This is a genomic window from Agromyces selenitireducens, from assembly GCF_052748465.2.
Map to the genome: position 1 here is coordinate 842,507 of NZ_CM188259.1, position 57,331 is coordinate 899,837.

The 57,331-nt window shown below is 69.5% G+C and carries 50 protein-coding genes (2 of these 50 cut by a window edge); 26 read left to right on the plus strand and 24 right to left on the minus strand.

The features are described 5' to 3' along the window. The 4 genes from ACULK4_RS04000 to ACULK4_RS04015 all read right to left on the minus strand — a co-directional run. Positions 1–199, minus strand: partial view of a YciI family protein gene (locus ACULK4_RS04000; protein ID WP_445965171.1) — the 5' portion only. It extends 182 nt beyond the left edge of the window; the window shows 199 of its 381 coding nt (coding positions 1–199); the start codon lies at positions 197–199; its stop codon lies beyond the left edge, outside the window. Positions 200–212: 13 nt separating this feature from the next. Then, a complete protein-coding gene (locus ACULK4_RS04005; RefSeq protein ID WP_445965172.1) occupies positions 213–791 on the minus strand; it encodes a dihydrofolate reductase family protein in 579 nt (192 codons plus the stop codon). 453 nt (positions 792–1,244) lie between these two features. Then, positions 1,245–2,750 (minus strand): DUF222 domain-containing protein, encoded by a 1,506-nt coding sequence (locus ACULK4_RS04010; RefSeq protein ID WP_501043355.1) that lies wholly within the window; start codon positions 2,748–2,750, stop codon positions 1,245–1,247. Between the two features lie 54 nt (positions 2,751–2,804). Then, a complete protein-coding gene (locus ACULK4_RS04015; RefSeq protein WP_445965174.1) occupies positions 2,805–3,749 on the minus strand; it encodes an SDR family oxidoreductase in 945 nt (314 codons plus the stop codon). Positions 3,750–3,927: 178 nt separating this feature from the next. On the opposite strand from ACULK4_RS04015, the gene ACULK4_RS04020 reads away from it, so the two are divergent. Further along, a complete protein-coding gene (locus ACULK4_RS04020) occupies positions 3,928–4,767 on the plus strand; it encodes a helix-turn-helix transcriptional regulator (RefSeq protein ID WP_445965175.1) in 840 nt (279 codons plus the stop codon). Between the two features lie 293 nt (positions 4,768–5,060). Here ACULK4_RS04020 and ACULK4_RS04025 read toward each other — a convergent pair whose 3' ends face one another. The 5 genes from ACULK4_RS04025 to ACULK4_RS04045 form a co-directional block, all read right to left on the minus strand. Continuing rightward, positions 5,061–5,825, minus strand: coding sequence for an SDR family oxidoreductase (locus tag ACULK4_RS04025; protein ID WP_445965176.1), 765 nt, complete (start codon positions 5,823–5,825; stop codon positions 5,061–5,063). Positions 5,826–5,923: 98 nt separating this feature from the next. Beyond that, complete coding sequence (locus ACULK4_RS04030; RefSeq protein WP_445965177.1) at positions 5,924–6,280, minus strand: hypothetical protein; 357 nt, start codon at positions 6,278–6,280, stop codon at positions 5,924–5,926. Next, complete coding sequence (locus ACULK4_RS04035) at positions 6,270–7,148, minus strand: RNA polymerase sigma-70 factor (protein WP_445965178.1); 879 nt, start codon at positions 7,146–7,148, stop codon at positions 6,270–6,272. Before ACULK4_RS04035 ends, ACULK4_RS04030 begins: the two co-directional genes overlap by 11 nt. 179 nt (positions 7,149–7,327) lie before the next feature. After that, positions 7,328–8,065 carry an alpha/beta fold hydrolase gene (locus ACULK4_RS04040; protein WP_445965179.1) on the minus strand — a complete coding sequence of 246 codons (738 nt, stop codon included), beginning with the start codon at positions 8,063–8,065 and terminating at the stop codon, positions 7,328–7,330. A 53-nt stretch (positions 8,066–8,118) separates the two neighbouring features. Further along, a complete protein-coding gene (locus tag ACULK4_RS04045; protein WP_445965180.1) occupies positions 8,119–9,069 on the minus strand; it encodes an alpha/beta fold hydrolase in 951 nt (316 codons plus the stop codon). Between the two features lie 226 nt (positions 9,070–9,295). Here ACULK4_RS04045 and ACULK4_RS04050 point away from each other — a divergent pair, with 226 nt between their 5' ends. Next, complete coding sequence (locus tag ACULK4_RS04050) at positions 9,296–10,837, plus strand: hypothetical protein (protein ID WP_445965181.1); 1,542 nt, start codon at positions 9,296–9,298, stop codon at positions 10,835–10,837. A gap of 28 nt (positions 10,838–10,865) precedes the next feature. Here the strand turns inward: ACULK4_RS04050 and ACULK4_RS04055 are convergent, their stop codons facing one another. Beyond that, entirely contained in the window at positions 10,866–11,111 is a 246-nt protein-coding gene (locus tag ACULK4_RS04055) for a hypothetical protein (protein WP_445965182.1), read from the minus strand. 97 nt (positions 11,112–11,208) lie between these two features. On the opposite strand from ACULK4_RS04055, the gene ACULK4_RS04060 reads away from it, so the two are divergent. Further along, positions 11,209–11,379, plus strand: a complete 171-nt coding sequence (locus ACULK4_RS04060) for a hypothetical protein (protein WP_445965183.1) — start codon at positions 11,209–11,211, stop codon at positions 11,377–11,379. Here ACULK4_RS04060 and ACULK4_RS04065 read toward each other — a convergent pair. Further along, on the minus strand, positions 11,376–14,072 hold the full coding sequence (locus ACULK4_RS04065; RefSeq protein ID WP_445965184.1) for a cell wall-binding repeat-containing protein: 2,697 nt from the start codon (positions 14,070–14,072) through the stop codon (positions 11,376–11,378). The two genes, ACULK4_RS04060 and ACULK4_RS04065, sit on opposite strands and share 4 nt — an antisense overlap. Before the next feature lie 319 nt (positions 14,073–14,391). On the opposite strand from ACULK4_RS04065, the gene ACULK4_RS04070 reads away from it, so the two are divergent. The 3 genes from ACULK4_RS04070 to ACULK4_RS04080 all read left to right on the plus strand — a co-directional run bounded on the left by ACULK4_RS04070 (position 14,392) and on the right by ACULK4_RS04080 (position 18,538). Beyond that, entirely contained in the window at positions 14,392–15,735 is a 1,344-nt protein-coding gene (locus tag ACULK4_RS04070) for a PrsW family glutamic-type intramembrane protease (RefSeq protein ID WP_445965185.1), read from the plus strand. Next, complete coding sequence (locus ACULK4_RS04075) at positions 15,732–17,819, plus strand: PrsW family glutamic-type intramembrane protease (protein ID WP_501043356.1); 2,088 nt, start codon at positions 15,732–15,734, stop codon at positions 17,817–17,819. The genes ACULK4_RS04070 and ACULK4_RS04075 overlap by 4 nt, the downstream gene beginning before the upstream one ends. 272 nt (positions 17,820–18,091) lie before the next feature. Continuing rightward, entirely contained in the window at positions 18,092–18,538 is a 447-nt protein-coding gene (locus ACULK4_RS04080; RefSeq protein WP_445965930.1) for a hypothetical protein, read from the plus strand. Between the two features lie 21 nt (positions 18,539–18,559). On the opposite strand, the gene ACULK4_RS04085 is transcribed toward ACULK4_RS04080, so the two are convergent. After that, a complete protein-coding gene (locus tag ACULK4_RS04085; protein ID WP_445965929.1) occupies positions 18,560–19,177 on the minus strand; it encodes a hypothetical protein in 618 nt (205 codons plus the stop codon). Positions 19,178–19,365: 188 nt separating this feature from the next. Between ACULK4_RS04085 and ACULK4_RS04090 the strand changes: the two genes are divergently transcribed. Continuing rightward, entirely contained in the window at positions 19,366–20,370 is a 1,005-nt protein-coding gene (locus ACULK4_RS04090) for a patatin-like phospholipase family protein (protein ID WP_445965928.1), read from the plus strand. Between the two features lie 165 nt (positions 20,371–20,535). Here the strand turns inward: ACULK4_RS04090 and ACULK4_RS04095 are convergent, their stop codons facing one another. After that, entirely contained in the window at positions 20,536–22,257 is a 1,722-nt protein-coding gene (locus ACULK4_RS04095) for an ABC1 kinase family protein (protein WP_445965927.1), read from the minus strand. Positions 22,258–22,294: 37 nt separating this feature from the next. Next, the gene (locus ACULK4_RS04100; RefSeq protein ID WP_445965926.1) at positions 22,295–22,867 is read right to left on the minus strand and encodes a PadR family transcriptional regulator; all 573 of its coding nucleotides are present in this window, start codon (positions 22,865–22,867) and stop codon (positions 22,295–22,297) included. A 457-nt stretch (positions 22,868–23,324) separates the two neighbouring features. Here ACULK4_RS04100 and ACULK4_RS04105 point away from each other — a divergent pair, with 457 nt between their 5' ends. Further along, positions 23,325–25,460, plus strand: coding sequence for a hypothetical protein (locus tag ACULK4_RS04105; protein ID WP_445965925.1), 2,136 nt, complete (start codon positions 23,325–23,327; stop codon positions 25,458–25,460). Positions 25,461–25,573: 113 nt separating this feature from the next. Here ACULK4_RS04105 and ACULK4_RS04110 read toward each other — a convergent pair whose 3' ends face one another. Beyond that, positions 25,574–26,374: an HNH endonuclease signature motif containing protein gene (locus ACULK4_RS04110; RefSeq protein WP_445965924.1), complete on the minus strand. Its 801-nt coding sequence runs from the start codon at positions 26,372–26,374 to the stop codon at positions 25,574–25,576. A 179-nt stretch (positions 26,375–26,553) separates the two neighbouring features. Here ACULK4_RS04110 and ACULK4_RS04115 point away from each other — a divergent pair, with 179 nt between their 5' ends. After that, a complete protein-coding gene (locus tag ACULK4_RS04115; RefSeq protein WP_445965923.1) occupies positions 26,554–26,742 on the plus strand; it encodes a hypothetical protein in 189 nt (62 codons plus the stop codon). Between the two features lie 503 nt (positions 26,743–27,245). Here the strand turns inward: ACULK4_RS04115 and ACULK4_RS04120 are convergent. Further along, positions 27,246–28,172, minus strand: coding sequence for an EamA family transporter (locus tag ACULK4_RS04120; RefSeq protein ID WP_445965922.1), 927 nt, complete (start codon positions 28,170–28,172; stop codon positions 27,246–27,248). 72 nt (positions 28,173–28,244) lie between these two features. Between ACULK4_RS04120 and ACULK4_RS04125 the strand changes: the two genes are divergently transcribed. Continuing rightward, entirely contained in the window at positions 28,245–29,183 is a 939-nt protein-coding gene (locus tag ACULK4_RS04125; RefSeq protein WP_445965921.1) for a LysR family transcriptional regulator, read from the plus strand. Positions 29,184–29,265: 82 nt separating this feature from the next. Here ACULK4_RS04125 and ACULK4_RS04130 read toward each other — a convergent pair whose 3' ends face one another. Beyond that, complete coding sequence (locus ACULK4_RS04130) at positions 29,266–30,180, minus strand: LysR family transcriptional regulator (protein ID WP_445965920.1); 915 nt, start codon at positions 30,178–30,180, stop codon at positions 29,266–29,268. 73 nt (positions 30,181–30,253) lie between these two features. Here ACULK4_RS04130 and hisD point away from each other — a divergent pair, with 73 nt between their 5' ends. From hisD to ACULK4_RS04180, 10 genes are all read left to right on the plus strand, one after another. Next, positions 30,254–31,588: a histidinol dehydrogenase gene (hisD, locus tag ACULK4_RS04135; protein WP_445965919.1), complete on the plus strand. Its 1,335-nt coding sequence runs from the start codon at positions 30,254–30,256 to the stop codon at positions 31,586–31,588. Next, positions 31,585–32,382: a nitrilase-related carbon-nitrogen hydrolase gene (locus ACULK4_RS04140; protein ID WP_445965918.1), complete on the plus strand. Its 798-nt coding sequence runs from the start codon at positions 31,585–31,587 to the stop codon at positions 32,380–32,382. The genes hisD and ACULK4_RS04140 overlap by 4 nt, the downstream gene beginning before the upstream one ends. Positions 32,383–32,424: 42 nt before the next feature. Beyond that, complete coding sequence (locus ACULK4_RS04145; RefSeq protein WP_445965917.1) at positions 32,425–33,888, plus strand: purine-cytosine permease family protein; 1,464 nt, start codon at positions 32,425–32,427, stop codon at positions 33,886–33,888. Between the two features lie 109 nt (positions 33,889–33,997). Next, positions 33,998–34,990 (plus strand): alpha/beta hydrolase, encoded by a 993-nt coding sequence (locus tag ACULK4_RS04150; protein WP_445965916.1) that lies wholly within the window; start codon positions 33,998–34,000, stop codon positions 34,988–34,990. Between the two features lie 38 nt (positions 34,991–35,028). Next, entirely contained in the window at positions 35,029–37,779 is a 2,751-nt protein-coding gene (locus ACULK4_RS04155; protein ID WP_445965915.1) for a helix-turn-helix transcriptional regulator, read from the plus strand. Positions 37,780–37,888: 109 nt separating this feature from the next. Continuing rightward, positions 37,889–38,713, plus strand: coding sequence for an alpha/beta fold hydrolase (locus ACULK4_RS04160; RefSeq protein WP_445965914.1), 825 nt, complete (start codon positions 37,889–37,891; stop codon positions 38,711–38,713). Between the two features lie 46 nt (positions 38,714–38,759). After that, on the plus strand, positions 38,760–39,602 hold the full coding sequence (locus ACULK4_RS04165; RefSeq protein ID WP_445965913.1) for an alpha/beta hydrolase: 843 nt from the start codon (positions 38,760–38,762) through the stop codon (positions 39,600–39,602). Positions 39,603–39,707: 105 nt separating this feature from the next. Continuing rightward, on the plus strand, positions 39,708–40,799 hold the full coding sequence (locus ACULK4_RS04170) for an ABC-F family ATP-binding cassette domain-containing protein (RefSeq protein WP_445965912.1): 1,092 nt from the start codon (positions 39,708–39,710) through the stop codon (positions 40,797–40,799). A 588-nt stretch (positions 40,800–41,387) separates the two neighbouring features. Further along, the gene (locus ACULK4_RS04175; protein ID WP_501043395.1) at positions 41,388–42,662 is read left to right on the plus strand and encodes a reverse transcriptase domain-containing protein; all 1,275 of its coding nucleotides are present in this window, start codon (positions 41,388–41,390) and stop codon (positions 42,660–42,662) included. After that, positions 42,659–43,213, plus strand: coding sequence for a hypothetical protein (locus tag ACULK4_RS04180; RefSeq protein WP_445965910.1), 555 nt, complete (start codon positions 42,659–42,661; stop codon positions 43,211–43,213). Before ACULK4_RS04175 ends, ACULK4_RS04180 begins: the two co-directional genes overlap by 4 nt. A gap of 321 nt (positions 43,214–43,534) precedes the next feature. On the opposite strand, the gene ACULK4_RS04185 is transcribed toward ACULK4_RS04180, so the two are convergent. Beyond that, a complete protein-coding gene (locus tag ACULK4_RS04185) occupies positions 43,535–43,945 on the minus strand; it encodes a DUF6650 family protein (RefSeq protein WP_445965909.1) in 411 nt (136 codons plus the stop codon). Next, positions 43,946–44,413: a hypothetical protein gene (locus tag ACULK4_RS04190; protein WP_445965908.1), complete on the minus strand. Its 468-nt coding sequence runs from the start codon at positions 44,411–44,413 to the stop codon at positions 43,946–43,948. Between the two features lie 302 nt (positions 44,414–44,715). On the opposite strand from ACULK4_RS04190, the gene ACULK4_RS04195 reads away from it, so the two are divergent. From ACULK4_RS04195 to ACULK4_RS04205, 3 genes are all read left to right on the plus strand, one after another. Next, on the plus strand, positions 44,716–45,558 hold the full coding sequence (locus tag ACULK4_RS04195) for a serine/threonine-protein kinase (protein ID WP_445965907.1): 843 nt from the start codon (positions 44,716–44,718) through the stop codon (positions 45,556–45,558). Continuing rightward, a complete protein-coding gene (locus ACULK4_RS04200; RefSeq protein ID WP_445965906.1) occupies positions 45,558–46,724 on the plus strand; it encodes a hypothetical protein in 1,167 nt (388 codons plus the stop codon). Before ACULK4_RS04195 ends, ACULK4_RS04200 begins: the two co-directional genes overlap by 1 nt. 942 nt (positions 46,725–47,666) lie before the next feature. Further along, on the plus strand, positions 47,667–50,330 hold the full coding sequence (locus ACULK4_RS04205) for an ATP-dependent Clp protease ATP-binding subunit (RefSeq protein WP_445965905.1): 2,664 nt from the start codon (positions 47,667–47,669) through the stop codon (positions 50,328–50,330). A 69-nt stretch (positions 50,331–50,399) separates the two neighbouring features. On the opposite strand, the gene ACULK4_RS04210 is transcribed toward ACULK4_RS04205, so the two are convergent. Further along, a complete protein-coding gene (locus tag ACULK4_RS04210) occupies positions 50,400–51,719 on the minus strand; it encodes a glycosyltransferase (RefSeq protein WP_445965904.1) in 1,320 nt (439 codons plus the stop codon). Positions 51,720–51,978: 259 nt separating this feature from the next. Between ACULK4_RS04210 and ACULK4_RS04215 the strand changes: the two genes are divergently transcribed. Together ACULK4_RS04215 and ACULK4_RS04220 are read left to right on the plus strand one after the other, a co-directional pair. After that, the gene (locus ACULK4_RS04215) at positions 51,979–52,644 is read left to right on the plus strand and encodes a carboxymuconolactone decarboxylase family protein (protein WP_445965903.1); all 666 of its coding nucleotides are present in this window, start codon (positions 51,979–51,981) and stop codon (positions 52,642–52,644) included. A gap of 138 nt (positions 52,645–52,782) precedes the next feature. After that, positions 52,783–53,430, plus strand: coding sequence for a GntR family transcriptional regulator (locus tag ACULK4_RS04220; RefSeq protein ID WP_445965902.1), 648 nt, complete (start codon positions 52,783–52,785; stop codon positions 53,428–53,430). Between the two features lie 5 nt (positions 53,431–53,435). On the opposite strand, the gene ACULK4_RS04225 is transcribed toward ACULK4_RS04220, so the two are convergent. Continuing rightward, positions 53,436–54,089, minus strand: a complete 654-nt coding sequence (locus ACULK4_RS04225; protein ID WP_445965901.1) for an FMN-dependent NADH-azoreductase — start codon at positions 54,087–54,089, stop codon at positions 53,436–53,438. 93 nt (positions 54,090–54,182) lie between these two features. On the opposite strand from ACULK4_RS04225, the gene ACULK4_RS04230 reads away from it, so the two are divergent. Beyond that, positions 54,183–54,653 carry a MarR family winged helix-turn-helix transcriptional regulator gene (locus ACULK4_RS04230; protein ID WP_445965900.1) on the plus strand — a complete coding sequence of 157 codons (471 nt, stop codon included), beginning with the start codon at positions 54,183–54,185 and terminating at the stop codon, positions 54,651–54,653. 195 nt (positions 54,654–54,848) lie between these two features. On the opposite strand, the gene ACULK4_RS04235 is transcribed toward ACULK4_RS04230, so the two are convergent. The 3 genes from ACULK4_RS04235 to ACULK4_RS04245 all read right to left on the minus strand — a co-directional run. Further along, positions 54,849–55,499, minus strand: coding sequence for a DUF6518 family protein (locus tag ACULK4_RS04235; protein ID WP_445965899.1), 651 nt, complete (start codon positions 55,497–55,499; stop codon positions 54,849–54,851). 99 nt (positions 55,500–55,598) lie between these two features. Continuing rightward, positions 55,599–57,014: an aldehyde dehydrogenase family protein gene (locus ACULK4_RS04240; protein WP_445965898.1), complete on the minus strand. Its 1,416-nt coding sequence runs from the start codon at positions 57,012–57,014 to the stop codon at positions 55,599–55,601. Positions 57,015–57,051: 37 nt separating this feature from the next. Continuing rightward, positions 57,052–57,331 carry the end of a MoaF C-terminal domain-containing protein gene (locus ACULK4_RS04245; protein ID WP_445965897.1) on the minus strand. The gene runs 533 nt beyond the window's last position, so the window shows 280 of its 813 coding nt (coding positions 534–813); its start codon lies off the right edge, out of view — the gene reads right to left on this strand; its stop codon occupies positions 57,052–57,054.

The window sequence follows — 57,331 nt, forward strand, 5'->3', positions numbered from 1 at the left end:
GCACCTGGAGCCGATCGGTGCCCCGGCGCAGGGTCGTGGTGGCCTCGCTCGGCTGCAGGACCTCGGCGCCGAGCAGCACTCCGGCGTCGTGCAGCGTGGCCGCGTAGGCCGCCATCCGTCGCATGCCCTCGGCGATGGCCTCGTCGCCGAGCGACTCGGGCGACGCTTCTGAGTAGTGCAGCAGCAGCGTGTAACGCATCGTGAACCCCCGCTCACCGCACAGCGTACTGGCCGATGATCACACCGGTCGTGGTCGGGATGGCGCGCTGCAGGTCGAGCGCGGCGCGGTCTGCGCCGAACAGCTTCGTGCCGGTTCCGAGCACGAGCGGATGCTGCAGCAGCACCATCTCGTCTACGAGCCGGGCCGCGAGGAGGGCACGCACCAGTTCGCCGCTGCCGAGCACGGTGATGCCGCCCTCCACGTCGCGTCGGAGCGCGGCGACGGTGTCGACGGCTTCGCCGATGAGCGGCGTCGAGTTCGGGTGGGCGAGACGGATGTCGCGCTGACGCGACACCACGTACTTCTGCGCGTCGACGAGCACCTGGGTGAACGGGTTCGGCTCGGGCGCCGACGTCCAGAACCCGAGCACGTCGTCAAAGGTGCGGCGGCCGAACAGCATCGCGCCGCCCTGTCCCATGTCGTCGGCGGCGAACCGCACGGCGACCTCGTCCTGGTACGGCGCTGCCCAGCCGCCGTCGGCGAAGCCGCCTCGGGTGTCCTCGTCGGGCCGGCCCGGCGCCTGCATGACGCCGTCGAGCGTGACGCTCTCGAACACGGTGATGGTGGCCATCGTTTCGCTCCGTTCCACGGCCACCGAGTGCGGCCTGTCAGGTGATGAACGATCGAGCCCGGGCGGAATCGACAGCTGCGCGATTTCGGCGTTCGGCCGCAGCCGTCGTGGCGCGATCCGGCGCAGCGAGCATCGTGCTTCGTGGTCGACGGGCAGGCGACCTTCGTGGCGGCAGGCGGGAACGACGCTTCCGGATAGTCAGGCGGACGGCGCACTGCCGGGGAATCGGTCGTGGCTCTGCTCTGGGCTGCTCGGGGGTCCCCCCTGACCGTGCGCCGCGTCACGGCCCGCGCACGGGCGTAGGGGCATGTGCGCATACGGGCGTACGGGCGTACGGGCGTACGGGCATGTGGGCGTACGGGCGCGTACGGGCGTACGGGCGGACGGGCATGTGGGCGTACGCGTGTGCGGGTGTGCGCGTACGCGGGCATACGGGCGTACGGGCGTACGGAGTCACGCCGCCTTGTCTTCACGCAGTTCGAATCGTGCCCGGCCGCCGAGTCGGGGGACCTGTGCCGGGTCGATGTGCGGTGGCGGGATGAACCAGACTTCGTTCGGGCTCGCGAGGATCTTCCACCCGTCGCGGTGGATCATGTGGTGGCAGAAGCTGCAGAGCATGACGCCGTTCGAGAGATCGGTCGGGCCGGTGTCTCGTTCCCACCAGGCGATGTGGTGCGCTTCGACGTAGGCGATGTTCTGGCCGCAGGAGGCGCAGCCGCCGTCGCGCTCGCCGAGCGCGAGCCGTTGCGCCTTCGTGAACAGGCGTGCGGAGCGTCCGAGGTCGAGGGGGAGGCTGTCGCCGCCGAGCACGGCGGGGATGAGTTCGGCGTCGGCGGCCATGCGCCGCGCGGTGGCGGCGGAGATGGGTTGGTCGAGGCCGTCGATGCTGGCGTGCCCGAGTTCGCTGACGAGCGTGTCGAGGTCGACGCGCACGACGACCGTGGTCTTCGCGAGCGGGGTGAGCGTCTGGGTGCAGCCGAGCGTGTGGCGGGCGAGCGCGGCGAGCGCGTCGGCCTGGATCTGCGGGATCGACCGTCGGTCCTCCACGACGGGCGCGAGTTCTCCGGGCTCACGTCGACGCAGCGCATCGCTGACGACCGCCTCGATCGCCGCCTTCACCGGGGCGGCGCTCTCGGGGTCGAGGCGCGCATGCAGGTGCACCATGCCGCGGCCGTCTTCACGCATCGTCAGCGACCGCTCCATGCGCAGCTCGTCTTCGCGGGGCTCGACCCCGTCGGGATCGAGCCGCGCCTCCGCCTCGCGCACACCGCGAATGAGCGTTTCGAGCGGCACCCGCGCTGCCAGATCGACCAGCGCCCCTTCGACGACCGCGACCCTGCCCGGGTCGGCACGGAGTGCCACGCGCTCGAGCATGGCGGTGATCGCGGATGCCGCCTCGATGCTGACCGTCGCAGTCTCGAGAGCAGCAGCGACGTGCGGATGCCGCGACGGCAGCCGCACACCGCTGAACGTCTGCCGCTCGGCGATGGCGTCACCGACGGCGATCAACCGTGCCGCGTCGGCGCGCGACGCTCCGGTGGACGCCGCAATGAGACGCACCGGATTGTGGAACCCCTGCGCCTTCGCCAACCCGATCTCACCGAACTCCGGCCCGGACCGTTTCACCACCTCGGCAGCGACCCTGGCCAGGACGGCGTCGGCATCGCGCCGCACCTTCGCGACCGCATCGATGACCTGAATCAGCCCCGGATCGCTCATCCGTTCCACGTCGACCTGAACCGCCCCGCCGTCAGCGCCCCACCCCGGCATCGCACGAGCCCACGCCTCGCACAGCGCAGCCACATCGCGCTCGATCGCGACCAACGCGCCCAGCGCCGGATGCGCCGGCTGCTCGAGTCGCGGGGTCTGTTCCATGCTTCGATCCTGCACCCACCCACCGACATCCGATCGCAGCGGAAATCGCCAATGATCAGCTATTTTGCTGTGGAACGATTGCATGGATCGTGCCCTGTGGAGGAGCAGTCGTCATCGCCCCCGCGACGGCGTGGACGGTCAGGTGGTGACGAACGCCGTCTCGGTGAGCCGCTCGGAGATCCGCCAGATCCGCGTCGCGTCATCGGTGTTGCGCAGCGGCGGGTAGAGCCGCTGTTCGGCAGGGGGCCCGCCGAGATGGCCGAGCCCGCGCGGCCCGTAGAGCGCGCCGCGCTCGGCTGCGGGATCGGTGGCGGCCATCAGCGCGGGCAGTCCCGCGGTCTCGACGGTGCCGGCCAGGATTCCGCGAGCGGAGAGCGCGCGGATCAGCCCGATCGCACGGGTGTCCTCGTTGCGGTCGAGCTCGGGACGGGCGGCGAGGAGGTTGGTGGGGGCGACCCCTGGATGAGAGAGATTGCTGGTGATGCCCCACCCTTCGGCGCGGCTGCGACGGTCGAGCTCGAGGCCGAACAGCCCGAACGCGATCTTGGATTGGCTGTAGGCGCGCTGCCCGTCGTAGCTGCCTTCCCAGTTCAGGTCGTCCCAGTTGATGACACCACGGCGCGCGGCGATGCTGACCTGCGACGTCACGCGGGCGCGTCCCGCCTGCAGCAGGGGGAGCAGGCGCGCCACCAGCGCGAAGTGGCCGAGATGATTGGTGCCGAACTGCAGTTCGAAGCCGTCCGCGGTGACCTGCCGGTGCGGCGGTGTCATGACGCCGGCATTGTTGACGAGGAGGTGGATCGGGTGTCCCTCCCCGCGGAGGGTGTCTCCGAGTGCGGCGATCGAATCCAGCGACGACAGGTCGAGGCTGCGCAGTGAGACGTCGGCGGCCGGAACGCTCCGGCGGATCCGCGCGATCGCATTCTCGCCCTTCCGGGGGTTGCGGACCGGCAGGATCACCTCGGCGCCCGCGGCGGCGAGCCGCTCGGCGATCCCCAGGCCCATTCCGTCGCTGGCGCCGGTGACGAGCGCGCGCGTTCCGGCCAGGTCGGGAATTGCGATGTCGTTCGTTCCTCGTGGCATCGGTCTCCTCCTCGTTCGTCGGTGAGTCCACGGTCGCCTGATCCCGTCGGGTCAACCAGTGACTCCCGATCCCCGGCTCGCGAGGCCCCCCTTCAGCCGCAGGGTGGGATGGGCGATCCGTGGATACGGTCGAGCCGGCAGGGTAGAAACGAAGCAGCAGTGCGAGATGAGGGTTGGCATGATCGATCGCGCCGGGTTGGCGGAGTTCCTCCGAAGCCGTCGAGAGGCGCTGCAGCCGGAGGATGTCGGCCTCCGACGGGGCCCCCGCAGAAGGACCAACGGGCTGCGTCGCGAGGAGATCGCGACGCTGTGCCACATGTCGACCGACTACTACTCCCGCCTGGAGCGGGAACGCGGACCCCAGCCGTCGAGCCAGATGCTCGCGTCGATCGCACTGGGGCTGCATCTCTCGCTCGACGAACGCGACCATCTCTTCCGCCTCGCCGGACAGAACCCGCCCGCCCGCGGCGGAGCCGGCGCACATATCAGCCCCGGCCTGCTGCGCATCCTCGACCGCCTCAACGACACGCCCGCCGAGATCGTCACCGAGCTCGGCGAGACGCTGCGACAGACCCCGATGGCCGTGGCGCTCACCGGCGACACCACGACGTACACGGGGGCCGCCCGCAGCGCTGGCTACCGGTGGTTCACCGATCCCGCCGCTCGCGAACGCCACGCCCCGGAGGAGCATGCGTTCCTCACTCGAATGTACGCCTCCGGTCTGCGCGAGATCGTCACGCTCCGGGGCCCGGACTCGCGAGCTGCGCACCTCGCCGACCTGCTCCTGACGCAGAGCGAGGAGTTCCGACGCGTGTGGGACGATCACGAGATCGGCATCCGCCCCCACGACGTCAAGCACTTCATCCACCCGGAGGTCGGCGCACTCGAGCTGACGTGCCAGCGGCTGATCGACCCCGACCAAGCACACTCTCTGCTCGTCTACACGGCCGTTCCGGGCAGCGAGAGCCACGACAAGCTGAACCTCCTGTCGGTCATCGGAGCGCAGGCCCTCGGCTGACGGGCCCACGCCGTGCCATCCGCCCGGAACCGTGGCCCGATGGAGATCACCGGGGCTGCGCACTCGTCCTGCGGCTCTACCTGTCGCGTTCCTCGAGCTCAACGGGCACGACCTGGTGGTGACGGATGTCGCGGCCACCGAACCGCTTCCTCCGAGCCGTCGCCGCCGGCGAGGTCGAACTCGACGCGCTCGCCGAATGGATCGGCGGACACCTCAGCCCGCTGACCTGAGCCATGACGCCACGGAGGATCGGCGAGCGGCTGCCGCCGCCCATTGCTCGTACCGGGTCGGCATCAGCGTCGCGTCGCCGCCGCCGGCTGCGCGGCGAGCCAGTCGGCGAACGAGGTGGTCGACAGCTGCGCGTCCGGGCCGGGCACGAGTTCGGTACCGGACAGCCGCGCGCCGAAGTAGGGCGCCTCGGCATCGCCGATGACGGGGCGCGTGTCGCCCTTGGCGGCGAGACCACGTCGGATCAGTTCGTCCATGGCCAGGCGCTCGGGGCCGCCGATCTCGATGATGCCGTCGACCGGCGTGCCGGCGGCGACGCGGGCGACCTCGGCCGACACGTCGGCGGCGGCGATGGGTTGCATGAGCCCGGTGCTGAGCCGGGCGACGCCGTTGACGGTCGCCTCATCGGCGATGCGGCCGACGAACTCGTAGAACTGGGTGGCGCGGACGATCGAGTACGGCCGTCCCGACTCGTGGATGAGCTGCTCCTGCGCGACCTTCGCGCGGAGGTAGCCGCTCGAGGGAAGCTGATCGGCGCCCACGACCGAGAGGGCGACGTGGTGCCCCACGCCCGCATCGCGCTCGGCCGCGAGCAGGTTCTGCGTCGAGGTCGTGAAGAACGCGAGCACGTCGTCGTCCGCGAACGAGGGCGAGTTCGAAACGTCGACGACCACGTCCGCGCCGACGAGCGCTTCCGCCAGCCCTTCGCCCGTGATCGTGTTCACGCCCGAGTTCGGCGACGCCGCGACCGCGTCGTGGCCGTCGGCGACGAGGTGCTCGACGACCCTGGATCCGATGAGGCCGGTGCCTCCGATGACGACGATCTTCATGTCGGGGTTCCTTCCGATTTCGCGAGCGGCTGCGGCGTCTCCGCTGCCGTCATCAGCTCTGACCGGACGGATTCCGCATCTGTGACAGCTCTGCGGGATCAGCAGCGGTTCCAGCGCGCGAGCTTGACGGGCGCGGTGGTCAGCCAGAGTTCGACGATCGATCCGCGCCATCCGGTGCGCAGGCTGATGAGCCCCGAGACCTCGCCGTCCGGGCGGCGGATCGCGACGCCGGGGGCGCCGTTCACGTGGACAACCTGCAAGGCCGCATCCGGCTGTCGCTCGATCTGCGCCTGGAGTGCGCGGACGACCTGGGAGCGTCCGATTCGCCGGCCGCCCGTCGGATCGCCGGTGTCGATGGTGAGCCGCACCTCCGCGTCGAGCAGGTTCGCGATCGTCACGTCGTCGGGGGCATCGAGCGCGAGGAGCAGGCGGGCGGCGGCAGTGTCAGGCCGCACGGTGCGTCACGGCGCCGAGCTTGTGCGGGTTCATCATCCACAGCACCTCGTCGATCGCGTGCCCCGTGGCGACGACGGTCACCACGGCGAACGTCGTCCCCTCCTTCGAGAGGATGACGGACGGCTGGCCGTTGGCATCGGTCTCCTCGATGTCGACGCCCTCCCAGAAGTGCGTGTGGAACGCACGCACGAACTTCGCCACCTGCAGGCGCCCGACCACCGGGAACTTCGAGGCGCGCACCACGCCCCCGCCGTCGGAGTACGACACGACGTCCTCGGTGAAGAGCTGCTCGAGAGCTGCGAGGTCGCCCGTCTTCGCCGCGGCCAGGAACGCCGTGAGGAGCCGATGTTGTTCCTGCCGGGTCACCTCGCGCCGACGCTCACCGGCGAGGTGCTTGCGCGCCCGGCTCACGAGTTGTCGCGCGGCAGCCTCCGACACCTGAACGATCTCGCAGATCTGCGGGTAACCGTAGGCGAACGCCTCGCGCAGCACGTATGCCGCCCGTTCGGTCGGCGTGAGCCGTTCGAGCATGACGAGCACGGCGAACCCCAGGGCCTCGGCGCGCTCGGCCCCGAGCGTCGGGTCGTTGCTGGTGTCGACGGGTTCGGGCAGCCAGGGCCCGACGTAGGTCTCGCGTCTGGCGCGCGCGGACTGCAGCGCGTTGATCGAGAGGCGCGTGGTGACCGTCGCGAGGAACGCCGGCGGGTCCTGCACGACCGAACGGTCGGTGCCCTGCCATCGGAGCCAGGCGTCCTGCACGATGTCCTCGGCTTCGGAGGCGCTGCCGAGCATGCGGTAGGCGATGCCGAAGAGCCTCGGGCGCACGCTGCGGAAGACGTCGAGCGCGGCGTCGAGGGTGCCATCCATGTCGATTCCCGTCGGTCGGCGAACGGGGCCGGGTTCGGCCCCTGCAGCTGAGACCACGTCGGCGGCACGAACGTGACGGTGATTCGCGAATTCGCCCGGATGATCGGGACGATACTCCGGATGCCGCGGGCGCGCGAGGTACGGAAGCGAACCCCGCACGCCCGAGGTGCGGCTGTCGGTCACGCGGCGGCGCGTGCCCCGCTCACCCGGCGCACGGCGTCGAGGATGGTGTCCGCGACCGCCTCGGCCTGCGACACGGAGATCGCGTGCGACGCACCGGTGATCTCGGTGGTGCCGCGCGATGCGGCCTTCTCGGCCCCGGCGCGGAAGACGGCGACGGGGATGTTGCGGTCCTCCGACCCGAACACGTGCCATGACGGGCGTTCGCGCCATCCCGGCACCGCCGCCTGCACGGCGTCCCGCAGGGCGGTCTCGGTCGCGGGCCGCTGGGTCGCGCCCATGAGGCCGGCCACCGGCACGGGGACGTCGGCGGCGAACTGCTCGCGGAACCGGTCGCGCCGGATCGCGAACTCGACGCCGCCCGTCGAGACGGGGTGCGCGTCGAGGGCTTCGCCGAGCGTCGAGCCGGGTGCGCTCGCCGAGAGCGAGAAGGCGCTGTCGCCGGTGTCGGGCACGAACGCCGACGCGTAGACGAGCGCGGCGACGCGGTCGTTGCCGGCAGATGCCTCGGTGATCACCATGCCGCCGTACGAGTGGCCGACGAGCACGACCGGCCCGTCGATCGAGGCGATGACGTCGCGCACGTAGGCGGCGTCGCCCGCGAGGCTGCGGAGCGGGTTCGCGACGGCGACCGAGGTGACGCCCTCGGTCTGGAGACGTTCGATGACGCCGTTCCAGCTCGCGGATTCGGCGAAGGCGCCGTGCACGAGCACGACGGTCGGCTGCTGATCTGACATGGTGGTTCCCTTCTCTGACCGGTGCTCGCGGTCGCGAGCGATGGTGTCGTCAGCTACGACCGGGCCGGGTCTCCGCCCGTGACGGATGCTGCGAGCCGCGCCACCTCGACGACCGCGTCCGCGAAGGCCTGCGGCGCCTCGCGCGGCAGGTTGTGCCCGGCGTCGGGCACACGGTGGTGGCGGCGCGGGCCGGTGAAGCGGGCAGCGGATGCCGCGGCATCCGTCGCCGGGAAGTTGCCGTCGGCGAGCCCATCGAGGGTGACCGCGGGCACGGGGATCGGCGGCAGCTTCGCCAACTCGGCTTCGAGCCGCAGGTACGCGGGCGCGCCGTCGGCGTGGTTCAGGCGGTGCCGGTACGAGTGGATGACCACGTCGACGTAGTCGGGGTTCTCGAACGCCGCGGCCGCTCGGTCGAGCTCGGCGTCGTCGAACCGCCACGCGGGGGAGTTGCGGCGCCAGACGACCTCGGCGATCGCGCGGCGGTTCGCGGTGAGGCCCGCCCGGCCCCGTTCGGTGAGGAAGTAGAAGAAGTACCAGAAGCCCGCCTCGAGGTCGGGGCGCAGCGGATGCAGCGAGCCGCGGATGTCCTGGATGAGGTAGCCGTTCACCGAAACGATGCCCGTCACACGTTCGGGCCACAGCACGGCCGCGGCGCACGCGGCGCGCCCGCCCCAGTCGTAGCCGGCGAGCACCGCGCGGTCGATGCCGAGCGCATCCATCAGGTCGACGACGTCGCGCGCGAGGGCGGCCTGTTGGCCGGTGCGCGGTGTGGCACGGTCGCGGAAGCTCGTCGGTCCGTGGCCGCGGAGATACGGCACGATCACCCGGAAGCCGGCCCGCGCCAGCCGCGGCGCGACCTCGACGTAGCTGTGGATGTCGTAGGGGAAGCCGTGCAGCAGGAGCACGGGCGGCCCGTCGGCCGGGCCGGACTCGTAGTAGGCGACGTCGAGGTCGCCCGCGGTCGCATGGTGCAGCGGTTCCATCCGCTCGAGTGCGCCGGTCATGGTGTCGCTCCGTCTCTCGTGAAGGTGTCGCAGGCTCCGACCGGGTGGCGACGGCGGATGTGACGCGGCATCCGAATCGACACCTGCGCGACCGGAGCTGCGCGGAGTAGCCGTGCCCCTCCCGTACGGCAGTTCGAGCGTCGCTGCGAGGCAGTCCGCACCGCCCGGCGCGGCCGCGCCGGCAGGCTCGTCGCGACAGGCGTCTGGCCGAGTCGCGCCGCCGCCGGTGGAACCCGGCGCTCAGCTGCCGCAGGTCGTACTGCGCGGGTCGGCGCCTCGGGGGTGCGACGCGTCGATGGTGATCGGCGGCGTGGTCGACGGCGCACTGGTCACGATCGACCGCGTGAGCGAGGGGCTGAGCGAGAGCGCCGCGTTCGACCTCGAGAGCCTGACGTACGTGCTCTCGTCCCCGCTGGACTCGGGCGGCGGCGAGCTGACCGTGGTGCAGTCGCTGATCGGCGGGTGCGAGGTCGAAGCGTCCGAGCCGGTCGGCGTGCGGTTCGGTCCGGCGCAGGCCCCTGGGCGGCCGGCGCTGCAGCCACCCTGCGAGGGCTCACCGTTCCTCTGGGTGGAGGGGCTGAGGGGCGGCGCCGACATCGAGATCGAGGCGGACGGCACGGTGTTCCACGCACGGGTGGCGCCCGGCGGCAACGCCCAGCGGTTCGACGTGACCGGGCTCCGGGCCGGCGCGACCGTGTCGGTCACCCAGTCGATGTGCGGCCTGGTGAGCGAGCCCGGCACCGTGACCGTCGGGCCCCGGCCGGCCGGTGCGGATCACCGACCGGTGGGCCCGCTGTTCGCGTGCGCGCGCGTGGTTCGGGTGGTCGGCGTGACGCCGGGCGCGCTGGTCAGGGTGGCGGCTCGCGGGGCACTCGGTGAGTACTTCTTGAGCCCCTGGGTGTGGAGCCCGACCGACCGTATCGCCGTCGAGGTGACGCCGGGGCTGGTCGAGGGCGACGTGGTCTTCGCGGTGCAGGTCGCCTGCGGCGGTGGGCCCAGTCGTTCCGTTTCGGATGAGCCGGTCGAGCCGCTGCCGGACGTGCAGCCACCCGAGATCGCGTTCGGCTTCTCGTCGCGCCGCTCGGTCACCGTGGTGGCGCTGCCCGGAGCGCTCGTCCGGGTGTTCCGGCGTCGGGATGGCGCAGAGGAGGAGATCGGCCGAGGGCTGGTCGATCCCGAGCACGACCGCGTGCCGGTCGGCGAGCCCCTCGAGGAGGGCGAGGAGCTGTTCGCCACCCAGGAGATCTGCGACATCCGTTCGGAGCACGGCCCCGAGTATCGGGTCCGGCCGGGGCAGAGGGTGTTCTCGATGGGGGCACCCAAGGTGCGGCCCGTCACGAGCGAGCCGCCCGGTCATGACATCACCTGGTTCGAGGGGCGGCTGCAGTGCAGCATCGATGGGGAGAGCCGGTTCGTCGGTCGGTTCCGGAACACCGCCGAGAACTCGACGGCCGACATCCACGCGGGCGTGACGATTCGGCATCCGTCGGGCTTCCGCTTCGGGGTGAGCGGCGATGTGTTCCTCACCGCCGAGAACGACGACCACCCGACGAACAAGCTGTGGATGGCCAAGGGCTACCGGCCGGACGGCGAGATCTCGATCAAGCGCCCGCAGCCTGCGTGGCGCGACCCGGCGCAATGGAGCATCGTGCTCGACTCGCAGGCGACCTTCGAGTGGGTGCAGGCGCTGTCGACCTTCCCGGAGAGCGAAGCCGACGACGGCGAGGAGGACGACGAGAAGGCCCCGAACCCGCCCCCGAGCAACTGAGACGCACGGTTGCCGCATTGCCCCGGCACTACGGCGTCGCCGGCGATCCGACCGACGCACCACCGAGCAGATTCGACACGAAGGCACTGAGCTCGTGGCGGAGCCCTTCGTGCGCCGGGGGATGTGGTGGCTCGGCTGCGATCACGTCCGCGATCCGCTCGAGTGTCGGCCGCACGAGCTCGCGGGCCGCCACCGACCACGACCCGAGCTGCGCCTCCAGGTCGTTCATCGTGAGGTCGGCGTGCCGGTAGACGCCGTTCACGGCGAACGCCATCCGCCCGTCGTTGGGCTGGTGTCGCAGCGGCACCGAGGTCGGCGAACAGGTCGCCCTCGGGCAGGAGTTCGGCGAAGAAGTTCCGGCGCCGTGCGACATGCGAGCGGTTGGCACCGTCGCGTTCCTCGAGCTCAACGGGCACGACCTGGTGGTGACGGATGTCGCGGCCACCGACCGCTCCCTCCAAGCCGTCGCCGCCGGCGAGGTCGAGCTCGACGCGCTCGCGGAATGGATCGGCGATCACATCCGCCCGCTGACCTGGCGCTAGCCGGCCAGGTACGACTTCAGCTGGGTGGCGACGGTTGAGGAGACGGATCCGGTTCCGCCGAGGATGACGATCCTGCCTGGGTCGAGGCGTTCGAGTTCGGTGGCGATGGGGGCGGGGATGGTGGTGGCGCCGACCAGCAGGACCGGGGCGTCGCCGGATCCGGCGACGGGTGCGCCGGCCAGGGCGTCGGCGAACCCGGCGCCGGAGGCGATGTAGACGGTTTCCACGCCCGGCGCGAACGAGGCCGTCGAGATCGCGGCCGCGGTGGCGTACCGGTCGGGACCGGCCAGTCGGGTGACCGATCCGGCGGTGTACGACTTCAGCTGGGTGGCGACGGTTGAGGAGACGGATCCGGTTCCGCCGAGGATGACGATCCTGCCTGGGTCGAGGCGTTCGAGTTCGGTGGCGATGGGGGCGGGGATGGTGGTGGCGCCGACCAGCAGGACCGGGGCGTCGCCGGATCCGGCGACGGGTGCGCCGGCCAGGGCGTCGGCGAACCCGGCGCCGGAGGCGATGTAGACGGTTTCCACGCCCGGCGCGAACGAGGCCGCCGAGATCGCGGCGGCGGTGGCGTACCGGTCGGGACCGGCCAGCCGGGTGACCGTGTCCTGCTCGGGCGACGGGCTGGGCGTCGGTGTCGGTGTCGGTGTCGGTGTCGGCGTGGGCGTCGGCGTCGGCGTCGGCATCGGCAGGACCGCCGAGACCGATGTCACGAGGTTGGGCTCGACGGTCACCGTCAGGGCCTCGGCCGAGGTGGTCCCGTCGAAGTACCGCTCCACCGCGAAGACCTGCTCGTCACTGCCCTCGGGTGTCTCGAGACGCCCGAAGGCGACCTGGTAGTCGCCGAGGTCGAGGTTCTGCGCGTACGTGCCGTCGTCGGCGACATCCGCCCATCGGGCGTCGGGGGCGTTGGGCGCGCTTCCCGCCGGGTACACGGCCACGGCCCGGTCGCTCAGGGGAACGTCAGCGCCGTCGGCGGTTCGACCCCGGTAGCTGCCCCGGATCTGGCCTGCCGGGACCAACTCGTGGTCCACGCCGGAGTGGGTCTCGTTGCCGACGATGGTCACCGTCGTCGCGTCGCTGGGCTTGAGCGCCTGGTCGTACCATCCGCGGGTGAAGCCGAATCTCGCGCCATTCCACCAAGAGGTGTTGGAGAAGCGCACGAGATAGTCGCCCGGCGCGATGTCCTTCATCGTGTATGCGCCCCACGCGTCGACGGTGGCCGTGGCGGCGACCGTGCCGTCGACCTCGGTCAGTGCGACCTCGGTCCAAGTGGGGAGCACCGTCCCGTTGAATCGGACCTCGCCCGTGACGACACCCGCTGGGATCTTGGTCGGCAGGGTCGTACGCAGGACGGGCGAGCCGGAGCGATTGGTGATCCAGATCGGCGTCGGAACCGTGTCGTCGGTCTCGGGGACGAATCCGCTCTCGGTCCAGACGTAGTGGACGGAGCGGAACTCGACCCGCAGCTCCACGCGCATCGGGTAGACCCAGGCCTGGTGGAAGCTCGCCCCTCCCTCGATGGTCGCCGAGGTCCACACGGTGTCGCTTCCGAGCGGCGTCGCCCGAACGATCGCGTTCGTCAGGGGCGTGCCGAGCTCGTCGCGAAGCACGATGGTCCGGTAGACCGGGCCGACCTCGAGCGGCGGTTCGTCGTAGACGGCATCGATGGAGGAGGTCTCGGCGCCCGCCGAGACGGTCACCACGGTCGAGGACGTCTCGGCGATCGTCCGGTCGAAGAACTGGTCGGGCACGAACACCGGATAGGTGTCGCCGGTGGGAATCATGTAGCGACCGAACACGACTCGGTACTCGCCCGGTTCGAGGTCGACCGCATACGTCCCGTTCACGTTCCACACCTCCTTCGTGGCCATCGTCTGCGGCCGGGTTCCGACCTCGTAGACCAGCCCGACGCGGTCGGTGTCCGGCAGCGGCGTGGTGGTCCCGTCCGCGTCTTCGGCGAGGAACGAACCGCTCAGGCGCCCCTTCGACTTGAGTCGCACCTCCAAGCCCTCGATGTGGGCATCCGCGTCGACGGACACTTCCGCACTGCCCGACCAGAGGAACCCGAACGGCGTGGTGGGCGTGGGCGCACACGAGCAGTCGGCCGAAAGCTTGAACGTGCCCGCCGGCACGTTCCAGAAGGTGAACGCGCCCGACTGGTCGGAGAAGACCGTCGCGCGTGGCAGGCCGTACTCCACTTCCAGCGCGACGTCCGCACCGGCGACCGGCACTCCGACATGATCGACGATCACCCCCGAGACGGTGCCGTGAGCGAGGGTGAGCGGGAGCGTGCCCTCGAGCTGGACGGCGTCCTCCGACGATCCGATGAGCAGCGCCGGGAGGGTCATGTACGCGGTTTCCGGCACGAACTCGCCGTCGCGCCAGGCATACCCGTCGCCGTACCCTGCGCCGCGCCACGACGCACGGAGGGTGTGCTCCCCGGGTGTCGACGGTGCATCGGCGAAGACGGCCGTTCCCGCGGCATCCGTCGTGGCCGCGAGCATGTCGCCGCCTCCGACGGGGACCGCCGTGACCCAAGCTCCGCGCACGGGCTCGCCCAGCTCGTCGGTGAGTCGGACCGACGAGTACACGGTGGGTGCCTCGGCGGCGGCCGCGGGCACCACCCCGCCGAGGATGAGGCTCAGTGCGGCGAGCACAGCGATCAGGTTCGTGCGTCGGCGTCGGGTCACGCGCATCCGTTCTCGAGGGGTGCGGGTGGGGCCGCATCGGTCGACGGCGCAAGAGCAGCGCCGAGCAGAATCTATCGGCCGATCGCGCCGGGAGACGGGTGCGGATGTCTCGGTTCGGCAACGGTACCGGCCGAGCTCGCTCGACCGGGCCGGGCGCTCGCTCCGATCGACCGATTACGTGATGTTCGACGCCGCGTCGCCGTGTCCCGTGACCCCTCGGACCGGGCGATGCGGCGCGGTAGAATCTGGCGAAACCGCAAGTCGGCCCGATCAGCCGCCTCATGACGACATGACCTCGCCGAGGAGAGGGTCATGTCGCATGGCATTTAACCTGCCGCCGCACCGCGTGACTCCGCTCCCTGGAGGGCGTTCGGCATCCGGTCTGGATGACGCGATCGCACGGGTGTCGACGGCGCTCGGGCGAGCTTCTCGAGTCATCAGCGCCCCCGTGCTGGTCGTGCTGATCTGTCTGCCGGCGGCCTGGTTGTTCTGGTTGGCAGGGGCCCGTTCCGAGACCGATGCCGTCCCGATCATCGCTCTGGCCCTTCTGCTGGGCTTCGCCGAGGTCTGCATCCTGGCGCTGAGCCGCACACTGGCCATTCGTACCCTCGCCATCCTGGTGACCCTCGGGGCGGGAGTCATCGCTCTGGCCGCAGTTGCGCTCACGGCCGGCCTTCGGACCCTGCTGGACTTCCCGCGGGATCGGGGGGTCCTCGATCTCAGCGACGCGATGTCCTTCTATCTGTTGGCCCCCTTGCTCGAAGAGAGCCTCAAGCTGCTCCCGCTGCTCGCCGTGCTCTTCCTGTCGGCGCGCTCCCGCGCGCTGAGCGTGGTCGACGTGCTCCTGCTCGGCTTCGTGGTGGGGATCGGGTTCCAGTTCACTGAGACGGTTGCCGGCCGCGGCCCGGGTGATTACAGCGCTGGCCTGGTGGCCATCCCGGCCGGCCCCGTCTCCGAGAATGGGCAGGGCCTGTTCCGCCATGGTGTGGCCACCGGCCTGATCGCCGGAGTGATCGGCTTCTGGTGGCGAGCACGCCGTCGCGAGCGGCCCACTGGAGCGCTGGCGGGCCTCGTGTGGCTCACTGTCGGTCTGGTGCTGGTGCTGCACGTCGCCGTCAATGTCTCCGATGGCATCGCTCCCCTGTGGGAGCCGCTGGCGGAGCCCTTGACCTGGCTGGCTCGGAGCCCGATCAGCGCTGTGCTTCCCGTGTTCTTCCTGACCGTGTTCGCGGCCGCGGTGGTCGTCGATCTGCGAGACCTGCGGACCGTCGCGCCCTTGCGGTCGCTCCTGCTCCCCGCCTTCGACGGCAGCCGCTCCTCGGGTGTCTCCGCGCTCGTTCGCGCCCTCGCGGCGCCGCGATCGCGTCGGCTGGCTGCGATCGAGGCACTCGGCACCGCACCTGATCGGTCGCGCGACGGGCGTGGCGGCGTCCCCCCTGCCGGAGCGCTCGGCGCGATCCTGATCGGCATCGGCGCGACCGTCACGGGCGGTACGGGTGTGCCCGAACGCGGTGACGCCGGCCTGTCGTGCCTGGCCTGTCTGTGGGAAGCCCCGGCCGGGCTGCCAGTCGCCGCCGGAATGATGCTGCTGGGCCTGGCCCTGATGGTGCCGTCCCGGCAGCGCGTCGAAGACCGGTCCGTTCGAGAGGCCGATGGACCATGAGCGCGGAGACCTCGACGCGGAGCGGGGAGCAGGCGACCGGCACTGCCGGCGCGTTGGATGTGCTCCTCCAGCGCGCGCGGGCCGTGGCCGCACGCGTCACACGTCGGATTCCCAAGCCGATCCTGATCGCGGCCGTCAGCGCCGTGCTGCTGCTGTCGGTCGTCGTGACGATGATCAACAGTGCTGATCCGATGAGCACGATCATCCTGCTCATCGCGTTCTTCCTCTCGATCGTCCAGGGCCTGATCCTCGTCCGCACCCGCACGCTCTCGGTCCGAACGCTCATGGTCATCGCTGCGGTCGGGATCAGTGCGGTGTCGACAGCTGTCGTGATCACCACGAGCGGCTTGGCTGCACTGTTCGACTACGCCGTTCTGCGTGGTCCCTTCCCCTCGATCGATCCGTGGGTCAGCGGCTTCTGGACGCCGATCGTGGAGGAGTTCTTCAAGCTGCTCCCGCTGCTGGTGATCCTCGCCTGGTCGCAGCGTGCCCGGACCATGACCGTCGGCGACTGCGTGCTCGTCGGTCTGATGTCGGGCATCGGATTCGCCCTGATCGAGGAGATCGCCCGGTCGGGCGCCCAGGACTGTGACTATCTGCCCGGGATCCTCATGTTCCCAACCGGAATCGCGCCCTGCGGGAGTCTCGAGTGGAGCTTCACCCACGCCGCCGCGACAGCCGTCATCGCCGCAGCCGTCGGCCTCTGGTGGCGTGCCCACCGCCGTCGTGAGCACGCAGTTCTGTTCGGCGTGCTCAGCTGGCTGGTCGGCGCTTGGATCGTCATCGGGCATATGGCGGTCAACATGCAGGAGAGCCGGCAGGGCGGGATCGGCGACCCGTGGGAACCCCTCATCGAGGCTGTCGGGGTCACTGCAGCGATGCCGTACCTCTTTCTGCTGACGCTGGTGATCGCCGCAGCCGTGGACTATCGCGACCTGGCAGCCGCCGGTGCAACGCCGCGGATTCTCCTGCCCTCGCTTGCGGGAACCACGTGGCGAGAGCGGCTCGCGTCGTTCAGGGATCAACGCTGGCGGCGGCTGGCGAAGGTGAGGGCGGCGTACCGCGTCGAGGGCAGCGCGGATGTCTGGACACACCGTCAGCTGTTGCGTCTGGGGTTGCTCGGGCTCCCGTTCTTGCTGCTCGCGGGGTGGATCAGTCTGCGAGCGCCCGGGGCCGACGCCGCGTGCCTGCTCTGCTCATGGGACCCCGGCGACGCGTTGCCCGGAGTTGCCGGGGGCGCTGCGGGCGGTGCTGCGGCTGCCGGGGGAGGAGGCTCGAAGCCACCGCCCGGGGAGGAGAAGGGGAAGGAGAAGCCGAAGCCGAAGCCGAAGGAGGAACCGAAGCCGAAGCCGAAGCCGAAGGAGGAACCGAAGCCGAAGCCGAAGGAGGAGCCGAAGCCGAAGCCGAAGGAGGAGCCGAAGCCGAAGCCGAAGGAGGAACCGAAGCCGAAGCCCACGGAGGCGCCGAAGCCGAAGCCCACGGAGGCGCCGAAGCCCACGGAGGCGCCGAAGCCGAAGCCCAAGGAGGCGCCGAAGCCGAAGCCGAAGCCGAAGGAGGAGCCGAAGCCGAAGCCGAAGGAGGAGCCGAAGCCGAAGCCGAAGGAGGAGCCGAAGCCGAAGGAGACGGACACGGAGGAGCCGAAGCCGAAGAACGAGTTCGGCGCCGACGGTGAGCACGTCGAGCGGAATGATGACGCCGTGGACCGGGAGTCGACACCGAGCGGAACCAAGTCGACGACGTTCGATGACGACGGTGACGGGCTGCCTGATCGATGGGTGGTCGATGAAGGCGGCTGGGAGCGGCACGAGCAGATCGAGGATCGCGAGACCGACACCAGGGTCAGGGTCCACGACGACGATGGCGACCGCCAGCCGGACCGCGTCATGTGGGAGGGCGAGGACGGCCAGAACACCACGATCTTGGATGACGATGGCGACGGCGTCCCTGACCGCACGCGCGTCATTCAGCACCGGGATGGCACGTCCACGGTCTACTACGACGATGACCTCGACGGCGATATCGACCGCTCCAGTCAGTACGGTCCCGACGGTGAACCAGTAGACCCGGATGACGACGAGAGCTAGCTTGCCTGCTCCCCGCGCACCCGGGTGACCGTCTCGCGCCTGCTGCCCGAGCGCCTGCACGATGCTGCCGCCATGCCCCGTCGACGACCGCCGTATGGAGACCGGCGAGTGGTGTGAACGCTTGATCCTAAGCCGAGCAATCCTTGCGTTCACTCTCATCCAGGAGGAGACTCCGTCAGCAACACGGTCGGCGAGCTCAGCGACCTGCGCACGGTCCTTGCAGAGGAGTGGTGATGACACGACATGGACTCTCCGAGAGCGAGTGGAACAACATGGTCTTCGTGCCGCTCGTCGTGCTGTTCGCGGTCGCCAACGCCGACGGGAAGTTCTCGTATCCCGAAGCCAATGCGTTCGACATCACGGCGAAGGGGATTGCGAAGGCACCGTTCCGACCGCAGGACGCCTTCACACGTGACGTCATGGCCGCCGCGAACGAGCCCGCGACGATCCCGCGGTTCGAATCGGCGGTAGCGGCGGGGACTGATTTCGCGACGATTCTGGCGCAGGCTCGTGGCGCGCTCGAGGCGAAGGTGGACCCGACTCAAGCCGGTGTCTTCCGCAACACGATGGTGCAGCTCGCGAAGAACATCGCCGAGGTCACGCCGATCTTCGGAACGAGCATGAGTCGCGACGAACGCGACGTCATTGAGATGATCGCCGCCGCGCTCGCCGTGGGCAAAGTGAGCCAGCCGTTCACGCCGTTCGCCAACGAGCCCTGAGCCGCTCATCCTTCGCACGAGTCATCCGAAAAGGCCGGAGATGCGAGGCATCCATTCGCTCGTCCAAATCAGCGCTGCCTTCTGAGAGCGCAGATACTCCTTGCCGAAGAGCCGGGTGAAACTCGCGGTCGATGGTTTCGCCGTCATGACCTCGCGCGCAGCGGTGAAGCTTGATTCCAACAACGACGAGTAGGCGTCTCGCAGGCGAGGGGTTCGGAGGAACTCGCGGGCGCTCTCCTGCGTCACGAAGTCCGGCGGTGCGACGTTCCCGACTGATAGCGAGATGCACCACTTCGGATTCATGTCGTCAGGGTCGATCACCCGATCCAGACCGGGTGCGCCGTACCTCCCCTCTTGCGCGTTGTCCATGAGGTAGCCCACGGTCGGATAGGTGGCCCACAGGAACCTGCGCCAGTCCGCTGCACGGACTTCGTCGGTGAGGAGCGGTATCCACCCGTCGAGTTCGTTCTCCCAGCACGCGTGAATCGTCATCGAGTTGGGAATCGGTCCCGGCGTCAGGTAGAGGTACGTGGCGCCGGGAGGATCCTCTGAAACCGTCGTGAGAGCCAGGTACGAGGGCGTCGCATAGAACTCGGTCCCGGCTGCGCCGGTCGCCGTGGAATCGAAGAAGAACCTCATTGCGACTCCATTCCGAGCCCGAACTTCTTGGGCGCTCATTCTTGCGCGCGCCAACCCGGGGGTCCAGTCCCCGTTCAGGCGCTCCGCAGCCGCGCAGCACTCACGCATGAAGCGGCGGCAGCGCCAGTTGGCGATTCTTCGTCGCGAGCCGCATTGACACCGGCGCCCCCGGCATCCATCGTGGACGGATGAATTCCCCGGTGCGGGTCCTCTCCATCGATGGTGGGGGCATCCGCGGGTACATCCCAGCGCTCGTGCTCGCGGAGATCGAGCGGCGCTCGGGCATGCACGCCAAGGATCTCTTCGATATCGCGGTGGGCACATCGACGGGTGCGATCATTTCGATCGGGCTCGCTGCCGGAACCTCGGCCGCCGAGCTCGCGCAGTTCTATCCGACGTATGGATCGCGCATTTTCGGGTCGGAGGGTGAACTCATCGCCGGTCGCGGATCGACGCTTGGTGAGCAGATGGAGAACTTCGGCCGCTTCTTCGGAGCACCGTTCGGCGGGCATCCGGACTTCGGCGGCAATGCACGGCACTCCGCAGCGGGACTCGAAGGCGTGCTGCGCGAGGTGCTCGGTGATCGCCTTGTGTCGGATGCCGGTATGGATGTCGCCGTCACCAGCTTCGACGCGGACTCGAACCAACCGGTCGTGATCAGTCGACGCGATGCCCGCAGCGATCCTCGATTGGACATGCCGCTCTGGGCGGCTGCGCGGGCGACCTCCGCTGCCCCCACCTACCTCCCGCCCTTCGAGCGCGAGTGGGCTGGACGAACCTGCCGTTTCATCGATGGGGGCGTCTGGGCGAACAATCCGGCGGGCGTCGCGGTGGCGGAATCACTGATGCTCACGACGGAGCGGGGGCTCACCGGGCAGTCGGTCGTCATGCTGTCGCTCGGGACAGGCGTCGCCCGGTCGGCCGGCGTGTTCGACGAGACCGCCAACTGGCTGGGGTCCGCCCAAGATCTCGTCAGGATGGCGACCGCCACGACCGCGGGCCACCTGTTGGCCGTTCGCGCCCTGTCTCCGTCACGAGTGATGAGGCTGCAGGTGGAAGACGATCGGGTCGCCGGGAAGATGGATGATCCATCTGAGGCGCGACTTGCGATTCTCAAGTCGGCGACGGATGACCTGCTTGCGCAGAGTGGCCCCGTGATCGATGCGGTAGTGGAGCGGCTCCGTGCGGGGTAGTTGCCGTATGCAGAGGCTCGGTGAGCAGGCGCTGTGCACGTCCAGCGCGCAGTGGTCGTGGTGATGGATTGTCGGTAAGGTCGTCGGTTCGCGATCCGCCGGATGGTCCGGCGCCCTGAGCTCGTCGGAGGGCGGAAGCCCGCGCCGGCGAACGCCGGCAGCCGATCAACCCGCCCCGCGCCGCCCGAACACCCCGGCGAACACGGCATGCAGCAGCGGCACCGCCGACGCCGCCATGAGCGCAACGCCCCACACCGGCTCGTCGACCCGAAGCAGGATGCCGCCGACGAAGAGCCCGACGAACAGGACCGCCGACACGATGCGCTGGGCCGCGCGCTCGAGCCGCGCCATCCGCTGCTCGATTCGCGGCGAGTTGGCGACGAGGCGCCCGGCTTCGATGCGGTCGGCGAGCGCGTCGAGGCGTCCCGGCAGCCGCCAGGCCGTGCCGGCGACGGACAGCGCCTCGCGCCCGGCCGCCCGGACGATGCCGCCGCCCTCGTCGCGCAGCAGTTTCGCGGCGTAGGGCTCCACGGCGTCCCACAGGTTGAACTCCGGGTCGAGCGAGCTGCAGAGGCCCGAGGTCAGCGACATCGAGCGGATGACGAGCAGGAAGTTCTCGGGCAGCTGGAACGGCAGCGAGCGCACGACGTCGCCGAACTCGATCGCGAAGCGGCGCAGCTCACGCTCATCGACCTGCTGCAGTTCGTAGAAGCCCATTCCGCCGAAGCGAGCGAACAGTGCCGTCATCGCCCGTTCGAGCTCTGCGGTCTCGGCGGTGGGCAGCAGGAAGCCGACGCCCTGGATGGCCTGGACCATGCGCTTGCCGTCGCGCGCGGCGATGGCGAGCAGCAGTTGCTGCAGGCCCCGACGCAGCGAGTCGGGCACCTCGCCCATCATGCCGAAGTCGATGAAGGTGAGCTGCCACGCCGGCGCCGCGGCATCCGTCGCCCCTTGGGTCGAAGCGGATGACGCGGGCGAGACCGGCGTGACGAAGATGTTGCCGGGGTGCGGGTCGGCGTGGAAGTACCCGTCGCGGAAGAGCTGGTCGAACATGACGGCCGCGAACTGCGCCGCGACCGCCTTCGGGTCGATGCCCGCCGCCACCAGGCCCGCGCGGTCGTTGATCTTGATCGCGGTCACGTCGGCGAGCGTCAGCACGCGGCGCGTGGTGCGCTCCCAGACGACCTCGGGCGCGGCGACGCGGGGGTCGTCGGCGAAGTTCGCGGCGAACCGCTCGGCATACTGCGCCTCCTGCAGGTAGTCGATCTCCTGGAGGCTCGTGGCGGCGAACTCCTCGACGAGCGAGGGCAGGTCGACGCGGCTCGCGACGAACCGCACGCGGCTGAGCCACCCGGCGACGCGGCGCAGCGCCGCGAGGTCGACGTCGACGATCACCTCGATGCCCGGACGCTGCACCTTGACGACGGCCTCGTCGTATCCCATGTCGCCGGCGTCTACGGCTGCGAGCCGGGCGCGGTGCGCTTGGCCGAGGGATGCCGCGGCGAGCGGCGTCGGGTCGAACTCCGCGTACGAACGCTCGAGCGGCACGCCCAGCTCGGCCTCGGCGAGGCGCCGGATCGCGTCGAACGGCACGGGCGGCACCTCGTCCTGCAGCCCGGCGAGCTCGCGGGTGATCTCGGGCGGCAGCACGTCGAGTCGCGATGACATGTACTGGCCGACCTTGATCATGAGGCCGCCGAGGTCGACCGCGAGCACGTGGAAGCGCTGGGCGATGCGGGTCAGCCGCGCCGCGCGCCCGCGCGCCACGAACGTCGCCAGGCCGAAGCGTGGCAGCACGAGCTCGTACCACCACGTCTGGACCATGTACCGCGCGGCGAACCGCAGGATCCGCCGGTATCGCGCGCGCGTGTTCCCCACATCGGGCATCCTGCCTGCCGGATGCCGACGTGTCGAGGGCACTCAGTCAGTCCTGGGCGAGGATCGAGTACAGACGGCGACGCGCGTCGTCGAGCACCTCGACCGCCTTCTCGACCTGCTCGGGACTGCCCGTGCGCCCGACCTGCGCCGCCGCCTGGGCGAGCTCGAAGCCGGCCTTCGCGAGCGTGCCTGCCGGGCCGGTGTCGTGGCTGCGGCTTCCGCTCGGGGTCGGCCACGGGGTGCGGTCAGCGGATGTCGCGGCCTCGGCCCTGCCCATCTCGGTGAGCGTGTACGTCTTGCGCCCGCCCTCCTCCTCCGCGGTGATCAGCCCCTCGTCGGCGAGCAGTTGCAGCGTCGGATACACCGAGCCCGCGCTCGGCTTCCACGCGCCGCCGCTGCGCTCGGCGATCTCGCTGATGATCTGGTAGCCGTGCATCGGCTTCTCGGCCAGCAGCGCGAGCACCGCGGCGCGGACGTCGCCCTTGCCCATGCGCGGCGCGACCTTCTGCTCGAACATGCCGCGAAGCTGTTCCATGGCCTCCCACAGCCCCTGCCCGGGGCCGCCCTTGCCCCAGTTGCCCGAGCCGCTGCCGAAGCCGCCGCCATACGAATCGCTCATGATGACCTCCCTGAAACCGGGGCCCTGATCGGGTCTCGACGATATGTCAACGATATATCGCTCGACCCGGTCACTCGTCGGGAATCTGCTGAGAGGAATCGCGTGGACCACTATCGGGAGGCCCAATCCAGGGCGAGGGAGTCGAGCACTCGCCGCCCGATGAGGCCCGGCCCGCGCTGCACGTTCGGGCTGACGTGTCGCCCGATCGGGCAGACGTGACGCGGCGTGTAGACGCGGCAAGTAGCGTCCGAGCATGCGAGATGCGTCGGCCGCGGGCGCCAGCGCGAGCCCGCGAGGCCCCAACCTGCATCGGGCACCCGGCATCGCGCCGCTGCGGCCGGGATCGACGGCCGCTCCGAGGCGTGGATCGATGATGCGGCCGATACCCGCACTGGTGTCGCCCCGGATCGCGCTGAACGCGGCAACCGGCGTCATGCGCATTCCCGGCGGAGACTTGATGGCGCTCCAGCGCATGAGCGGCAATGCCGCCATCGCGCGGTTGGTCGAGGCATCCGCCCATGGGGGCTTCGGTGCGAGGGGAACCGTCACCGTCGCACGACAGACCACGCTCACCGTGCCGCCCGAGCTCACGCTCACGCCGATGCCGCCGTCGAACCCGAACATGAGCATGGCGCCGTGGGCGACTTCCGGAGCCGGGACGACACCGAAACCTGCGCCGGTCGGTGCCGACGGCAGGCCGCTGCCCGACCGGTACTCGTCGTTGCTGCGACCGGCCCTCGACGAGGCGGACGCGAAGCGGCTGCGACAGGCCTCCGGCGGCAGCGACCTCGTCGGCATGATCGAGCGCCGAGATTCCGCGCGGCGGTCGCTCGCCGACATGGAGGCGAGGGCACGGACGGCGGGCGGTGATCAGGGCGGCCTGTTCGAGGAGTACGCCGTGGCGCACGGATACGAGGAGGACCTCACTCGGCGCATCAGCGCACGACTCACCCAGCTCGGTGTCGCCGACGAAGCGGCGCTGCTGCGACTCGTGAACGAGGAGTTCCCTCGGATGTTCCTTCGCGAGGCCCGCCTGGTCGCCGACGGCATGCTCACCGCCAACGAGGAGGAGGCGAAGGCGGAGCAGCAACGGTACTCGCAGCAGGTCTGCAGCCCTGATATCGACGGGTTCCTGGACGCGGACCGCACGCTCGCCGAGCTCGACCCGCATCCCGCCGAGCTGTCGATCCGAGTCGCCGAGGACGCGCTGCGCCGATTCGCGCCGCCGGCCGGCGTTCCGACGCCGGAGGAGTTCGAGGCGATGATCCCCGAGCACGAGCGGAGCGTGCTGGTCGACATCGCGAACCTCGAGAAGAATCGCGTGATCGCTCCGCAGCGACGCGCGGTCTACGACGCGGCGCGGTTCGGGTTCGGCCGTGAGTACCCGATCCTGCTGAACTCCACCTATCGCCCGGGCATGTTCGCGACGGCACCGTACGAGCAACTCGGCGAGCTGGTTCGTGGGCCGGTGGCCGACATCCTCGAGAACATCGCCCGGGTACGGCGCGCCATCGCCGACGACGAACTCAAGGTGTGGAACCTGCGCAACGTCCTCCAGATCACGCTGCAGCGCCTCGAAGTCGACGACCCGGTGCTCATCGGAGCGGTGCAGCGCCGCATCGCCGAGATCGAGTCCGACGAGACGTTCCTCAGCTGGGTGAAGGTCGCGCTCGCCATCGTGACCTCGGTGGTCGCCGGGCTGCTCTTCACGCCTGCCGCGGGCATGGCTGTCGCGGCCGCGTGGGGTGTCGGCAACCTTGCCGGGAGCATCACGGAGTACCGCAACGAGAAGGCGGCCGAGAGCGTCGCGCTCGAGGAATCCGAGGCCGACATCTCGCTGAAGGAGCCGACGCTCGCCTGGGTGATGATCGACGCACTGGCGCTCGGTCTCGAGCTCGGTCCGTTGGCGCGCGCGGTTCGCCCGAGCGCGCGGGCACTCGCGGCGTTGCGCACACCCGAGGCGCTGGTGGGGTTCCGCGCCCGCGCGGTCGCGGTCGTCGGCGAAGAAGCCGCGGGCGAGCTGAGCAGGAAGGCGGCGACGCGATTCGGGGTCACGGCGGACGCCGCGACTTCCGCCGAGAGCGCCGCGGCCGGTGCCGTCGGCGACGTCGCCACGGCCGGAGAACGCGCACGGTTCTACAAGCCCACGGTCAAGGGGGATGCCTCGAAGGGCGCCGGCACCGGCGGCACCAACCGGTACGGCGACTACTGGTATTCGACGCAGGGCACCGTGGCCGAGCAGAACCTCGCCAAGTACCACGAGCAGGTCCATTCGATCCTCAGCCCGAAACTGCTGCTGTTCCGGGAGTTCCGCGCGGCCGTCGGGATGACGCTCTACAAGAAGTCGTACATCATGCGCGGCCTGGAGGAGGCGCTCGCCGAAACCGTCGCTCAGCTTCGCGTGCACGGCATCAAGGGCTTGCCGACCGGCCTCATGTTCCCCATCAAGAACGGCTACCTGAGCGTGTCGACGCTGGGGCACGCCGCGCAACTCGGCGGCGAGATCGCGCTCGGCACGGTGGTCGTCGCGGGCTACACGTACACCGTGTACTGGATCGCGACCCGCGAAACCTCGCCCGCGGGGGGAGACTGACGCGGAGAACTCGGCGCGTCTCCCGGCATGGCGCATCCTGCGTGCCGAGTTCTCGGGCACCACGAGTCCTGCGGCATCCGTTCCACGAGCGCGCTGAGCGCCCTCGAACGGCGTCACGCCGCCCGGCCTTCGCGCAGCTCGAAGCGGGCTCGGCCGCCGAGCCGTGGGACCTGTGCCGGATCGATGTGCGGCGGCGGGATGAACCAGACCTCGGTCGGGCCCGCGTGGATGCGCCAACCGTCGCGGTGGATCATGTGATGGCAGAAGCTGCAGAGCATCACCCCGTTCGACAGGTCGGTCGGGCCGGTGTCGCGTTCCCACCAGTCGATGTGGTGCGCTTCGACGTAGCCGATGTTCTGGCCGCAGGACGCACAACCGCCGTCTCGCTCACCGAGCGCGAGCCGCTGCGACCGAGTGAACAGGCGGGCGGCTCGGCCGAGGTCGAGCGGCAGGCTGTCGCCCCCGAGGACGGTCGGGATGAGTTCGGCGTCGGCGGCCATGCGGCGGGCGGTTGCGGCTGAGACGGGTTGTTCGAGACCGTCGATGCGAGCGTGCCCGAGCCCCTCCACGAGCGAATCGAGGTCGACCCGCACGATGACGGTGGTCTTGGCGAGCGGGGTGTGGGTCTGCGTGCAGCCGAGGGTGTGACGGGCGAGTGCGGCGAGGGCGTCGGCCTGGATCTGCGGGATCGTACGGTGGTCGTCGATGATCGGGCCGTGCGGGCCGTCGCCGGGTCGACCGTCGGCGGCGATGCGAACACCGAATGCGCGTCCGCTGGGTTCGCGTCTGCGCAGCGCGTCGCTGACGAGTGCTTCGATCGCGGCCTTGACCGGGGCGGCACTCTCGGGGTCGAGTCGGGCGTGCAGGTGCACCACTCCGCGGCCGTCCTCCCGCATGGTCAGCGAACGCTCCATGCGGAGCTCGTCTTCGCGGGGTTTCGACGCCGTCGGGATCGAGGCGCGCCTCGGCCTCGCGCACTCCACGGAGGAGCGTCTCGAGCGGCACCCGCGCGGCGAGGTCGACCAGCGCCGCCTCGACGACCTGGACCCGGTCGGGGTCGGATCGCATCGACGCCCGGTCGAGCATCGTGGTGATGGCGGATGCCGCCTCGATGCTGATCACGGCCGACTCGAGGGCCTCGGCGATGTGCCGATGCCGCGACGGCAGCCGCCCACCGGTGAAGGTCTGCCGCTCCGCCGTGGCGATGCCCACCGCGATCAGCCTGCGCGCGTCGCCGCGCGACCCTCCGGTGGCCGCTGCGATGAGGCGGGTCGGATTGTGAAACCCCTGCGTCTTCGCGAACCCGGTGTCGCCGAACTCCGGCCCGGACCGCTTCGACACCTCGGCGGCGACCCTGGCCAGCACCGCATCGACATCACGTCGGACCCTCGCCAGCGCCTCGGTGACCTGCATGAGTCCGGCGTCGCTCATCTGCTCGACCTCGAGGTGCATGCCTCCGCGAACGGCGCCCCACGCCGGCGACCCGCCCGCCCACGCCTCGCGCAGCGCGGCGACATCTCGCTGCAGCGCAGACAGCGCACCCAGCGGATGCTGCGGGGTCGGGAGCTGTTCCATGCTTCGATCCTGCACCCACCCACCGACATCCGCTCGCGCCTGAAACCAGCCATGATCAGGCTGTTTGCTTGTGGAGAACTACGGCGAACGGGTGCCTGTGGAGGACGAGTCGCCGCGCAGCATCCCACGCGTCCTCGAGGTGCGGGCCTGGTCGGCCCCGTGGCATCCGTCGCGCCCTCGACCTCCGTGATGGCCGCGGCATCCGTCGCCTCACCCCGACCGCGGCCCCACCGGTTCCAGAGCGGATCCCGACGATGCCACCGCCGTCCGCCGCGCAGGCGCATTCGCGACGAACACCCCTACCACGAGCACCGCGCCGCCCACCGTCTCCCACACGTTCGGCACCTGACCGAGCAGCACCGCGGCCGACGCCATCGCGACGACCGGCGCGAGCAGCACCCACGGCACGACCGACGCCGACCGGTTGCGGGCGAGCAGCCCGTTGAAGATCGCATAGCCGACGAGTGTGCAGAGTCCCGCGGTGTAGAGCGTCGAGAGCAGCGGGCGCCATCCGAATGCGGCGATGCCGGCGGCGATCGCGTCGGGCCCCTCGATGAGCGCCGACAGGCCGAGCGCGGGCAGGGGCACGACGAGCGACGACCACACCGTGAGCGACAGAGCGCCGAACCGCCTGGCGGGCGCGACCGGCCCGGCCCGGCGCGCCACCACATTCCCGAGAGCCCACGACAGCGCGGCGAGCAGGCACAGCACGACCGCGAGCGCCGGCGCGTCCCCGCCGCGGCCGAGCGCGACAACGCCCAGCCCCACCGTTCCGAGCAGCACCCCCGTGACCTGCAGCCGCGTCGGCCGCTCGCGCAGCGCGAGCGCCGCCACCACGATCGTGAGCACGACCTGCGCCTGCAGCAGCAGCGCCGCGATACCGGGCTGCAGCCCGAGCGCGATCGACGTGTAGAGCAGTGCGAACTGGCCGAGGCTCATGAAGAGGCCGACGCCGACGACGGTCTTCCAGCTCGCGAGCGGCCGGGGCACGACGACGACCGCAACCGCGACGACCGCGAAGCGCACCGCGACGAAGAACAGCGGCGGGATGCCATCCATGCCCCAGTCGATGACGACGAAGTTGAAGCCCCACATCGTCGCCACCAGCGCGGCCAGCAGCATGTCGCGTCTCGTCATGGGTCAAGGTTCGCCCGCGGCATCCGGAATCACCAGCGACCATTTCTCTGCCTGAATCGGTAGCATCGCTGCATGATCGATCTGGAAGCGGTGGTCGCACTGCGGGCGGTGGCGACGAACGGGAGCGTCGCGGCGGCGGCGGATGCGCTCGGATTCACGCCGTCGGCGGTGTCGCAGCAGATCAAGCGCCTCGAGCGCGGCACGCGGGTGGCGCTGCTCGAGCGAGCGGGTCGCGGTGTGGTGTTGACGGATGCCGCGCGCCAGCTCGTCACGTCGTCGGCGACGGTGCTCGCCGACCTGGAGCGCATCGAGGCCGACCTGCATCTCGCGAGCAGCGCGACGGGGGATGGCGCGGCCGCGCGCCGCATCACCGGGGAGGTCCGCATCGGCGCGTTCTCGACCGCGGTGCGGGGCCTGCTCGTCGACGTACTGCCGCGGCTGCGCGCGGAGCATCCGGAACTGCGGGTGCCGATGCGCGAGAGCGAGCCGTGGGAGACGATCGCGCTCGTGGCATCCGGTCAGCGCGACCTCGGAATCGTGCACCGGTGGGGCGGCGTGGCGCTCGCGATGCCCGATCACCTGATCGAGACGCCCCTGTTCACGGATGTCGCGGACGTGATCCTGCGCCGCGAGCACCCGCTCGCGGCCCGCACCGAGCTGACCCCGCTCGACCTCGCCGAGGAGCAGTGGGTCGCGACGTTCGACTCGACGATCTGCCGCCAATGGCTGCGGCGCCTGTTCGACGGCGTCTCGAACGCGCCCCGCATCGTGCACGAGTCCATGGAGTTCGAGAACCACCTCGAGCTCGTGCGCGCCGGCCTCGGGGTGGCGCTCGTGCCGCGCCTCGGCCGCTCGCCGCTGCCCGACGATCTCGTGGCGATCCCGACCGTGCAGCCCGCGTCGGTGCGCGGGGTCGCGGCCGTGCATCGCCGCAGCCAGGCGGACTCGCCGGCGCTGCAGGCGGTGCTCGATGCGGTGCGGGCGGGGGCGGCGGGGCTGCACGAGCGTTGATTCGCCTCGTGTGGGATCTCGGAGGCGTCGAGGGGCGAGAGACGGGCGTGGACGAGATTCCGCGATTCAGCGATTCACCGATTCAGCGGTTCAGCGACAGCGGGGCCGCCGGTTTCAGCAACTGCAGGGCGGTGGAAACCAGGGCCTCCGTGACCGGGGACAGGGTGCTGCCGGTGCGTGTCACGAGCGCGATGACGTCGTAGAGCGGCTCGGCGAAGGGCGTGGTCAGGAGTTCCGCCGGGAAGCCGGGGCTCGAGATCACGGCGCGAGCCGCCATGGTCTCCCCGAGTCCCCGGCGCACCAGCGAGAGGGCGGCTTCGACGTTCTCGACCTCGATGACGGGGTTCAGCTCGACGCCGGCGGCGAGCGCCCGGTCGGCGAGCTGGCGTCGGGTCGGGTCGTCCGATCCGTAGTGCGCGTCGTACAGGATCAGCGGTGCCGCGGGGATCCGGTCGATCGTCATCGGTTCGGCGGTGCGTGCCGGGTCGGCGCTGACCCAGCGGACCTCGTCGCGGAGGATCGGCCGGACGTCGAGCCCTTCGGACGGGACGGGCAGGACGACGAAACCCGCCTCGAGTTCGCCCGCGCGAACCGCCTGGGCAACACTGACGGAGTTCTGTCCGACGAGGCGGATCCGCACCCTCGGGTGCGCCCGGTGGAACTCCTCGGCGAGCGATGAGAGGAAGTAGAAGTCGGCGTTGCGGAGCACCCCGAAGGAGGCGACCCCGCCGTCGAGCCCGCGCAGCGAACGCACGAGGTCCTCGGCTCCGGCGACGCTCTCGACCGCCCGTCGGGCCCATGGCAGCAGCGACTCACCGGTCGAGGTCAGCTGCAGTGAACGGCCGCCGCGCACGAAGAGCTTCAAGCCGCACTCGTCCTCGAGCGTCCGGACGAGCTCCGAGATGGTCGGTTGCGCGAGGCCGAGATCGCGCGCTGCGCCCGTGAACGACCCTTGCTCGCACGAGGCGATGAAGGCGCGAAGCTGAGAGATTCGCATAGGGAAAGCCTATGGTGTTCAGTGGTGATCCTGTCGTTGCCCTTCAAGTTGGGCGCTGCCTACCATTGCCGACATGCGTCACACCCCTGCTGTTCTCTCTCGTCATGCCGCCCGCATCCAGCGCGTCAAGGTGCCCGCCATCGATGCCCCGGCTGCCCAGCGCGACCCTGCCGTCGTCGAGCGCGTGAGCGACATGCTCGCCGACCTCGAGCGTCGTGGCATGGATGCCGTGCGCGACTACGCGCGGCGGCTCGATCGCTGGGCCGGTGACTCGTTCGAGCTCGATGCGGACCGGATCGCCCGAAGCGGCGACAATCTCGAGCCGGCACTGCGCGACGCCATCGAACTGGGGTCCGCTCGGACGCGAGCGTTCGCACGTGAGCACCGTTCCCACCTGCAGGACTTCGAGTTCGAGGCCGCCCCCGGCCTGCGCACCGGAGTGCGCTACGTTCCGGTCGGCCGGGTCGGGGCATACCTCCCCGCCGGGCGCTTCCCGCTCACAGCGTCCGCCTTCATGACCGTCGGCGTCGCGAAGGAGGCCGGCGTGCCTCGGGTCATCGCCTGCACGCCGCCGCAGCCTGACGGCGGACCGAACGACGCCGTCCTCTACGCCGCCCACCTGTCGGGCGTGGACGCCGTCTACGTGCTCGGCGGAGTGCAGGCGCTCGCAGCCATGGCCTTCGGCCTGATCGAGGAGCCGGTCGACATGCTCGTCGGCGCCGGCAACGCCTACGTCGCCGAGGCGAAGCGCCAGCTCTTCGGCACGACGTCCATCGACCTCCTGGCCGGGCCGAGCGAGGTGGCCGTCATCGCGGACGAGACCGCCGACCCGATCATCGTGGCCGCCGACCTGCTCGGCCAGGCCGAGCACGGGCCGAACTCGCCCGCCGCGCTCATCACCACGAGTCGCCGGCTCGCCGATGAGGTGGCCGCCGAGGTCGAGCGTCAGCTCGAAGGCCTGGCGACCGCCGAGATCGCCGGTGCGGCGTGGCGCGACTACGGCTCGATCACCGTCGCGCCCGACCGCGAGACGGTCGTCGAGCTGATGGACGACCTCGCCCCGGAGCACCTGGAGGTGATCACGGACGACGACGACTTCTACGCTGAGGCACTCGCGAACTACGGCTCGCTGTTCCTCGGTCCGTGGAGCACCGTGGCGTACTCCGACAAGGGCATGGCGGGCACGAACCACGTACTGCCGACCGCGGGTGGAGCCAGGCACAGCGCGGGGCTTTCCGTCTCCCGGTTCCTGAAGCCGTTGACCTGGCAGCGGATCGAACGGGATGCCACGCCCCTCGTCGCCGAGGCCGTGCACGTCATCTCGGAGTCGGAGGGGATGGCCGCCCACGACGCGACCGCGACACTCCGCCTCGAGCGGATCGACGCGAAGGAACAGGTTCCGGCATGACGACCGAGCTCCGGGCGGCCGCGCTCGAGGTCGGCGTCCGGCTCGGAGACGTCGACGGCAACCTCGAGCGGCTCCGGTCCGCACTCGAGCGCGGCGCGGCATCCGGAGCTCACCTGCTCGTGCTGCCTGAGCTCGCGACGAGCGGCTACGTCTTCGACGACGCCGCAGAGGCCGCGCAGGCTGCCGTGACGCGTGACGACCCTCGTTTCGACGCGCTTCGCGCAGCGCTGCCCGAGGGCGTCGTCGCCGTGTTCGGGTACCTCGAACGGGACGGCGACCGGCTCTACAACTCGGCGGTGGTCATAACCCGCGACGCGACCATCGGCCAGTACCGCAAGGCGCATCTCTGGGACCGCGAGCGGGAGATCTTCGACGTCGGCGACACGGCGGGGGCCGTCTTCGACACGGCTGTCGGCAGGCTCGGAGTGGCGATCTGCTACGACAACGAGTTCCCCGAGGTGCCGAGAGCGCTCGCGCTCGCCGGAGCCGACGTGCTGGCGCTGCCGGTCAACTGGCCGCTCGTGCCCCGGCCCGACGGCGAGCACGCGCCCGAGATCATCCAGGCGATGGGTTCGGCGCGGTCATCGCGATTGCCGACGGTCATCGCGGATCGCGCGGGCAGCGAACGCGGAGTGCGTTGGACGGGCGGCACCGTCGTGATCGACGGCGACGGATGGATCGCCGCCGTGCCTGATGACGGCATCGCGGTCGCCGATCTCCGGCTGAGCCCTGGCGACAAGTCCCTCAACCCCCGCAACGACCTGTTCGGCGACCGCCGACCCGACCTCTACTGATCCGGCAACCCCCTCCGGATCTGCCCCGAGAAAGGAACCGCCATGACGATCCAGTCCGCTCCACCACCGACGGCTGTCCGAAGCACCATCGAGGTCAAGTCGATCGACTGGGTGCCGCTCGAGGAACGCCGCGGGAAGCCGACGATGCTCTTCCCGCTCTGGTTCATGTCGAACGCGAACCTCACCACGCTCGCCACCGGAATGGTCGGGATCGCGCTCGGCGCGAACTTCCTGACCGCGCTCATCGCGATCGTCAGCGGTGTCGCCGTCGGCACCGTCTTCACGGCGTTCCACTCGGCGCAGGGGCCGCAGCTCGGATTGCCGCAGATGATCCAGTCGCGTGCCCAGTTCGGCTACCGCGGCGTCGTCGTGATCTGCCTCGTGGTCGTCGCGAGCATCGTCGGCTTCAACATCTTCAATCAGTTGCTCGCCGCCGAGGTGGTGAGCATGACCACCGGAGTCGATGCGCCGCACCTCTGGTACGTGCTCATCACCGCCCTCGCGCTATCGCTGGCGATCGTCGGATACCACTGGATCCATCGCACGCAGAAGTGGCTCACGTGGCTGTTCCTCGCGACGTTCGGCCTGTTCTCGATCGCCGCCATCCTCGTGCTTCCGCTGCCGGCGGACCAGTTCTCGCTCGCAGGTTTGAACTGGCCGGCGTTCCTCGTGCAGTTCGGCGCCGCCGCGGCGTACGCCCTCGGCTGGGCGCCGTACGTGTCGGACTACTCCCGGTACCTGCCTCCGCAGACGAGCCCGGGCAAGGCGACCTTCTACACGTACACCGGCGTGCTGGTCGGTGCGGTGTGGCTGATGGTGCTCGGCGCGTTCGTCGCGGCGCTGTTCGCGGACGCCGCTCCGATCGAGGCGGTCCGCCAGGCGGCCGACGCCATCCTGCCCGGCTCGGGTCCGTGGCTCCTGCTCTCAGCGCTGCCTGCGCTCATCACCGTGATCACGGTGAACATCTACGCCTCGTCGATCGAGGTCATCACCATCGTCGACTCGTTCAAGACGATCACGCCGACGCGTCGCGTGCGTATCATCGCGTGCAGCGTGATCGCGCTCGCCGGCCTCATCGGGGCCGAGCTCTCGACGGGTGAGTTCCTCGCGTCGTTCGGCAGCTTCCTCGTCGTGCTGCTGTACGTGCTCGTTCCCTGGACCTCGGTGAACCTCGTCGACTACTACTTCGTTCGCCGCGGGAACTACGCCATCGGCCAGATCTTCGTGCCCAACGGGCTCTACGGCAGCTGGGGCTGGCGCGGCCTGATCGCGTACGCCGCCGGCATCGTGGCGATGATCCCCTTCGTCGTCACCGCCTGGTACGTGGGTCCGGTCGCCGAGGCGATGGGGGGTGCGGATGTCGCGCTGTTCGCCGGTCTCGCGGTGTCGGCCATCGTGTACCTGCTTCTCGCCCGCAGCCTCGACCTCACCGCCGAGCGCGCCCAGGCGAAGCTCGACACCGAGTCGATCGGCGTCGAGTCCGTGAGCTTCTCGTCCCGCGGCTGACGTTCGATTGCGCACCCGTTCGGGACGTTCGACGGAGCGGCCGGCGACCTTCGGGTCGCCGGCCGTTCCGGTGCGTGAGAGGAGCCCATGCACGAGAATCGAGACCACCATGACGAGTACCCGCGCAGATGACGTGCATCCCTCCCAGGCGCGCATGCGCATCGCCGACCTGCATCCGGAGCTCCGCCGCGCCTACCGGTGGTTCCCTCGCCCACAGGTACGCCGCGGCTGGCAGCGACGGATGACGCAGGCACTGCTCGCGCTCATCCCGCAGCCGAAGCCGACAGCGGGCGTCCGTTTCGAGAAGGTCGACTTCGATGCTCGCGGTACGGGGGTGCGGGTCTTCACCCCCACCGATGCGACGGCGCCGGTGGCGCCCGCCCGCGCGGCCCTGCTCTGGATGCACGGCGGCGGCCTCGTGATCGGCGCCGCTGCGGCGGACGATCGGTTCTGCACGGAGCTCGCCGAGCGGCTCGGCATCGTGGTCGTCTCGGTCGAGTACCGGCTCGCGCCGCAGCATCCGTTCCCGGTGCCGCTCGACGACTGCGTCGCGGCGTGGGAGTGGGTGCAGGATGCCGCGTCCGCTCGCGGCATCGATCCGGCCCGCGTCGCGGTCGGCGGGGAGAGCGCGGGCGGAGGACTCGCGGCCGCGCTCGCGCAGCGTCTGCTCGCCGGCCGCGGACCGCAGCCGGCCGCGCAGCTGCTGTACTGCCCGATGCTCGACGACCGCACCGCCGCGCGGCGGGAACTCGACTCGATACGGCACTTCGCCTGGACCAACCGCGACAACCTCGTCGGCTGGTCGTCGTACCTGCAGGCGCCGCCGGGCGGCGACGGCGTGCCCGACTTCGCCGTGCCCGGCCGCCGCACCGACCTGACCGGCCTGCCGCCGGCGTGGATCGGCGTCGGCGACATCGACCTGTTCCACGACGAGGACCTCGCCTACGCCCGGGCGCTCAGCGACGCCGGTGTCGAGTGCACGGTCGACGTCGTGCCGGGAGCGCCGCACGGCTTCGAGTCGATCGCTCGGGATGCCGAGGTGACGCGGGCCTTCCATGCTCGCGCGCGGGCCTGGCTGGGGGAGCGGCTCGCGGCCGGGTAGGACTCTCACGCTGGACCGCGCCGTCGAGGCGGAGTACGGTGACCCTCATCGACGCCGCACCCCCCGCGATCCTCGGACGCACCGGCGAGCTCGACCGCCTCGGTGCCCTGCTGAGCAGCGCCCGGAACGGCGTCGGCACGGCCTTGTCGGTGGTGGGGGAGCCGGGCGTCGGCAAGACCGCGCTGCTGGACGCCGCGGTCGCCGGAGCTCGCGGCATCAGGGTGCTGCGGTCCGACGGGTACGAGGCCGAATCGGCGATGCCGTACGCGGCGGTGCAGCGCCTCGGCGCCCCGCTCGCCGAGCATCTCGACCGCGTGCCGGCTCGGCAGGCCGCAGCACTGCGGATCGCCGCCGGAGTCGACGAGGGCGAGCCGCCCGACCGGTTCCTCGTCGGGCTTGGCCTGCTGTCGCTGCTCGCCGCCGCCGGCGACGCGGAGCCGATCGCGTGGGTGGTGGACGACGCGCACCTGGTCGACGCGGAGTCGCTGGAGGTGCTCGCCTTCGTCGCACGGCGCCTGGCGGCGGAGCGGGTCGCGCTGCTCTTGAGCTCGCGCCCCGACCCGCGCGTCGGCGTCGTCACCGCCGGGGTGCCCGCGATGGACCTCGGCGGGCTCGATCAGCAGGCCGCGGTGCAGCTGCTGAGCCGTTCGGTGCGCGGCGCGGTCGACCCGCTGCTGGCGACGCGCATCGCCGAGGAGACCGGCGGCAACCCGCTCGCGCTCATCGACCTCGGCCGCGAGTTCACCGCCGAGCAGCTCACGGACTCCACGGTCGCCCGAACGCCCATGCCGGTGGGCGAGCGGCTCGAGGCGCACTACCTGAGTCAGGTCGGCGCGATTCCGCACGAGGCGCAGCGGTGGCTGCTCGTCGCGGCGGCCGAGTCGACCGGCGATCGAGAGCTGATCGACGCCGCGGCGGAACGGCTCGGTCTGCCGGCGGATGCCTCGGGCCCGGCCGAGCACGCTCGGCTCGTGTCGGTCCGGCGAACGGTCGACTTCCGCCACCCACTCATCCGCTCGGCCGTCTACAACGGCATGCCCGCCGACGACCGCCGTCGCGCGCACGAGGCGCTCGCCGCCGTCGCTGACGAGCACGGGCGCACCGACCTCGGCGTCTGGCACAGCGCGACCGCGGCGATCGGCGCCGACGACCGGTTGGCGGCCCGCATGAAGCAGATGGCCGACGCCGCCGGCGTACGCGGCGGCTCGCTGTCTCGAGCGCAACTGCTCACTCGCGCGGCCGATCTGACGACGGACGGGCCGGAGCGCGACCTGCGCATCCTCGCCGCCGCCGAGGCCGCCGCATCGGCCGGTGCCGTCGGTCTCGCGGTCGAGTTGCTGGGGCGGCTCGACGACGACCGCCTGGACCCGATCGGGCTCGGTCGCGTGCTCACGTTGCGGGCGATGCTCGCCCTGTTCATCGCCGACCACGACGGCGTCGTCGGGGGCGCGGCGACCATGCTGCGCGCCGCGACCCTGTTCCACGGTCGCGCGCCGGAACTCGAGCAGCGGGCGCTGCTGCGCGCGTTCGACTACGTCCTCATGGCGGAGTGGGCGGCCGAGGGGGTGAGCCTGCCCGAGCTGGGGCGCCGGCTCGCCGACGGCGCGAAGGTGGCCGATGGGCCGATGTCGGTGCAGTTGCGAGCCCTGGCCGCGCACGTGCTGCAGCCGTACGACGTCGCGGTGCCGCTCATGCGCGAGGCGGTCGCGATGATCCGCGGCTTCGACGACGCGCAACTGCTCGACCTCGGTTCCGTCGGCGTCGCGCTGACCATGGCCCTCTGGGAGGAGCGCGTCTGCGTCGAACTGCTCGAGCGCATGCTCAGCGGGGCCCGGGATGCCGGCGTGCTGCGCGTCGTCGACAGCGCCCTCTGGCTGCTCGGACTGCTCGAACTGGTCCGCGGCGACCCGGGGACGTCCGGACGCTACATCGAGCAGGTGCGCGAGCTGCGGCGCGCGATGGGCTACGACGCCGAGCAGGTGGTGAACGCCTCGCACCTGGCGTGGTCGGGCGCCCCGACCGAGGTGGTCGAGCAGGTCGCCGAGGGGGTGCTCGCCACGGGCTTCGCCGGGGCGTGGACCATCGCGATGACCGGTCTGGGCGTCCGCGAGATCGCCGACGGACACTACCGGGATGCGTTCGAGCGCTTCGCGCCGCTGGTGGCGCGCGACTTCCTGCAGGTGACGTACCAGCAGTTGCCGGACTTCATCGAGGCGGGGGTGCGCAGCGGCCGTGTCGAGGAGGTCCGTCCGTCTGCGGAGCGGCTCGCCGGGTTCGCGGCGGTGAGCGGCACGCCGTGGGTGAGCGGCGTGGCTGCCCGGTCCGATGCGCTCCTCGCCGACGATGCCGACGCCGAGGCGCGATACCTCGAGGCCATCGGCCATCTCGAGCGGGCCACCGCGCCCAGCGACCTGGCCCGCGCGCATCTCGTCTTCGGCGAGTGGCTCCGACGCATGAAGCGTCGCCGCGAGGCACGCGAGCAGCTGCGGGCCGCACTCGCGATCTTCAGCCGGGTCGGGGCGCCGGCCTTCGCAGCCCGCGCCCGCCGCGAGCTCGAGGCCACCGGCGAGCACGTGCCGCACCACCTCCCGGGCGATGACGGCGCGGAGGCGCTGACGCCCCAGGAGGGAACGATCGCCGGGATGGCTGCAGAGGGCAAGACGAACGCCGAGATCGGCGCGACCCTCTTCATCAGCGTCAACACCGTCGACTACCACCTCCGCAAGGTGTTCCGGAAGCTCGGCGTGACGTCGCGCAAGCAGCTCGCCGAACGCCTCGGCAACCGCTGAGCGCACGTCGGCCGTCGGCCGCCGTCACGACTACGCACGCCACGTGGTTCGGCGAACCGCCTCGCAGCGGCACGATCGTGGCATCCGTTCACGCCATGAGGAGGACCGCATGCCCTACGTCACGACCGATGACGGCGCCCAGATCTTCTACACCGACTGGGGCGTCGATGGCTCGCCCGTGCTCCTGAGCCACGGCTGGCCGCTCAACTCCGACGCGTGGGCGGCTGCCGCCCGGTTCCTCGCCGAGCACGGGCACCGCGCCATCGCCCACGACCGGCGCGGCCACGGCCGGTCGACCCGCACCTGGGACGGCAACGAGATGGACACGTACGCCGACGACCTCGCCGTGCTCATCGACCACCTCGACCTCACCGACCTCACGCTCGTGGGCCACTCGACCGGCGGCGGCGAGCTCGTCCGCTACCTCGGCCGACACGGCAGCGGGCGCGTGGCGAAGCTCGTGCTCGTCTCGGCGGTGCCGCCGCTCATGGTGCGCACCGACGACAACCCCGAAGGGCTGCCGATCGACGTGTTCGACGGCATCCGCGCGGGGGAGGCCGCCGACCGGTCGCAGCTGTACCGCGACCTCGCCGACGGGCCGTTCTTCGGCAACAACCGCAACAACGACATCTCGCCCGGCACGCGCGACGCGTTCTGGCTGCAGAGCATGGCCTGCGGCCACCGCGCCGCGTACGAGTGCATCGCCGCGTTCTCGGCGACCGACTTCCGCGATGACCTCGCGAAGGTCGACGTGCCCACCCTCGTGATCCACGGCGACGACGACCAGATCGTGCCGTTCGAGGTCGGCGGCAAGCGCTCCGCCGCCATGGTCGAGGGCGCGCGGCTGCTCGTCTACGAGAACGGCGCCCACGGCCTGCCCGACACCGAGCGGGATCGGCTGCACGCCGACCTGCTCGCCTTCATCGATTCCTGAAGCGGATGCCGCGGCATCCGTCACACCGCCTGAAAGGACCCCGCTCATGACCGACCGGACCACCGACCCCGACGCCCCCGACACCATCGTGCTCGTGCACGGCCTCTGGATGACCCCGCGCAGCTGGGAGGGCTGGAAGGAGCGCTTCGAGGCGAAGGGCTTCACCGTGATCACGCCCGGGTACCCCGGGTTCGAGATCGAGGTCGAGGGCCTGCGCGAGCGTCCCGAGATCATCGCGAACCTCACCGTGCCTGAGACCGTGGACCACATCGCCCGGCAGATCGAGGCGCTGCCGAAGCCGCCCATCATCATCGGCCACTCGTTCGGCGGCACGCTCACGCAGCTGCTGCTCGCCCGCGGCCTCGGGGCGGCGGCCGTCGTCGTCGACTCGGCGCCCACGGAGGGAGTGCACGTCAGCCCGCCCTCGCAGGTCAAGTCGCTCTTCCCGGCCCTGAAGAATCCGGCGAACCGGCACAAGGCCGTCGCGTTCACGCCCGAGGAGTTCCACTACGCGTTCGCCAACACGCTCACACGCGAGGAGTCGGATGCGGTGTGGGAGAAGTACGCGATCGCGGCGCCGGGGAACTGGGTGTGGGCGTACGGCCTCATCGCGAACTTCAAGCCCGGCCACCAGGAGACCTGGGTCGACTACGCGAAGGATCGAGCGCCGCTGCTGTTCATCGGCGGTGAGAAGGACCACATCATGCCCCCCTCGGTGAACAAGTCGAACGCGAAGCACTACGCCAAGTCACCCGCCGTGACGGAGTACGTCGAGTTCCCGGGCCGGTCGCACTGGATCTGCGCGGAGCCCGGCTGGGAGGAAGTCGCCGACCACGCGCTCGAGTGGGCGCTGGCGAACGCACGGCCCGTCGCGGCGCTGCCGTCCTGATCGATCCGACGTTCGACGTCCCCCGGCTGGAGTACTCCTTCGACCGGGGGACGTCGTCGCGCACGACGCTCGGGCTGGCGCTCGGCCTGGGACGAGGTCGGGCCCGTGGACCTCGTCTCGTCAGGCACGCTGATCCTGGTGCAGGCGCCCGACGTGCTGCTGCTCGACGAGCCCACTGACTTCCTCGACCTCGCCGGGGTGCGCTGGATCGAGAACTGGCTGCAGGGGTTCGCCGGCGCGCTGCTGGTCGTGTCGCACGACCGGCAGTTCCTCGATGGGGTGGTCGATCGCATCATCGAGATCGAGAACTACCGGCTGCAGGAGTACGAGGGCAACTACTCGGCGTACGTGCACGCGAAGCAGTCGCGGTTGAAGATGCTCGAGCGGCAGTTCGCTCACGAGGAGGAGCTGCTGGCGTACGAGCAGGCGGCATCCGCTGCCCGCCGTGAGGCGGCCCGGAACCCGTCGAACGCGGTCGCGCGCCGGCTGGCCGACATCAAGAAGCGGCAGGCGCCGCGCCCGATCGACCAGATCATCACGGGCATCTACGACGGCCTGCGGGTGTCGAACGACCTGCTCACCGTGGCGGCCCTGGCGAAGGGTTTCAACGGCACGCCGCTGTTCGAGGGGCTCTCGTTCGACCTGCAGCGCGGCGACCGGGTCGCGGTGCTCGGCTCGAACGGGTCGGGCAAGTCGACGCTGCTCGACGTGCTGACCGGAGAGACCGAAGCGGATGCCGGGACCGTCCGTTGGGCGAAGGGCGTCAGGTTCGTCTCGTACAACCGGGTCTACGCCGAGCTGGATCTCGACGACAGCGTCGGCCATGCGGTGAACGCGTACCCGGATTCGCTGGCGTTCACGGCGACGAAGAAGAGCGTGAACCGGTTCCTGTCGATGCTGCAGTTCTCGGAGGCCGACCTGCAGCAGAAGATCGGCACCCTCTCCGGCGGCCAGCGCGCCCGCGTCGCGATCGCGCAGTGCCTGCTCTCCGGCGCGGCCGTGATCGTGCTCGACGAACCCACCAACCACCTCGACATCACCTCCACCCAGGTGATGGAGCGGGCGCTCACCCACTTCCCGGGCGCGGTCATCGTGGTCTCGCACGACCGCTTCTTCGTCGACAAGCTCGCCGACCGGCTCTTCGTCTTCGACGGCGGGCCGCGGGTGCGGGAGACGCCGGCGACCGGGGCGCTCTGACCGACGGACCAGTTGAGGCCGGTTCCGGATACTGCGGGGGCTCATGACCACGCCGGGAGATACATCGCGCTGCCAACCCGCACGGCCGGCGGGTACGGGTGCGCTAATGCCGGCGTCGCGTGTCGAATCGCCTCTGCTCCCACCTCCCGCCATGAATGGACAACGGGGCCGACCTCGCAGTAGGCGCACGCGTTCCGCCCCTGAACCCCGCTACCCATCAATGCCGTGAGGGCCGCAGCGCCTGCGTGGCGCGCCTCGCGGCTCCGAGCGCCGGATGTAGCGTTGGTGATCCTCGAACTGGCCCGTTCTATGCCATGCGGGAACGAGGGTGGGCGATGATCCCAGATCCAATCGGAGGGCGAAGTGAAGGTTGATCAGCGACGAATAACGGCCCTTCCGCTCGCCCCTTCGGCAGCTGCATCAGTGGAGCGTACACTCGAGCGGCTACCCCCATTGCTGATCTATCGCTGCCTAACGAACCAGACCGGGACGCTTGCTCGGGTCGTAGCGGCAGAGTTCGAGGCTGGGCGGGAGACTGCCGTAGAGGTGCTTTCCATGCCTCGACGCGGCGTTGGACCGCGCCCGGTGATGCTCCTCTCACCAGTCGATAGAACGCTCTATGAGGCCCTCGTGGCCCAATTGCGGGGAGGAGCTGTTGCAGTCCCGCGGCCCGTTGAGCCTTGGAAGGAGCACCAGTCGTTTGGACTGGATCGCTCCGATGATGAGTACTTGGTCGAGTTCGATATCGCCTCATGCTACGAATACATTGAGTTCGCCACGCTGCGAAAGGAGCTGATTTCGCAAACCCTCGATACGTCGAGTGCATCGCTGCTGACAGAACTGCTCCAGGAGTTGAGCGGTCGGCGCGGCAGGGGGATTCCCCAACTGCTGCCTGGCAGCGATGCTCTTGCGGAAACCTACCTGAGCGCGATCGCACGTCATCTCGCGCGGTACGGGCTTCCTGTCTCGCGATACGCCGATGATTTCAAGGTGATCGCGCCGAGCTGGGTGGAGGCTCACGCCGTTATCGAGCGTGCCGCTGAAATCGCTCGTGAGTATGGTTTCGTACTCTCCACCCAAAAGACGAAGATCCAGCTCGTGGAAACTGCCAAGGAGGCAAACAAGCGGCTCGCCTCCTTCATGCTTGAGAAGTTCGCTGAGGCGCGCGAAGGTCTCACGTTCACGGATCTCGTTTCGGTAGGTTATGACGACTGGGAATTCGAGACAGTGGAACCCGACTTCGAAGCGACGGCAGCCGAAGGCTTCCGGCGCATTATCGACGAATGGGTTGAGGGTGACCCGTACCAGGAAGATCCCAAGGATTCCATCCGATCAAAGCTAGTGCGACCGGCACTTCGGCACCTCGCTAACGATGAACGCCGAGTGGAGAGCAGCTCGCTTGAGCAAGTGGTCTTCCGTACGCCCCTCGACCTTCAACAGGTGTGTGCCTACTTGGCGCAGCGCGGCGAAGCTGCAAAGAACTGGGAGGCGCTACGCGCCTTGACATCGATGGGACGGCAGAGCCCATGGGCAAAGCTCTGGCTACTCAGCACCGCAAGCGGAGAAGACTCACTCGGCACCGACGATGAGAAGGAGGTTGTCGCCTGGGCAACGGCTCAGCTTGCGGACCGCCACGAGGTCGTACGCGCTGAGGCTGCATGGTTCTGCGCCGCGCGTGGCAGTCTAGATGACGATCAAGTTCTGAGGCTCTACATGAGTGCATCGGAAGTATCCCGGCCCGCGATTGCGGCCGCCGCGGCCCGATACGTCGGGGACGCAAGTGATAAGCGTCTAAAGCCACTTGCCGACGATTCCAAGCTGAACCGGATCGCGATTGATTGGGTATTCGCGGAGGATTCGTGACTCCAGTATCCACTCAGGCCGCCGAGGGCGCGCTTAGCAGGCTGGTCGGGCTGCTTGAGCTAAATGAGGTTGCGCCCTCGGCCATGCTTGTGAGTAATGTGACGACCATCGTCGAAGTCTATGTCGATCATGTCCTAGACTTCTTGATCGACCAGGATCCGGCCACGCAATATGCTTTCGGCGCCGCCCTGGTGTCGGCACACCGAAGGGAAATGCACGACAGCTGGCCCCATCGACACGACTGGCTCGCGAAGGGTTTTGGTTTGGCGATCGGCGCAACACCCGAGGGGAACCGGCTCTTATCGCTGGTAGATCTCCGGAACGCGCTTGTGCACGGTAATGGTGTACTCACCGAACGGCAGACTTTGGACTGGCGTTCGCTCGCCAAGATTCGATCTATGGAGCAAGTCGTGAAATGTCGTACCAACGGGCGGCGTGTCTTCGTAGACGAAACCACCGTCACAACGTCAGTGCAGATAGGCCGCAACTACATACTCACGCTTGATGCGCTTCTCACCGCATCCGGTCGCATCGATGTTCGAGATCTTTGAGGACGTGTATCACCTCAGGGTGGCACGGCCTATCTCGACCCGATGGCCGTCCCCGGACCTCGGGGTTGCGATTCGGCATTCGAATGACGGCCCGTGATCCTTCGGCCGGCCTTCCGGATTGCGATGGTTGGAGGACACCTTGTCAGGTCTGGGCGCGGGTTAAGTGACGCCGGTGTTGCCCTGCTCGAAGACATCGACCGACGACCTGCCGGCGTCAGTGCTGTCGCAACCGCCCGGGGCTGCCATCGGTCTGCTTGCCGCAACGGAGCCCCGGCGCGCCGAGTGGTCACAGACCATGGGCTAGCCCTCGCCCGGGCAAGGCTAGGGAGCGAAACTGATGATCTGTTGGACTTCAGTCGAGATCGGAAGATCAAACCGTTCCACAATTAGACTCATGCGCTGCGCGAATACTTCTCTGAGCACCACGAGGTGATATCGAAATAGCTCATCGTCCCGTTTGAAATTCTCTGAATTCCTGCCAGCAGCACTCACGAAGGTCGTGCAAGCGTTCTGCAGATCAGTCATTGCATGCAGTAGAAAGCCAGCACCATTTTCGGCAAGCATCTCGTTTTCGAAGATTTTGCGCAATTCATGGGCCGACCTGCGGCACTCCTCGTAGTCTTCTTGATTCAGGCGGTCGCGGAGTAGTCTGCGGCGCTGCAGCAACTTCGTAAGTCGAATCGCGATGTGCCGATTCGCTTGAATGTAGTTTGCCTCTTCGTCTGCGATCACTCACTTCTCCAATCGTCGTTGTATGGCGAGGTCGATTTCGTCCGTTGCGGCTCGTGACCATTCACTCTGGACGTCGACGCCACGTCGCTTCGCATCTTCGCGCCTCTCGTCCTTCAGTCTTCGCCCCAAGGGTCCGGACTTGATCCCAACGATCGCGCGCACAATCGGTATGTCGGACTCGTCGCTTGGGTCCGTGATCAATGCGCCGACGTAGCCGGCAAGGTGCTGGAACTCGGTGATCGAATGTTGGGTGCGCATTTCGGCGAGCAGATTCAACTCGAACTCGAGGCGTCGCTCTCGCACCAGGTCGCGCTTGGCAAGCACTGTCTGCCATGCGGCGTAGGCGATTGCCCCTGCCGCCAGCAAGGCACCGATCAGTCCGGAGAAGGCACTCAGGTAGTCCAGCCAGTCTCGGGCTGGCGCGGATGGGTGTGCGGTGAGCTTCAGGAGCCAGTGGGCGGGCGACACCCCCATAGTCTCGCGTGCTCAGCACGGATTGGCGAGGTGCTCTCGTGCTCCTCTTCCGGAGCACCCGTGGCGCCAGACCGTCACGCAATTGAGGATTGCTCGGCCAGGTTTATATTCCTGAGTTCGTTCTGGGTTGTCGTGAGCTGCTCTTCCCTCAAGCACATCGACGTGTGACCCGGATGCGCCACGCGTCGTGCCCAGACGTGATAGCCACTAGATTGTTCGAAGCTCGGGACGATCGGTGGAGGTGCATTGAATGACAACGTCGGGGAACGTCGCGTGGGATGTGTGCGGCGTCTCGCATGAATCCGCATGAGATCGCAGCAGCTGCATTCGCTGCCACAGGGGTCGAGAACGCATCGCACGTGGCTACGGGCGGCCAGAAGTGGGTGTACAGGGCGACGTTGGCCGGTAATCCCGTTGTGCTGAAGATCGTCGGAATACCCACAGGCCCAATGGCTCCGGTTGCTCTAGAGCGCGCTCGGCGCGAGGTTGACTTCCTATCGGCTGTCGAATCCGAGGGCGTGGTTCGAGTGCTCTCGGAGGCCGTAGAAATCGGGGAGCGTCCCGAGGCCGTCGCATGGGTTGAGGAGTTCCTCGACGGTGAGGACGTCGCTCGGCTCACGGTTCCGCTTGATGACGCGGAGGTCCTCGACTTCTTGCGCCAGGTCAGTGCTGGTCTAGCAGCATGTCACACGCTGTCTGTTGTCCACCGTGACCTATCTCCCGGCAATATTCGGCGCACGTCTGCGGGCGCGTACAAGGTCATGGACCCCGGTTTGGCGAGGCATATTGAACGGACGGTAATCACAGGTGTGTATCAGCCCGGAACTCCTGGCTTCCGGAGCCCCGAGCATATCCCGGGCGGGGACCCCACGCCGGCGAGTGATGTGTTCTGTCTCGGTATCTTGGCGTTCTGGTTGCGCACCGGAGAGCTGCCAATCGACCCCGGCGGAACACAGTACGCATATGATCAGCGGCTCGCGCGTGAACAGGCAGCGAGCATCTCCACCATCGATCCGACTGTGGCACCCGATCTTGCGATGATCATCGATCGTTGTCTGCAGCGACAGCCGGCCAGACGCTTTCTCGATGGCCAGGAGCTTTCAGACGAGATTGAACGCGTGTTCGGGGTGACGCAGTAATGGCGGGGATTCTTATTCATGACGGGCGCCGGTCGGGCCATCTCGGATGGGCTGTCAACGCGATCAGTCGACATGTCGCTGACGGCACGATCATCTCAGCCTTCTCGACGCCGCGCGTACCGGTCCCGAGGAATCCCAGTGCCAGCGACGTCGCAGAGAGCGTCCGAGCAGTAGGCGGCGAGGTCATCTTTGATGCATCCACGCATTCGCGTCTGCTTCCTGGATCCAATCGTTTTGACTTCTACTCGACCTGGGAGCTATGGGGTCCTGACGGAGTTGGACTCGACACCGCCGGGCGGCGGCTTCAGCACGTCGAGCGGACGTTCGCTCATCAGGATCGGCTGCGGGTTCCTCTCCTTGCGCCAACGCTGTCGCTCACTTCCGCAGTCGACCGCTCAGCCCAGGATGCCCTGGAGACCGCTAACCTCGCGGCGGGCTTGGCGAAAGGCGCTTGGCAATCGCTTGTCGGGACCCGCTCGTTTTGGCGATCAGGCTTCCAGTTGGACGCATACGTGGGTCAACTTGCGAGCCTCGGGTCGCCAGTTTGGGTGATCACTCTCGCGAACGAGATCGTGGCCAATCACGAGCCGGACCTTTCTGACGTCGAGGCAATCTCGGGCTTGTTGCGGACGATCCACTCGTTGGCTGAGCGCTCGCGGGTGATTGTGACGCACAGTGACTTCGCTGGACTTCCGGCGATTGCCGCGGGTGCCGATACGCTCGGAACGGGATGGGATCGCGGCATGCGATTTTTCGATCCAACGACCTACATACAGAACTCTGAGAATGCCATTCGCATCCCGGCCTCGTATGTGACGCAGTCCGCGCTTGCAGCGGTTCTGCGACGCGACACCGCCGACGCGATCGAACGCTGGGATGCAGAATCGGCTCGAGTGATTCGCGGTGGTCCTCTTCCGCCGAGCGAACAAGCTGAGCGGGAACATCACCTGCGGTCGCTCCGAACAGTACTTCTGTCGATCAATAATCAAACCACCCGCGCTGATCGAGTGTCGCTTCTACGCGGCGCGTATGACGCTGCCGGGATGCACTTCGATCGTCTTATTGACGCACTTGGATCCTTTGTCAAGCCACACGACAAGCGGGTGTGGCGCGACGACCCGTACGGCGCGCTCAAGCACTACGCGGAGGCGGAAGGGCTGTGGTGAGCGAGGGAAGCGATGTAACGCTCGGACGCCAGTAGTCTCGGCCCAGAGAACCGTGCCGCTTTGCGGCGGACCGAAGGTCGGAGAAGCCAGCTTTCGCCAACCGCGACACCGACATTAAGCGCTTGGGCAGAGGCTACCAAAGCGTCGGTCGACTTGGGCGCGTTGAGCAGCACGATCGCGGCGCCATCCGCCCACGTGCTGTATCGCACGGCTTGGCGCATTGCTCGTCGCCAATCCGCGACCTTGGCTTCGAACGCGTACATCCTTCCGATGGGTCTCAACTCGGGGATCCTTCTGTAAACCGAGCCCGATGCCACGACTGCGCCCGAGTCCTGCAATCTCCGAAGATACGAAAGCACCTGACGGCTTGACATCTGAAGCCTGCGTTCGAGCGTGTCCAGGGTCGCGGAACGCGAGCTATCGATTGCGGCGGCCACGTTGGCCAACGTCAAGCCTTGAATAGGCGGGACCGCTGCAGCCCTCCGCGCTTCGACCTCAGCTTGTCCGGCGACCACAGCCACCATGTCAGCAATCCCGGTCGGACCCGGGAACTCGCGAACAATGTTCACTCCCTCACTCGCCCCGGGGAGCCGTGCGGCAAGCTCCAGAAGCGGCAACTCGAGGGCACGCTCGTGCAAAGGTAGAAATCGCCGGCCCGGGGGGGACCAGAACGCCGATGTTTCGCGCACTTGTTCAGCAGGCATGGCCATCGCTTGCGCGGGGTAAACGGTTTGTGCCAGGCGCTGCGGCCACCCGCTGGCGTGCAGGGCCCACGCCGTCGCCGCAGAGGATCCGAGGGTTCACTAGTACATGATGCCGTAGTCGGCGCAACGGCGGGCCACCGGGTGCTCCCGGGCATCCGGCGCTCGTCAAGGGAATACCTGCACTCTCGCCGCGTTGAAGTTGAGCGTACCCAACTCAAGTTCCCCCAGGAGGACCTAGGTGCCCGACAACTTCAACGAGGCGGGCGCGAGCTCGTTCGACGAGTTCCTCGCCCGCTACCTCGCGGGTGAGCAGGCCAGGCAGGCGCGGTCGATCGACCTCAGCCGGTTCCTGACCTCGCGCACCCAGAGCATCCTGCAGCGCGCCGGACGCTTCGCGATCGAGCGCGGGCAGACCGAGCTCGACGCGCTGCACATTCTGCGCGTCATCGTCGAGGACGAGTCCGTCGCGCAGGCGATCACGCGCGTCGGCGCGAGCCCCGAGCGCATCATCACGGCGACCGAGGCGCGGCTGCCCGCGGCATCCGCAGGTCTCGACAAGCTCGACCAGCAGAAGATGAACGCGGCGACGATCACCCCGAGCGCGAGCCGCGCGCTGTTCCACGCGTACCAGGTCGCACGCTCGAGCGGGTCGACGTACATCGACCCCGAGCACGTGTTCTTCGCGCTCGTGCTCGGGCAGGACGCCCCCGCCGGGCAGGTCCTCGCGCGGGCCGGCGTCACCGCCGACGCGCTCGCGGCCGGGCTCGGCGAGCAGCTTGAGCAGACAGAGGGGCTTCGAGACGGCGCTGGCGCGCCTCCTCAGCCCGCAGAGGAGGGGGAGTCCGCCACCCCCATGCTCGACAAGTTCAGCATCGACCTCACCGAGCGCGCTATGAACGGCGAGCTCGACCCCGTGATCGGGCGCACCGACGAGATCGAGCAGACCATCGAGATCCTCAGCCGCCGCACGAAGAACAACCCCGTGCTGATCGGCGAGGCCGGCGTCGGCAAGACCGCGATCGTCGAGGGCCTCGCCCGCGCGATCGTCGAGGAGAACGTGCCCGAGGCGCTGCTCGGCAAGCGCGTCGTCGCGCTCGACCTGCCCGCCATGCTCGCCGGCACGCGCTACCGCGGCGACTTCGAGGAGCGCCTCACCAAGACGATGGAGGAGATCGCCGAGCACAAGGGCGAGCTCATCGTCTTCGTCGACGAGGTGCACTCCGTCGTCGGCGCCGGCGGTGCCGGTGAGGGCATGGATGCGGGCAACATCCTGAAGCCCCGCCTCGCCCGCGGCGAGCTGCACCTCGTGGGCGCGACCACGCTCAAGGAGTACCGCACCATCGAGAAGGACCCCGCGCTCGAGCGCCGGTTCCAGCCGGTGAAGGTCGGCGAGCCCTCGATCGAGGACGCCGTGCTCATCATGCAGGGCCTGCGCCCCGCGTACGAGGAGCACCACGGCGTCACCTACACCGACGAGGCGCTGCGCGCCGCCGTCGAGCTCTCCGCGCGGTACCTCACCGACCGCGTGCTGCCCGACAAGGCCATCGACCTCATCGACCAGGCCGGCGCGCGCCTGCGCCTGAAGCTCGGCGTGAAGGTGGATGTCTCCGCCCTCATCGAGCGCCTCGCCGACCTGGAGGCCGACAAGAACGCGGCCGTCCGCGCCGAGCACTACGAGGAGGCGTCGCGCATCCGCGACGAGATCGAGAAGGTGCAGGAGCGGCTCGACGAGGCGACGGCTCGTGTGGGTCGAGGAGCGCGGAGCGCGTCTCGAGACCTCGAGGAGCCTGGTTTCGACGAGCTCAACCAGCACAGTGGTCTCGAGAGTCTCGACCAGCAGACGGTCGTCGACGAGGCGCAGATCGCCGCCGTGATCTCGCGGGCCACCGGCATCCCGGTCAACCGCGTCACCGAGGGCGAGCGCGAGCGCCTCGCGAACCTCGAGGGCGAACTGCACGCCCGGGTCATCGGGCAGGACGACGCGGTCACCGCCGTCGCCCGCTCGGTGCGTCGCAACCGCACCGGCATGGGCGATGCCAAGCGGCCGGTGGGCTCGTTCCTGTTCCTCGGCCCGACCGGCGTCGGCAAGACCGAGCTGGCGCGTGCGCTGGCGTCGTCGCTGTTCGACGACGAGGGCGCGATCATCCGCTTCGACATGAGTGAGTTCGGCGAGCGGCACACGGTGTCGCGGCTCGTCGGCGCCCCTCCCGGATACGTCGGCTACGACGAGGCCGGGCAGCTCACCGAGCGCGTGCGGCGCAACCCGTACTCGATCGTGCTGTTCGACGAGATCGAGAAGGCGCACCCCGACGTGTTCAACCTGCTGCTGCAGGTGCTCGACGACGGACGCCTGACCGACGGTCAGGGTCGCACGGTCGACTTCCGCAACACGGTGGTCATCATGACCTCGAACCTCGGTTCGGAGTTCCTCGCGTCGCGGTCGGGTGCGCTCGGGTTCGTGGCGTCGGCGGATGCTGCGGCCAACGGCTTCTCGTCGATGGATGACGTGCGCCAGCGTGTGATGGGCAAGGTGCGCGAGGCCATGCGGCCCGAGTTCCTGAACCGCATCGACGAGATCGTGCTGTTCCAGAAGCTCTCGTCTGCCGAGATCGCTGAGATCGTGCGCCTGATGCTGGGTGCGACCTCGTCGCGGCTGGCCGCTCGCGAGATCGGCTTCGAGGTGACGGATGCCGCGGTGGCGCTCCTCGCGGAGCGCGGCTACGAGCCCGAGTACGGTGCCCGTCCGCTGCGTCGCCTGATCCAGCGCGAGATCGACGACCGCATCGCCGACCTCTTCGTCACCGGTGCCCTCGGCGACGGCGAGGGCGTACGGGTGGATGCCGCCGACGGCGAGTTCGTCGTGGCATCCGTGCCCAACGCGACGGTCGACATCGCCGCCTAACCCTCTGCGGATCGAGGAGCACCGCCGTAGGCGGCGCGTCTCGAGACCGCCACCACGACGGCCCGGCCCTCAGGAACGCGAGGGCCGGGCCGGCCCGCCGCCGGGCGCGGCATCCGTCACCACGGCGTCGACGATCTCGGCGATGTGGTCGAACCCACGCGACGCTGCCATCCGGGCGGACATGGCGTCCGCGGCGCGACGGTACCGGCCATCGCGGAGCACCGCGCGAACGGCCCTGCGCAGCGCCCTCGGCGACGGGGAGACCGAGCGGATCCGCCGGCCCACACCCGACCAGGTGATACGCGCGGCGACCTCGGGCTTGTCCTCCTGCCCGCCGATCGCGACGATCGGCACGCCGTGGCGCAGGGCGTACTGCACGCCGCCGTAGCCGGCGTTGGTGACGTACACGTCGGTCTTCGGAAGCAGTTCGTCATAGGGCAGATACTCCGCCGCCCGGGCATTCGCAGGCAGGGCTGGAAGCGTGTCGAGCGGCCGGCCGCCCGTCGTGACCACGACGAGGACGTCGTCATGGGCGAGCGCCTCGACCGTTGGGAGCACGAGCTTGCCCCAGTCCTTGTTCGCCATCGTGCCCTGCGTGACATGGACGACCGGCGTCGACCCGTCCAGGTCGCCCCACCAGGCGGGAAGGGGAGCGGAGGGACCCGTCGCGGCGATCGGTCCGATGAAATGCAGCGACGCGGGCGCATCGCTGCGCGGGTACTCGAACTCGCGCACCGTGAACTGGGCGATCGCGTCGGCACGGGCGGGCCACTCGAACAGCGAGTACGAGAGTCCCACGCCGTGCACGCGACGATGCAGCTCGTCGGCGGAACGCTGGGCGTCGCGGAAGACGCGGCGGGCGAGCACTGCGAGCACCGCGTTGCGAGCGCGGCCGATCGGGCCCGCCATCGGCGTCAGGCCCATGCCGAACGGCGCCGTGTCGCGGCTGGAGAGCGGAAGCGGCATGACCCCGCAGAGCACCAAGGCCGGGCGCTCGGCCCGCGGATGACCCGCCACGATCGCGGCGCCGGCGAACGACGGGTCGGTGAGCATCACGTCGACGGGTGCCATCCGATGGGTCGCCATCACCGCCTCGTACTGCGCCGGGGCCGGACGGGTGAAGACATGCTCGATGTCGAACCCGAGCGCTGCGGAGCCGCGCAGCGACGCGCGCTCGGGGAAGCGGATACTCACGTCGATGCGGTCGTCGTAGTCGGCCTCGGCAGGGAGCGGCAGGAACTCGGCACCGGTGGCCCGGACCGACTCGGCGAACCGGGAACCGGTGAGGAAGCGTACCCGGTCGCCCCGCGCGACGAACCCGCGCGCCACCGTGAGGAGCGGCGTCACGTGGCCGTGGAACGGTACGGTCGCAATGAGGATCGAGGTCATGGCGGGGGTGGCTGCGGGTCGGCGCGCCTGTACCGTTCGGCTCCGCGCCATCCGACGAGCATGCGCGCTCCCTTCACTGGGATCCCTCCCAGAGTGCACCTCCATTGTCGGCGCCTCCAGACCTCCGAGTCCCGGGTTCCTGCGACACACCTCGCGGGTCCCCGGGATTCGGCGGTGTCACACCCCTGCCGCGAGCGGTGTCTCCATGTCGACGGCACGAACCGGGAGCCGAACCCGGCCGTCGACGCAGGAGGACACGATGACCACGCAGACCACGACGACGACCGCGCAGACCACGACGACGACCACGACCACGCCCCGCATCCCGCCGACCGAGCTCACCGGCCTGTTCGGCACCGCCGTGAAGCTCGCCGCCCGACGCATGCTCGGCTCGGTGCCCGACTCCATGGGCGTGCTCGCCCACCATCCCGCCCTCATGCGCGCCTCGATGGGCATCGGCCGCAAGGTCGAGGCTCTGCACGAACTCGACCGCGACCTCGCCTCCTACGCCGTGATGGCGACCGCGGCGTACATCGGTTGCAGCTGGTGCCTCGACTTCAACTACTACAAGGCCCACAACGACGGGCTCGACGAGGCGAAGGCGCGGCACGTCCCGAACTGGCGCGCGGCATCCGTCTTCACGCCGCTCGAGCGCGACGTCATGGCGTACGCCGAGGCGATGAGCCAGACCCCGCCGGCGGTCACCGACGAGCTGTCGGCGAGGCTCCTCGACGCGCTCGGGCCGGCGGCGCTCATCGAGCTCACGGCCAAGGTCGCGTTCATGAACCTGAGCGCGCGCATGAACGTGGCGCTCGGCATCCACTCGGACGGGTTCGCGGACGCGTGCCGGCTGCCGCCGCTCGAGCAGCGAGCGACGACCTCGACGACGGATGCCGCGGCATCCGCTGTGGGCTCGGCATCATGAGCGACGACGACCCGTTCGTCACCCACCGCAGCCTGAACCAGCTGCGCTCCTGTCCTGCCAGGCGGCGGTGCGGTGCGCGGAGCAGACGACGACGTCGGCAACTTGACGTGGGCGTCGGGAAATGGGGCAATATATTGCATGCCCATTCCTGCCTCTGAAGCGCCGGCCGATCGCATCCTCCTGCGCGACGGGGTCTACCGTCGCCTGCGCGACGCGATCGTCGACGGCACGTTCGAGCCGGGGGAGCTCCTGAAGGACGGCGAACTCGCCACGTGGCTGGGCGTCAGTCGCACACCGGTGCGGGAGGCGCTCCTCCGGCTCGCCGAGGGCGGGCTCGTCGTCGCGACGCCGGGCCGATCGACCCGGGTGAGCACGCTCGACCTGCGCAAGGTGCGCGAGGCGCGCGACGTCGTCGCGGCCATGCACGAGCTGGCCGTTCGCGAGGCGGTGCCGGAACTCGACGACGACGACCTCGAGGCGATGCGCGAGGCCAACACCCGGTTCCGAGCCGCGTTGGAGGCCCACGACGTCGATGCGGCCCTGCGCGCCGACGACGACCTGCACGGAGTGCCGGTCACCGTGTCCGGCAATCGCTCGCTCGCCGCAGTGCTCGATCAGTTCACGCCGGTCGTGCGCCGCGCCGAACGCCTGCAGTTCTCGTCGCAGGGTGGCCGCGACTCGGCGGACCGGCATGACGAACTGATCCGGCTCTGCGCGGCGGGCGACGCAGAGGGCGCTGCGGCGGTCGCCTTCGACACCTGGCACCGACTCCAACCGGAGGGCTGAGCCGCTCAGGCCGCCGCAGCCCGCGCGTCGAGCGCGAACTCGGCGCCCAGCCGGCGCGCCTCGGCGTGGGCGGCGAGGCGGGCGGGCTCGGGGTCGCCGACGGCGAGGTTCGGCCGGAACTCGATCGAGTCGATCTCGTGCACACCCGCCCAGCGCAGCCAGCCGTCGAAGAACGGCTGCTGGAAGTCGCTTCCGAACGCCGGCGGACGCTCGTCGCCGTAGACCGCGCTCGTGTAGACCACGGCTGCGCGCTTGCCCTCGAGCAGGCCCGTGTAGCCGAGTTCGACATCGAAGCCGAACACCCAACCCGGCTGGCTGACGACATCGATGAACTGCTTCGCGATGTAGGGCACGCCCGAGTTCCACATCGGCAGGCTGAACAGGTAGAGGTCGGCGGCGGCGAAGCGCTCGAACGCGAGGCGGGCGCGGTGCCAGGCGAGCTCCTCGGCGCCCTGCGGGGCCTCACCGGCGAACACCCGCATCTTCGCGCGGGCGGCGTCGGGGCCGAATGCGGGCAGCGATCCGTCCCAGAGATCCCAGTGGTCGACGGATGCTGCGGGCGCGGCCTCTGCGAACGCGTCGGTGAAGGTGCGGGCGAGTGCGAGCGAATGCGAGTCGTCGCCGCGAGGGGACGCGGAGATGTGCAGGAGCGTGGTCATGCTCAGTCCTTTCAAGTGTGTGCAGACGCACATATATGAACAGGGGGAGTCTTCCATATGTGTGCGCACGCACGCAAGTGATAGGGTCGATGCATGCCGAGTGACGCGGAACGAGCCTGGGAGTCCCTGCTGCGGCTGCACGCCGCAGTGCTGCCGCGACTCGAGCGCGCCGTGGCGGGCGACGGCGGATTGCCGCTCAGCTGGTACGACGTGCTGCTCGAACTGAACGACGCCGGCGGCCGGCTCACGATGGGTCAGCTCGCCGAACGCGTCGTGCTCAGTCGCACCCGGGTGAGTCGCCTCGTCGACGACCTCGTCGCGGCCGGTCTGGTCGCCCGCGAGGTGAATCCCGACGACGGCCGCTCGGCCTTCGCCGTGCTCACCCCTGACGGGCGCCGCCGCTTCCTCGCCGGGGCGAAGGCGTACCTTCCGGCCATCGACCGCGAGTTCGCCCCCGTCGGTTCCGACGAGCTGAGGAGGCTCGTCGAGGCGCTCGAGACGGCGCTCGCCGCAGTCGACCCGGAGGCGCCGATCCGCGAGCGTCGGTCGCCGTCGCGTCACTGACGGCCGAACGCTCGTGCGCGAGCGCCGACTGCGTCGTCACCGGCGCGCTCGGCGACGTATGCCGCGGTGGATCTCGCCGCGCAACTGCGAATCGAGGGGCGCCGCCGCCGCAGGCGACGCGTCTCGAGGCCGCTCCGGGAAGGCCCCCGGGCCCTCCAGCCAAGGAAGCCCGGCCTTCGGAGTGTCCGACGAGGATCAGAGCAGGCCGAACACGCTGGGAAGCGCCAGGTAGGCGACCACGAAGAGCGATGCGGTCAGCCCGGCGACCGACACCAGCACCAGTCTCGAGCGGAGGTCACGGACCCGGAGCGCCGCCACGGCGACGAGGAGCCCGACACCGACCGTGATCGCCGCCCACCAGAACACCGGACCGGTCGTCGCCGCGATCGCCGTCAGCCCGTAGACGCCCTCGCCGATCAGCACGCCGGCGAGCAGTCCGCCGCCGACGGCCGCGTGCATACGGGATCGCCGCAGCGCGATGGTCGCCGCGCCGATCACGGGACCGGCGAGCAGGCCGATGACCGCCCACGTGGTGGGGTCGAACGGGAAGCCGCGCAGCGTCGACACCACGGCATAGCCCACGGTGAGCGCGACGAACGACACCGCACCGGCCACCGCCGCCTCGGTGGACGACCGCGCCGTGACGAAGACCAGCGCGACGGTCGGAAGCGTCCATCCCGTCACCGAGTTGGCGAGCGACGCGGCCTCCTCGGGCAGGAACGTCTGGCCGAGCGACGTGGCCCCGCCCAGCGCGACTGCCACCACCCCGACGAGGAGGACGCGGGCCGCCGCCGGGGCGAGGGTCACACGGAATCGGGGCGCGAGTTCGAGGGTCGAGTCGGTCACCGTGCCATCCTCGCCGCGCTCACCGCACTGCACACCCCGATCGCCGCGAAGTCATCCTCGAGGTGGAGCGCGGGAGTGCCGAAGTACCGGCATGGCCAGTCAGCGCGAGATCACCTTCGGCGCCGACACCGCCTTGAGACCGTGGATGCCGAACTCGTGACCGTAGCCGGAGGCCTTGGTGCCGCCGAACGGGATGTTCGGGTTCAGTGCGCCGTGCTGGTTGATCCAGACCGTGCCGGCCTGGATCCGCCGCGCCACCGCGACCGCCTCATCCGGGTCGCTCGACCACACGGAGGCGCCGAGGCCCTGCTCCGAGGCGTTGGCCCGCGCGATGGCGTCCTCGATATCCGAGTACTTCACCACCGGGATGACGGGACCGAACTGCTCCTCGTCGACGAGCGGCGCGCCGTCCTCGATGTCGGCGACCACGGTGGCGCGGTAGAACAGCGGACCGAGTTCAGGTGCGGGCTCGCCGCCCGCGACGACGCGTGCCCCGCGGCCGCGCGCGTCGTCGACGAGGCGGCGGACGATGTCGAACTGCTTCTCGTTCTGGAGCGGGCCGAGCACGTTGCCCGCGTCGAGGCCGCGGCCCATCGGCATGCTGCGCGCCATCCCGGCGAGCGTGTCGACGACGTCGTCGTACACCGACTCGTGAACGTAGAGCCGCTTCAGCGACGCGCACGTCTGGCCGCTGTTGATGAAGCAGCCCCAGAACAGGTTGTCGGCGATGGCCGCGACATCCGTGCCGGGAAGGACGATGCCGGCGTCGTTGCCGCCGAGCTCGAGCGTGAGCCGGGCCAGGTTGTGCGCCGACGATTCGACGATCCTCCTGCCGGTCGCGGTCGATCCGGTGAACATGATCTTGTCGAGACCGGGGTGGGCGGCGATCGCGGCGCCGACCTCGCGGTCGCCGGAGATCACGGTGAGGACCCCCGGCGGAAGGTAGCGGTTGAAGACCTCGACGAGCGCGAGCACCGACAGCGGCGTGTACTCGCTCGGCTTCACGACGACCGTGTTGCCCATGCGGAGCGACGGCGCGATCTGCCATACCGAGATCATCATCGGCCAGTTCCACGGGCCGATCGCGCCGACCACCCCGAGGGGCTCGAAGTGCAGCTCGGCGCGGGCGCTGCCGTCCTCGAACACGACCTCGGGCTCGACCGGGGTGTCCGCCGCGTTGCGGATCCATGCGGCGCAGGCGCCGACCTCGAAGCGCGCATTCGGCCCGTCGAGCGGCTTGCCCTGCTCACGTGACAACAGCACCGCCAGCTCCTCGGCGTTCGCCTCGATCTCGTCGGCGATGGCGTTCAGGATGCGGCTGCGATCGGCGTGTCCGAGCGCGGCCCAGCCCGGCTGGACGGAACGGGCGGTGGCGATCGCGGCGTCGAGGTCGTCGACGGTGTGGATCGGTGCGTAGCCGATGGTCTCCCGCGTCGCGGCATCCGGAATCGGACGCCCAGTGGCCTCGTCGGCGGAGACCGCCTCGAGCATCGTGGTGGGTTGCGTGGTGGACATCGTTTCCTCCGTGGAACAGTCGTGCGGGTCGATGGGATCAGTCGGTGGGGTAGGCGGTCTCGTTGAGGACCGTGAAGCGGCTGTCGAAGGGCAGGTGCACCGGGGCGAGCGTGGGGCCGTCCCAGCAGAACATCCGCCCGATGGAGCGCTCGTTCACGAGGTCGATGAGCACGATGGACTCGACCGGCATGACGGTCTCGCTCCAGTGCAGCATCACGATGCCGTCGCCGATCTCGTAGACGGTCGCCGGGTCGACGTCGGCCAATCCCCGCTCGGCGCCGCGGACGCAGTGCCACATGAACGTGCCGCCGTTGAGG

Coding starts and splice junctions, on each gene's coding strand:
- ACULK4_RS04230 (WP_445965900.1), top strand. CDS start 54,183: ATGCCGAGTGACGCGGAACGAGCCTGGGAGTCCCTGCTGCGGCTGCAC.
- ACULK4_RS04025 (WP_445965176.1), bottom strand. CDS start 5,825: ATGAAGATCGTCGTCATCGGAGGCACCGGCCTCATCGGATCCAGGGTC.
- ACULK4_RS04215 (WP_445965903.1), top strand. CDS start 51,979: ATGACCACGCAGACCACGACGACGACCGCGCAGACCACGACGACGACC.
- ACULK4_RS04010 (WP_501043355.1), bottom strand. CDS start 2,750: ATGCAATCGTTCCACAGCAAAATAGCTGATCATTGGCGATTTCCGCTG.
- ACULK4_RS04115 (WP_445965923.1), top strand. CDS start 26,554: ATGGCGGATGCCGCCTCGATGCTGATCACGGCCGACTCGAGGGCCTCG.
- ACULK4_RS04200 (WP_445965906.1), top strand. CDS start 45,558: ATGGCGGGGATTCTTATTCATGACGGGCGCCGGTCGGGCCATCTCGGA.
- ACULK4_RS04105 (WP_445965925.1), top strand. CDS start 23,325: ATGGCGCTCCAGCGCATGAGCGGCAATGCCGCCATCGCGCGGTTGGTC.
- ACULK4_RS04140 (WP_445965918.1), top strand. CDS start 31,585: ATGACGACCGAGCTCCGGGCGGCCGCGCTCGAGGTCGGCGTCCGGCTC.
- ACULK4_RS04095 (WP_445965927.1), bottom strand. CDS start 22,257: ATGCCCGATGTGGGGAACACGCGCGCGCGATACCGGCGGATCCTGCGG.
- ACULK4_RS04210 (WP_445965904.1), bottom strand. CDS start 51,719: ATGACCTCGATCCTCATTGCGACCGTACCGTTCCACGGCCACGTGACG.
- hisD (WP_445965919.1), top strand. CDS start 30,254: ATGCGTCACACCCCTGCTGTTCTCTCTCGTCATGCCGCCCGCATCCAG.
- ACULK4_RS04150 (WP_445965916.1), top strand. CDS start 33,998: ATGACGAGTACCCGCGCAGATGACGTGCATCCCTCCCAGGCGCGCATG.
- ACULK4_RS04125 (WP_445965921.1), top strand. CDS start 28,245: ATGATCGATCTGGAAGCGGTGGTCGCACTGCGGGCGGTGGCGACGAAC.
- ACULK4_RS04020 (WP_445965175.1), top strand. CDS start 3,928: ATGATCGATCGCGCCGGGTTGGCGGAGTTCCTCCGAAGCCGTCGAGAG.
- ACULK4_RS04195 (WP_445965907.1), top strand. CDS start 44,716: ATGAATCCGCATGAGATCGCAGCAGCTGCATTCGCTGCCACAGGGGTC.
- ACULK4_RS04120 (WP_445965922.1), bottom strand. CDS start 28,172: ATGACGAGACGCGACATGCTGCTGGCCGCGCTGGTGGCGACGATGTGG.
- ACULK4_RS04035 (WP_445965178.1), bottom strand. CDS start 7,148: ATGGATGGCACCCTCGACGCCGCGCTCGACGTCTTCCGCAGCGTGCGC.
- ACULK4_RS04240 (WP_445965898.1), bottom strand. CDS start 57,014: ATGTCCACCACGCAACCCACCACGATGCTCGAGGCGGTCTCCGCCGAC.
- ACULK4_RS04015 (WP_445965174.1), bottom strand. CDS start 3,749: ATGCCACGAGGAACGAACGACATCGCAATTCCCGACCTGGCCGGAACG.
- ACULK4_RS04080 (WP_445965930.1), top strand. CDS start 18,092: ATGGTCTTCGTGCCGCTCGTCGTGCTGTTCGCGGTCGCCAACGCCGAC.
- ACULK4_RS04130 (WP_445965920.1), bottom strand. CDS start 30,180: ATGCGAATCTCTCAGCTTCGCGCCTTCATCGCCTCGTGCGAGCAAGGG.
- ACULK4_RS04145 (WP_445965917.1), top strand. CDS start 32,425: ATGACGATCCAGTCCGCTCCACCACCGACGGCTGTCCGAAGCACCATC.
- ACULK4_RS04005 (WP_445965172.1), bottom strand. CDS start 791: ATGGCCACCATCACCGTGTTCGAGAGCGTCACGCTCGACGGCGTCATG.
- ACULK4_RS04110 (WP_445965924.1), bottom strand. CDS start 26,374: ATGGAGCGTTCGCTGACCATGCGGGAGGACGGCCGCGGAGTGGTGCAC.
- ACULK4_RS04090 (WP_445965928.1), top strand. CDS start 19,366: ATGAATTCCCCGGTGCGGGTCCTCTCCATCGATGGTGGGGGCATCCGC.
- ACULK4_RS04040 (WP_445965179.1), bottom strand. CDS start 8,065: ATGTCAGATCAGCAGCCGACCGTCGTGCTCGTGCACGGCGCCTTCGCC.
- ACULK4_RS04055 (WP_445965182.1), bottom strand. CDS start 11,111: ATGGCGTTCGCCGTGAACGGCGTCTACCGGCACGCCGACCTCACGATG.
- ACULK4_RS04220 (WP_445965902.1), top strand. CDS start 52,783: ATGCCCATTCCTGCCTCTGAAGCGCCGGCCGATCGCATCCTCCTGCGC.
- ACULK4_RS04075 (WP_501043356.1), top strand. CDS start 15,732: ATGAGCGCGGAGACCTCGACGCGGAGCGGGGAGCAGGCGACCGGCACT.
- ACULK4_RS04060 (WP_445965183.1), top strand. CDS start 11,209: ATGCGAGCGGTTGGCACCGTCGCGTTCCTCGAGCTCAACGGGCACGAC.
- ACULK4_RS04160 (WP_445965914.1), top strand. CDS start 37,889: ATGCCCTACGTCACGACCGATGACGGCGCCCAGATCTTCTACACCGAC.
- ACULK4_RS04085 (WP_445965929.1), bottom strand. CDS start 19,177: ATGAGGTTCTTCTTCGATTCCACGGCGACCGGCGCAGCCGGGACCGAG.
- ACULK4_RS04045 (WP_445965180.1), bottom strand. CDS start 9,069: ATGACCGGCGCACTCGAGCGGATGGAACCGCTGCACCATGCGACCGCG.
- ACULK4_RS04165 (WP_445965913.1), top strand. CDS start 38,760: ATGACCGACCGGACCACCGACCCCGACGCCCCCGACACCATCGTGCTC.
- ACULK4_RS04070 (WP_445965185.1), top strand. CDS start 14,392: ATGGCATTTAACCTGCCGCCGCACCGCGTGACTCCGCTCCCTGGAGGG.
- ACULK4_RS04100 (WP_445965926.1), bottom strand. CDS start 22,867: ATGAGCGATTCGTATGGCGGCGGCTTCGGCAGCGGCTCGGGCAACTGG.
- ACULK4_RS04225 (WP_445965901.1), bottom strand. CDS start 54,089: ATGACCACGCTCCTGCACATCTCCGCGTCCCCTCGCGGCGACGACTCG.
- ACULK4_RS04175 (WP_501043395.1), top strand. CDS start 41,388: ATGCTCCTCTCACCAGTCGATAGAACGCTCTATGAGGCCCTCGTGGCC.